Source organism: Cellulosilyticum sp., from assembly GCF_982396655.1.
Window position 1 is genome coordinate 1 of record NZ_CEVXFV010000019.1, and the last position, 57,671, is coordinate 57,671.

Sequence of the window (57,671 nt, forward strand, 5' to 3'; positions counted from 1 at the left end):
TTTTTATTATTTTTGTTACTGGAAAGATTTAGTTTTAAGTTTACGCTTATGATAGGTATATCAGAAAAAGAGAAAAGAATCAAAAAGCAACTTATAGTATGATAAGTAGACTATAAGTTGCTTAACGTGGCGGAGCCACTTTTTTTATTTAGGAAAGATAATATTTTAAAGAATGAATTATATATACAATACTATTTAGTTACTAACTAAAATTTCCATTCATTTATAGTATTAAAATATGCTGTGTAACTTCAAAAAAGTAATTTTTATATTTACCCAGTAAAGATGAATAAACTAATAGCATGCTTAGTTTAATAGTATGTTTCTGAAGTGAGTTCCAGTTGATAAGAACTATAAATTTTTCAAATAAGGTATGTTCTATAAGAATGTTGAGTTTTCAGCATGGTGATGGAAGTGATGTGGTTCACATTTAGGATATGTAAAATCAAAACCTATATAATTGTTAAAGATATTTTCCATACAACCCTTTAAATCTATTTTGAAATCTAGTATCATAACCACGTAATACCAGGTTTACTAGGGTGTTAAGATTTGAAGAAGGTACCTGTGCAAAAGATAACTTCTCCATTTCTTCATCTTGAGGATAGACTTGTCCTAGGATTGGATCAATAATATATTTACAAGCAATCACTATTTTTGCCTCATTAAAGATCCATTGTAATTGTTTGCTATTGAAATTCATCTTTTGATTCACTTCATTCAGCTGTTTTGTCTGTGATTCGTGCTGAGATGTCAAAGATTCGGCTAACTACAGATGCGAATAGCTCTGTATCAATGTACTCTGATATTTCAACTGCAGAATTTCCTATATGTACAATCATAAAAGGAATACAACTCTTTTTAGATACATGACGAAAAACTTTAAAAAATTATATTTAGAAGTCTTAATAAAGATTAAAATAAGACGATGTATAAATAGGGAGAATATAACAGTTGATACAAATATTGATACATTAACAGCAATAGGGTATTTGAATAAAGCAAATAATAATTTATCTAAGGCATTAGAATGATTATCATCAGGATATAAATTAATTCCACGGGAGACAACCTAGTAGGATTGATAATCGCAATAAATGGGATATATAGTCACAGGGTTGAATCAGGGAGAAAAAATACATTTGATGATAATTCACTTCAGATTGGCGTTAAGGGATAAGTAAATAAGGAGGATAAAGCTTTATATTCTTAAAATTAAACAAAAAAAATATATATACTAGCTGTGAGGACATAATAATGAAGAAAAAAATTTTTGTTACGAGGACATCTATGCCGACATATGAGGAATATATTGAAAAAATACGGCCTCTTTGGGATTCACATCTTATTACTAATATGGGGGTATATCATAGGGAGTTAGAGGAAGAGTTACGAGAGTACTTACAAGTTCCATTGTTGTCTTTAATGGTAAATGGTCATATGGCACTGGAAATGGCAATTCAGTCATTTGATTTTCCGGAAGGATCAGAAGTTATAACTACGCCATTTACTTTTATTTCAACGACGCATGCAATAGTTAGAAATCATCTTTGTCCAGTATTTTGTGATATTAAAGAAACTGATGGGACTATAGATGAATCGCAGATTGAAAATTTAATTACGGAAAAAACAGTAGCTATTCTGCCTGTACATGTTTATGGAAATGTCTGCAATATAGAGGCTATAGAGCATATTGCATGGAAATATGGGCTTAAAGTGATTTATGATGCAGCTCATGCATTTGGAGTAAAATATAAAAGTAAAGGAATTGGTGCTTATGGAGATGCTTCTATCTTTAGTTTTCATGCAACAAAAGTATTTAATACTATAGAAGGTGGAGCAGTTACATTTTCAAAACCTGAAATATATGAAAAATTATATAATTTAAAAAACTTTGGGATTCGTGGCGAAGAAATAGTAAGTGATATTGGTGCTAATGCTAAAATGAATGAATTTTGTGCAGCAATGGGCTTATGTAATCTTAAGTATATTAATAAAAGCTTATCCGAAAGAAAGAAGAAATATGAATATTATAAGAATGCATTAATGGATATCAAAGGTATAACTTTTTTTGAGGAAAATGATGATGTTTGTAGAAATTATTCTTATTTTCCTATTCGTATTACTGAAGAATATCATATAAATAGAGATCAATTATATGATTTATTAAAGGAAAATGATGTTTATTCAAGAAAATATTTCTATCCTTTAACAGCTGATCAAGTATGTTTCAAAAATAAGTACAAATATAATGAACTTAGTAGAGCACGAAAGATTGCATCTCAGATTTTAACTTTACCATTTTATGAGGAAATTCAACTATCAGAAATGGATAAAATTATATCTATAATAAGTAGATAAAGATAAGTTATGAAGTTTTTTTCATAATAAGATATGAATTAAAGAGAAAGGTTTTACTTAATGAATACAATAGGTTGATTTAATATAATTAAGTATATTTTTAAAATTGAAATAAAAAGAGGGTATTTTTATGAATAAAGTTCGATTAGCAAGTACATCACTAATGATTACTGAGTTTTGTACATTAAAATGCAAGCTATGTTTAGCATATGTACCATATTATGATAAACCAAAGATGTTATCTTTTGAAGAAGCTCAAAGTGTGTTAGAAAATTATTTTCAGATTATAGATACAGTTGACAAATTTTCAATCACAGGAGGAGAACCGTTAATCAATCCATATATTAATGATATTATCCAGTTAATATTTAAATATGAGGATCAAATTAGTAAAGAGATAATACTGATAACAAATGGTACGATTGAATTATCAGAAAAACTGCTATCAGTATTATCACAAAGTAAAAAAATAAAAATAGTAGTTAATAATTATGGAGACCTTTCAAAATATGCAAAAACAAATTATATGAAATTGAAGGAACATAATATAAATGCCATTTTATATACTGAGGAAAATCGAGTTGAATGGATAGATTGTAGAGATCATAATTTAAAACATGCTACTAAAATAGAACGTGAGAAACAGGCTAGTAGTTGTTACTTTTTTACAGGAAAGAAGTATATTATCAATAGAGGGCAATTACATACATGTACGCGATCTTTTTACAGGATATATAAAGAATTGATTCCGTTTACAGATGCAGATTATATAGATTTGTTAGATGAAGGGATAAGTACTGAAGAAAAAAGAAAGCATTTAGGTAATTTATTAAGGTGCAAAAGTACGACAGCATGTGCATACTGCGATGGAAGAACGGAAATGACGCAATTGTATCCAGCAGCTGAACAAATTAAATAAATAATATTAAAATAATGTAAGGAGATATTGTGTGAATAAGAAAACAGTCTATATTTATTTGCAGTCTTATGAAAGTGGATTTAAATATTTAAAAAGAGCTTTAGATAGTATAAAAGAACAGACATATGAAAATTTTGTATGTTTAATATACGATAATTGTTCGGGAAGTGATACAAGAGATTTTCTTAAGGAATATGTTAAAGAAGATCATAGATTTCGCTTGACTTTCTTTGATGAAATTAGTGAGCAACCTATTGGATGGAGGTATGGAATTCCTGAAATATTAGCGTTATGTAATGGAAAAGAGGGATACTATTGTAGAGTTGATGCAGATGATACACTAGAACCTAATTGCCTTGAGACTATGATTAATCATATTGAGCAGGACAATCTAGATATGGTGTGTGGTAGTAGTAGATTTTTAGATGCAGAGAATGATACTGAATTAAGTGTACGTTCAATAGAAAAAAATATTATTCTTGAGGGAGAGTTATTTGGAGACTTATTTAAAGAATATTATCAAATTATGAGAACTCATTGGGGAAAGCTGATTAAGTTGTCTGTACTAAATGAGATGAATTTATCAAACCTTACAGTTGTTCCTTATGGGGCAGATACTTTATTTGTTAGGGAAGCATTATTAAGATGTAAACGAGTAGGGATTATTAAAGATGTAATATATAATTACTATTTATATAATGAAAATCGTAATTATAATTCTGATAGAAAGAGGATTATTGCTCCTCAGATATTGTTTGATAGAGATTCTAGTTATTTGATGCAAAAGTGTGGGGAAGTTTCAAAAGCTAATACGAATCTTTTATTGCACGTATATTATTGTGAATCTAAAGATGTAATAAATCTCATTATTTCTGGAGCATTTGGTGATGTAAATAAGATTCTTTTAATGTATGATGTAATTAGCTGTAATGCAACACGTTCATTATGTAGGATAGGGTATAGTAGTAAATATGCTGAAGTTGGTGAATGGTTAATAAATCAAGATGTTTTTGAAAATGAGGAAGTTACAAGGAAGGCAGCAGAAATGTTCGCTATCATTCATTATATTCCTAAGAAATTGGCAATGTATGATGGAATAAGATTATATCAATTATTGGTTGATATCTATAAGTTTTGGGATTGCCCTATGCTGAAAGTAGCAATTGAGAATTATATACTGCAAATAGTAAGACAAGAAGCATTATTACAGAGCAGTACTCTTTTTTTCGCTACTCAATATAAGCAGTTGATTAGTGCTGTTTTAAATAAGCAACTTAATGAAGGCGTGGCCTTAGTTAAGGAGTATTTAGAAAATGAACAAGGATATGTAAATAAGAGTAGAAATATTCTTATAGAGCTTGGATTAAATATTGCAGCACTTAAAGAAGATGAGAGAAACTTCATTTATATGAAAAAGAAACAAATTGAACTATTTCTAAAGATAGATAGAGAATTTGCGGAGAAAGAATTATATGACTATCTGGAAATATTACCTGGGGATAAAGAATTATTAAGTATGAAAGCAGTGTTAGAAGATGAAAAGTGATGCTGAAAATATATAGAATTTTAGGAAGAAGAGTATAAAAACAATTATCATTATAATTATTAAGTTAAAGGAGTTTTTATGAGAATTGCCATTATGCAACCATACTTATTCCCTTATATTGGATACTATTCATTGATAAAGAACTCAGACCATTTTGTTTTCTTTGATACACCACAATATATTCGAAAAGGATGGATTAATCGAAATCGTATACTTAGTTGTTCCAATGAGCCTATTTTTTTTACAGTACCTATAAAAAAATGTAGTAGGAATACTGCAATAAACGCTGTATATATTAATGATTCTATGTCATGGAAAGAAAAAATCTATGGTCAATTAAGTATATATAAAAATAAAGCGCCATACTATGATGATACACTAGAACTGATAAAAACAGTTCTAGAATCAGAAGAAAAATCCATGTCAGAGTTAGCCATTAATAGTATAAAAATTACATCAGAATATTTAGGGATTGATAAGAAGTTTGATGTCTTTTCTGAAATGGGAATGAATGATATCCAAGTAGATGCACCAGATGAATGGGCATTGTATATTACGAAACGGATGGGGTATGATACATACATTAATCCACCAGGTGGAAAAGAATTTTTTGATTCAATGAAATATGAGCAAGAGAAGATTAATCTATTTTTTTTAGAACAAGAAATTATTCCTTATAAGCAGATTTATGGAGATTTTATACCTGGATTATCAATTATAGATGTTTTAATGTTCTGCAATATTGATGAAATTAACGATATGATGAATTATTTTAAGATGATTTAAAGTAGCTATAGAAATAACATATATGAGAGAAGGAGAAATATTATTTTGAAAGTAAATGTAAAGAGAACAGCATTGAATGTTGCGGGCGCTTGTAATCTGAATTGTAAGAACTGCTTAGCATTCATTCCGTACTATAAAGAAAAATGGGTTATGAGTTATAACGAAGCAAGTAAAATACTAAAAAGATATTTTGAGGTAGTAGATACAGTTAATAGGTTTACAATAACAGGAGGAGAACCACTGTTAAATCCGGAAATAGCAAGAATATTAAATGAGATGAATAAGTATAAAAATCAAGTAAATGCAAGTATAGATTTTGTAACTAATGCATCATTAAATATACCTGAAGAGGTGCTAGATTTCTTTGAGAATAATAAAGAACATACACGAATTATTCTCAGCAATTATGGACCTGATTTATCTGTAAAAATAGATGACATAGAAAGAGAATTAATAAGAAGAGGTATCACATATAGAATCAGCAAATTTACTGGAAGTGGCTTGTATTATGACGGATGGATTGATTTCTCTGATCACACATTAAAACATAAAACACTCGAGAAAAGAGATGAGAATGGAGCAAAATGTTTACATGGATCAGGAAAGTACTTTGTAATCAATGATGGATGTATACATAGATGCTCCAGATCTTATTGGAGAATCAGAAATAAACATATTCCAGCTATTGAGGGGGAATATGTTCCTCTTATGGATGATTCTGTATCCCTTGAGAAGAAAAAGGAACTATTAGTTGGAATGCTAAATCAAGTAAGTGTGACATCATGTGCGTATTGCGTTGGGTTTAGAAATGATGTACCTAGAGTGGAACCAGCAATACAACTTAAAAGGTAAGGAGGATTTTTAGTATGAATAAAAAGATATTAGTTACTGGTCTTTGTACATTGCATTGGGGAAGATTGCAATATGGAAATGTGGGTAATTATTATATTGTAGAACCATTATTTCGCTTATTACATTCATTTTTCCCAGATTATGAGATAGTGACTACTTTTCAAATGGACGATGAATTTATAAAAAATGAAAAAATTAATGTATTACCAATGGAACTATATTATTCTTGGGATGGGAATGATGTGACAAAAGCATTGAATGATCTTCAGAATACTTATGATATCTTAAAATTAGGTGAAAATGGAAAGACAATTGAAGCAAATCCTTATGTGAAAATTGTAAGTGAATGTGAATATGTCATAAATGTTTCAGGAGATATGTGGGGAGATAATGCGGAGCATGTAGGTAAAGATCGACTTTATGTTGATTGTTTAAAGATGCAAGTAGCACAGCTTCTGGGTAAAAAGACTATTTTATATGCAGTTACTCCAGGTCCTTTTCAGAACGTAAAAGGCGCTGATTTAGCTAAAGAAGTATTTGAAAAGTTTAGTTTAGTTGTGATTCGAGAAAAAGTGTCCTTAGAAAATTTAAAAAGATGGGGATTAAAAACAGACCATGTTATTTATGCCCCTTGCCCATCTTTTTTATTTGAGGCAGATTGTTCGTATGAGTCGAAGTGGACTAAGATGATAGATCAAGTTAAAAGTAATGATCGGACAGTTGTGGGGATGACCTTTGGCGGATTTAATATGCCAGAGGGACCATATGATATGTGGCCACGTTCTGAAAGTCAATATGAGAATTTTAGAGAAATTGTAGAACATGTTATTAAGGATTTAAATGGAGACATCATATTATTTTCTCATACAAATGGATTTGATCTTCCACCTAACTTTAAGTTAAAGAATGGAAGAGACTTCGATATATTAAATGATTTTTACCACATATTAATAAAAAGTAGACCTGAATTAAAGAAACACATCATATTAGTTAATGAACCTTTAGTGCCTAAGAGACTTAAAGCAGTGATTGGTAAGTTTGATATGCTTATAACTGGAAGAGTACACGCATCTGTAGCAGCTATAAGTCAGTATGTACCTACTGTATTTGTTGAATATGATCAGCGCATAATATATAGTGATAAAATGTTTGGTTTCTCTCAACAAGTGGGATTAGAAGAATATGTTTGTGCTCCAGGAAATTTAAATGAGTTTAGAAATAAAGTTGATCGTTGTTTTGAGGAGAGAGAAATGATACATAGAGACTTATGTGTTATAATACCAGAATTACAAACGGCAGTTAAGAAAGTATATGAGGTTATTCAAAATGTTTGAGGTTTCTTTTAAATGGTGTAGTGGGGAATTATATAAAAACAAAATAGAAAAGTTTTTATATGAGATAGATGAGCACATGATTCCTAGTTTATCTTCCCGTGTAAGTATTTTAAAGTATGCTGATAAAATTGCTAAATGTGCTGATACTGTGTTTGGATACTCTGATAATTTAGGTGAAGAGGTAGCAGCCTGTTCAGTATACTGTAATAATGAGATAGCTTTTATTACTTCGTTTGCGGTAAAAAGAGAATATACAAACAAGCATATTGGATCAATACTCATGAATGAAGTGGTTAGACGTTGTAAAGAGAGAAAATGTGTGGAAATACAATTAGAAGTGTATGATGAGAATAGATATGCAAGGATGTTCTATATGAATAGAGGATTCATCGAAATTAAGTCGTTGGAGAGAAGCAAGATATTACAGTTGGTACTTTAAAGATATACAATTAGAGATTTAGTGGATGTGAACTGACACAAGACATATACAAAAAATAGTTTGGAGTGTTTTTAGTTTTATTTCAAAAATAAGCCAAGAAAGTCACTTAAGACTAAAGCTTATAATTGAGATAGACTATAGAGGAGTCTCATTAATTATAGTGAATGCTAAATAAGGGTAAGAGAATTCTCCAGATGTTTAAATTATATTATCTAATTATTTTAAGAAACAAGATAAGATAGTAAAACACTTACAAGACATTGTGCCATCTTACAAAGAATGTGCTAAGGACTTAAAAATATAGTAGATGCTAAATAGAGGCGCTTATAAAATGTTGACAGCGTGTTTTGAATATGATAGAATAATATCTGTTAAAAAGAATACTGTACCGCAGACAGTAGGTGCCGATAAGGCATAACGTATACAACCTACCGAGGTCTTATATAAATGGACGGATGTATAGCCACTTTGCCTGCGGAAAAAGAGCAAAGTGGTATTTTTTTGTTTAATATTAAATATTTGTGCCAGTAAATATTAATATTAAACTTGGTATCAAATCAAGGAGGTGCAACAATGGCAAAAGTAGAACAAAAACAAGTGGTTGTTAACCAAATTAAAGAAAAACTTAACGGAGCTTCTTCAGTTTTATTAGTAGACTATCGTGGTCTTACAGTAGAACAAGATACACAACTTCGTAAAGAACTTCGTGAAGCTGGTGTTGAGTACAAAGTATACAAAAACACTATGGTAAACTTTGCTATTGAAGGAACAGAGTTCGCTGAGATCTCTAAAGATCTTGAAGGACCAACAGCTATCGCTATTTCTTATGAAGATGCAACAGCAGGTCCAAGAATTCTTGCTAAAGTAGCTAAAGCTAACGAAAAATTAGAATTCAAAGCAGGTGTTGTAGAAGGTAACTACTACGATGCTAAAGGTATGATGGCTATCGGTAATATCGCTCCTAGAGAAGAATTACTTGGTCGTTTACTTGGAAGCTTCAAATCACCTATCGCAAGTTTCGCACGCGTTATCAAACAAGTTGCAGAAAAAGAAGCGTAAGATTAGGTATTATCTGCAACACTTTATAAGTGACAACATTTATAGATTAAACAAATTAAAAAACAATATCAGTTATAACATAAGTTATAATTAAAAATTACGGAGGTGCTTACAATGGCAAAATTATCAATCCAAGAAATTATCGATGCAGTTAAAGAATTAACTATCTTAGAATTAAACGAATTAGTAACAGCTTGTGAAGAAGAATTCGGTGTATCAGCAGCAGCAGGAGTTATGGTTGCAGCAGGTCCAGCTGGAGCAGCAGCTGAAGAAAAAACAGACTTCGATGTTGAATTAACAGAAGCTGGTTCAGAAAAAATCAAAGTAATCAAAGTTGTTCGTGAAATCACAGGTCTTGGCTTAAAAGAAGCTAAAGAAGCTGTAGATGGATGTCCAAAAGTTCTTAAAGAAGGCGTTGCTAAAGAAGAAGCTGAAGCAATCAAAGCTAAACTTGAAGAAGTTGGCGCTAAAGTAACATTAAAATAATTCACGTTATCAGTGTTACTCTAAAATAAAAAAGGTAGCTCTTGGAGCTACCTTTTTTATTTCCTATTAATATAGGGGAGTGACCTTGAAACATAAAAATAACGATGCTATGATGAAAACGCATAACATCGCCATATGAATAAAATACGGTTTTTTTATAGTAGAAATCTGTTTTTTGAAAATATGTACGTAAAATAAGAAAAAAGGTTGACTTAACCTTTTTTTTGTGATAGCATTATAAAATGCGTTAATATGCTATCTTGCTACGCATTTTTTTCTTTAGTATAGCATATTGACTAACTATTTACAATACATATTCTAATATTAAGTGTTTTTAGACAAACATTTTAAACTAGAATATGTCACATTTTAAACCTATTTTGAAACAATGCAGTAATATGCATTATTTATAAATTTTGCAAGGGGTGAGGAACACATGCAAAAATCTAAAATGCGCCCAGTAAATATGGGTAAACAAATTCGCATGAGCTACGCTAGAACAAAAGATGATGTTGTAGAAATACCTAATCTTATCGAACTTCAAAGATCTTCTTATGAATGGTTCTTAAAAGATGGTCTTAAGGAAGTATTCGAAGACATTTCTCCAATCACAGACTTTAATGGAAATCTCATTTTAGAATTTGTGGATTTTTATTTAGACAGCAAACCAAAGTACACAATTGAAGAATGTAAGGAAAGAGATGCTACTTATTGTGCACCTCTTAAAGTAAAAGCACGTCTTCATAACAAAGAAACAGGAACAAGCGTTGATAGTGAAGTATTTATGGGTGATTTCCCACTTATGACAGAAAACGCTACATTCGTTATTAATGGTGCAGAACGTGTTATCGTTAGCCAGTTAGTACGTTCTCCTGGTATTTACTATGATATCGCATTCGATAAAACAGGTAAAAAATTATTCTCTGCATCTGTAATCCCTAACCGTGGTGCATGGTTAGAGTATGAAACAGATTCAAATGATATTTTCTATGTACGTGTAGACCGTACTCGTAAAGTACCTATTACAGTATTATTACGTTCATTAGGTCTTGGGACTGACGCAGAAATTATCGAGAAATTTGGTGAAGAGCCAAAAATCCTTGAAGCTATTCAAAAGGATACAAGTAAGACTTATGAAGAAGGTCTTTTAGAAATGTACAAACGTATTCGTCCAGGTGAACCACCAACAGTGGACAGTGCGCAAACACTTCTTAATAATATGTTCTTCGATCCAAAACGTTACGACCTTGCAAAAGTTGGGCGTTACAAATTCAATAAAAAATTAGCACTTCGTAATCGTGTAACAGGTCTTACACTTGCAGATAACGTTATTGATCCATTCACAGGTGAAATCGTTGCTAGCGAAGGTGATAAAATCACAGTTAAACTTGCTAATGATATTCAAAACACTGGTATTGAAGCAATCTTCGTAACAGTACCTGGTCAAGAAAATCCTGTAAAAATTCTTACAAATAGAAGTGTAGATCTTACTCACTTTGTAGATGTAGATCCAGCAGAACTTGATATCAAAGATACTGTTTATTACCCAGTACTTGAAGAAATCTTAGAAGAATATCAAGATATTGATGAGATTAAAGCAGCTATCAAAGCTAGAAAAAATGATCTCGTACCAAAATCAATTACATTAGATGATATTTTTGCATCTATTAACTATAACATGCACTTAGAATATGAAATTGGTCTTACAGATGATATTGACCATTTAGGAAATAGACGTATTCGTGGTGTAGGTGAATTATTCCAAAACCAATTCCGTATTGGTCTTTCTCGTATGGAAAGAGTTGTACGTGAAAGAATGACTATCCAAGATCAAGAAGCAGTTAGTCCACAAGCGTTTATTAACATTCGTCCTGTATCTTCTGCAATCAAAGAATTCTTCGGTAGTTCACAATTATCTCAGTTCATGGATCAAAACAATCCACTTGCTGAGCTTACACACAAACGTAGATTATCAGCTCTTGGACCAGGTGGCCTTTCAAGAGAACGTGCAGGGTTCGAAGTTCGTGACGTTCACTATTCACACTACGGCCGTATGTGCCCTATTGAAACACCTGAGGGACCAAACATCGGTCTTATTAACTCACTTGCTACATTTGCGCGTATTAACGAATATGGTTTCATTGAAGCACCATACCGTGTAATCGACAAAACAGGTGATGAACCAAGACTTACTGATGAAGTAATCTACATCACAGCTGATGAAGAAGAAAAATACACAGTATGTCAAGCAACAGAAGAATTTGATGAAAACGGTCACTTTATTAATAAGAGAGTAACAGCTCGTCATGGTGACGATATCCTTGAATACGATTACAAAAAAATCGATTTAATGGACGTTTCTACAAAACAAATTGTATCAGTTGCGACAGCACTTATTCCTTTCCTTGAAAACGATGATGCTAACCGTGCCCTCATGGGTGCCAACATGCAACGTCAGGCTGTACCACTTGTTCGTACAAACAGCCCAATCGTAGCTACAGGTATGGAGTACAAAATCGGTTTAGATTCAGGTGCTCTTGCTATTGCTAAAGAAGATGGTGTTGTTGAAAAATCAACAGCTAAAGAAATCGTTATTAAAGATAATGAAGGTAAAAAACACTCTTATAAATTAGAGAAATTTGAACGTAGTAATGCTGGTACATGTATTAATCAAAGACCAATTGTAGATAAAGGTGATATCGTTAAAAAAGGTGATGTTTTAGCTGATGGACCATCTACACAAAATGGTGAACTTGCTCTTGGTCAAAATCCACTTATTGGATTCATGACATGGGAAGGTTACAACTACGAAGATGCTGTTCTTCTTAGTGAACGATTAGTACAAGAAGATATCTATACTTCAATTCATATCGAAGAATATGAAGTTGAAGCACGTGATACTAAAGTTGGACCAGAAGAGATTACAAGAGATATTCCTAACGTAGGTGAAGATGCTCTTAAAGATCTTGATGAAAGAGGTATTATCCGTGTTGGTGCAGAAGTTCGTTCAGGAGATATCTTAGTAGGTCGTGTTACACCAAAAGGTGAAACAGAACTTACAGCAGAAGAAAGACTTCTTCGTGCAATCTTCGGTGAAAAAGTAAGAGAAGTTAGAGATACTTCACTTAGAGTACCTCATGGTGAAGCTGGTATTATCGTAGACGTTAAGATTTTCACACGTGAAAATGGCGATGAGCTTGACCCAGGTGTTAATAGAATGGTTCGTTGTTATATTGCTCAAAAGAGAAAAATCTCTGTTGGGGATAAAATGGCTGGTCGACATGGTAATAAAGGGGTTATCTCAAGAGTACTTCCAGTAGAAGATATGCCATTCCTTCCAAACGGTCGTCCTCTTGATATCGTTCTTAACCCACTAGGGGTACCATCACGTATGAATATCGGACAGGTACTTGAAATCCACTTAAGTCTTGCTGCTAAAGCACTTGGTTTCAAAGTTGAAACACCAGTATTCAACGGTGCAACTGAAAAAGACATTATGGATACTCTTGAAATGGCTAACGATTACGTTAACTGGACATGGGAAGAATTCGAAGCAAAATGGTCACCAAAAGTTAAACAAGAAGTAATTGATTACCTCTATGAAAACAGAGATCACCGCGACGAATGGAGAGGTGTTCCTCTTGATAGAACTGGTAAAGTTCGTTTAAGAGATGGTAGAACAGGTGAAGAATTTGATAACCCTGTAACTATCGGATTCATGCACTACCTCAAACTTCACCACTTAGTTGATGATAAAATGCATGCACGTTCAACAGGTCCATATGCTACAATTACACAACAACCACTTGGTGGTAAAGCACAATTCGGTGGACAACGTTTCGGAGAGATGGAGGTTTGGGCACTTGAAGCTTATGGTGCTGCTTACACACTCCAAGAAATCTTAACAATTAAATCCGATGACGTTGTGGGTCGTGTTAAAACTTACGAATCAATCGTTAAGGGTGAAAATATTCCTGAACCAGGTATCCCAGAATCATTCAAAGTATTACTTAAAGAACTTCAATCACTTGGTCTTGATATCAGAGTGTTAACAAGTAACATGACAGAAGTTGATATTAAAGAAACAACTGAAGATGGTGAAGGCATTGCACCAAACGTTGAAGTACTTGAAGAAAGTGCTTTAGATGATGGTTATATCGAAGAAAACATTGATGACTCAGATGCGGAAGCAGAACCAGATTTATTCGATGATAATATTGAACTAGATTTTGAACCAGAAGATGATATGATCTTTGAGGATGATTCATTAGGTGATTTAGATTTATAAAAGTATGAAGGGAGTGCATAGCATGTCAAACATGGATCAAGCTATCTTCTTTGAAAAAATTAAGATAGGACTTGCTTCCCCTGAAAAAATCCGCGAGTGGTCACGAGGAGAAGTAAAAAAACCAGAAACAATTAACTACCGTACACAAAGACCAGAAAGAGATGGTCTCTTCTGCGAAAGAATTTTCGGACCTAGCAAAGACTGGGAATGTCACTGTGGAAAGTATAAGAGAATTAGATATAAAGGCGTAGTTTGTGATCGTTGTGGCGTTGAAGTTACAAAAGCAAAAGTACGTCGTGAGAGAATGGGGCACATTGAACTGGCTGCTCCAGTATCTCACATTTGGTACTTCAAAGGTATTCCAAGTAGAATGGGTCTTATCTTAGATATTACTCCAGGTAAACTTGAGAAAATCTTATACTTCGCTTCTTACATTGTATTAGACCCAAAAGATACAGGTCTTGCCTACAAAGAAATTTTAGGCGAAAAAGAATTTAGAGAAGCTGAAGAGAAATACGGTGCAGGCTCATTTGTTGCTGAAATGGGTGCTGAAGCTATCAAAAAACTTCTTCAAGACATCGACCTTGAGAAAGAAAGTGCTGAACTTAAAGATCAGCTCAGAACTACAACAGGTCAAAAAAGAGTTCGTGTTATCAAACGTCTTGAAGTAATTGAAGCTTTCCGTTTATCAGAAAATAAACCAGAGTGGATGATTATGGATGTAGTACCAGTACTTCCTCCAGATCTTAGACCAATGATTCAACTTGATGGTGGACGTTTCGCAACATCTGACCTTAATGACCTTTACAGAAGAGTTATTAACCGTAACAACCGTCTTAAAAGATTACTTGATTTAGGAGCTCCTAACATCATCGTAAGAAATGAAAAGCGTATGTTACAAGAGGCAGTTGATGCACTTATCGATAATGGTCGTCGTGGTAAACCTGTAGTGGGTCCTGGAAACAGACCACTTAAATCATTATCTGATATGCTTAAAGGTAAATCAGGTCGTTTCCGTCAAAACTTACTTGGTAAACGTGTTGACTACTCAGGACGTTCAGTTATCGTAGTAGGGCCAAGTCTTAAAATTTATCAATGTGGTCTTCCAAAAGAAATGGCGATTGAGTTATTCAAACCTTTCGTTATGAAAAAATTAGTATCTGATGGTATTGCACACAATATCAAAAATGCTAAACACATGATTGAAAGATTACAACCACAAATTTGGGACGTTCTTGAAGAAATCATTAAAGAGCATCCAGTAATGCTTAACCGTGCTCCTACACTTCACCGCTTAGGTATCCAAGCATTCGAACCAATCCTTGTAGAAGGACGTGCCATTAAACTTCACCCACTTGTATGTACAGCTTACAATGCTGACTTCGATGGTGACCAGATGGCGGTTCACGTACCATTATCAGTAGAAGCACAAGCAGAATGTAGATTCCTTCTTTTAGCACCAAACAACCTTCTTAAACCTTCTGATGGGGCACCAGTTGCTGTACCATCTCAAGATATGGTTCTTGGTATCTACTACCTCACACTTAAGAAAGAAGATGAGGAGTATGCTACTCGTGAAGCAGTAGGAGAACTTACAGATAAAGATGAGCTTGAAGAAGTAACAAAAGAAGATGGAACAGTAGTATATGTTAAACGCCAAATTGGCTCAGGCAAATATTTCCATGATGAAAAAGAAGCGCTTCTTGCTTATGACAATAAAGTAGTGACACTTCATGCACCAATTCATGTACGTCATACAGTAATGGTGGATGGTGAAATGCAAACAGGTCTTACAGAAACTACAGTTGGACGTATTATCTTAAATGAAATTATGCCACAAGACTTAGGTTTCGTAGACAGAACTAAAGAAGAAAACAAATTCAAATATGAAGTTGATTTCTTAGCCGGTAAAAAAGAACTTGGTAAGATCATTAAAAAATGTATTAACAAACATGGTGCAACACAAACAGCTATTCTATTAGATAACATTAAGGACTTAGGTTATAAGTTCTCTACTAGAGGGGCGCTTACAGTATCTGTATCAGATATGACAGTACCACCAGAAAAACCAATGTATCTTGAAGAAGCTCAAAAAGCAGTAGATCATGTAACTAAATTATTCAGACGTGGTCTTATGACAGATGAAGAACGTTATAACAAAGTTATCCAAGCATGGAACGTTGCCAATGATAAGATTACAAAGGCGCTTCTTGATAACCTTGGACGTTATAACAATATCTACATGATGGCTCACTCTGGTGCCCGTGGTTCTACCAACCAGATTAAACAGTTAGCTGGTATGCGTGGTCTGATGGCATCTACATCAGGTCGTACAATCGAGCTTCCTATCAAAGCTAACTTCCGTGAAGGTCTTACTGTACTTGAATACTTCATCTCAGCTCACGGTGCTCGTAAAGGTCTTGCCGATACAGCGCTTCGTACAGCCGATTCAGGATACCTTACACGTCGTCTTGTAGACGTTTCTCAAGACGTTATCATTCGTGAACAAGATTGTCACGAACATCATCCAGATGAACCAATTCCAGGTATGTGGGTTCAAGCTTACAAAGATGGTTCAGAAGTCATCGAGCCACTTAGTGAACGTTTAAGTGGACGTTTCACAGCAGAACCAATCGTTCACCCAGAAACAGGTGAAGTAATTGTTGAAGCTAACAAAATGATTACACCTAACCAAGCTGAATATATTGAATCAATCGGTATTACAGGTGCACGTATCCGTAACGTACTTAGATGTAAATCTAAGATGGGTGTATGTGCTAGATGTTACGGTGCAAACATGTCATCTGGTAATGAAGTAAGAATTGGTGAATCAGTAGGTATCATCGCTGCTCAATCAATCGGTGAACCAGGTACACAGCTTACAATGCGTACTTTCCATACAGGGGGTATTGCCGGAGACGATATCACTCAAGGTCTTCCTCGTGTCGAAGAGTTATTCGAGGCACGTAAACCAAAAGGTCTTGCGATTATCTCAGAAATCGATGGTATCGTATCAATTACAGATAACAAGAAAAAACGTGAAGTTACAATCACAGATAATGAAACAGGTAATGTAAAATCGTACGTAATTCCTTACGGTTCAAGAATCAAAGTTACAGATGGTATGTCTGTAGAAGCTGGTGATGAGCTTACAGAAGGTAGCGTTAACCCACATGATATCCTTAAAATTAAAGGTGTTCTTGGGGTACAACATTACATGATTCAAGAAGTACAACGTGTTTACCGTCTACAAGGGGTAGATATCAATGATAAACATATCGAAGTTATTGTTCGTCAAATGCTTAAAAAAGTTAAAATCGAAGAAAACGGAGATACAGATTTACTTCCAGGAAGTTCAGTTGATATCTTAGACTTTGAAGATGTAAACAAAGAAGCAATTGCTAAAGGTTTACAGCCAGCAGAAGGTAAGAATGTACTTTTAGGTATTACAAAAGCATCTCTTGCTACAGAAAGCTTCTTATCAGCAGCCTCATTCCAAGAAACAACTAAAGTTCTTACAGAGGCAGCTATTAAAGGTAAAACAGACCCACTTATCGGTCTTAAAGAGAACGTTATCATCGGTAAACTTATTCCAGCCGGTACAGGTATGGATAGATACCGTAAACTCGACATCGAGATGGTTAACGACTAATAAATTAAAGTGGTATTTAGAAGGTGAAAGCTTTCTAGATACCACTTTTTGTAGTTTATATAAAATAATCTAAAGTATAGTAAGATGTGATATAATAAAATATAGTAATAAATTTAGGCCATTTGGGAAAATATATGGTGAACAAATTATGAGGTGAGATGATATGTATAATATAAGAAAATTAGGTCCAATTTTATTGGGAACACTGTTATTAACAGTAGGGTGTAGTGCAAGTCCAGACAAGCTTATGAGTGAGGTAATTGAAAACATGAATGGTACAAGCAGCTATACGTTAGTTGCAAATACTAAAATGACAACAGATATTGAGGGACAGGCTGCTGTTACAATAGATAGTACATATGAAACTAAAGGAACAATATCTCCAGAAGCACTACTTAGTATAACAAATACGACGACTTTAGAAGCTGATGGGACAAATGAAGAAGAGACTAAAGTCAGCTATATAGAACAAACAGAAGATGGGATTTGTTACTATGAACAACAAGGGGAAACGTGGTATAAGATTACTGTAGATGGTATGGATATGCTAGGGGATATGGTCAAAACACCTAGTAAAGTGACTAAAAATTTCATGAAATACCTAAGTGAATATGAAAAATTAGGAGAAGTAGAAATTGATGGAAAGACTTGTTATGAAGTGCTAGCAAAGGTGCCAGCAGAGAAGTTCTTAGATGTAATTGAAGAAGTTAATAATATTCAAGACCTAGGTTTAAGTTTAGATGCCATAGAGATGATGAGTGCTAAACAAGAAGAATTTGGGGGACTCATGATTAAGTTTTATATCGATAAAGAGAGTAAGACTTTAGTGAAACAATCTATGGATTTAAGTAATATGATGAAGATTGGTTTACAGGGAGAATTTAAAAATCAAGGTAGTGAGGCGGCAGTTAATGGGGTAGACTGCAAGATGGAAATAGTTTATGAAGATATCAATAATACTACTGCTGTAGAGATACCAGAAGAAGTACACAGTGCACAAGAACTAGAATAAGGGATTTAAGGGAGCTACTATGAAATTATTTTCGTAATAGCTCCTTTTAAATTTTTAAGTATACTAGCGAAATATTTTGTGATATCTCTTTGATATTGCAGCAGATTTGGAGAAAAGGGAAAAATAGGGAGTTGTTTTTAGGGGGGTAAGCTTGTTATATTATAATAATGAACTTACAATAGGAGTATTAGAGAAGAGGTTTGGTGAGAATGGAGGAAAAGATGCAAACAGAAACAAGAGCATTCTTTGATGTTTTAACAGAGCTTAAAGTAGATGAGAAGCTTTATAATATATTTCGTGATGTACAGGTTAGTCGTGTTGTTCTTAATGAGAAAAGTAATGATTTAACTTTTTATATTACGAAAGATGAATTGATTAAAAGAGTGGATATTGTTAAGATGCAAAACAATATTAAAAGTAAAATGTTTATGAATGCGCCTATTGGCATTCATTTTAAAGAAGTTTATGACTTACCAGAGGCCTATACTTTAGAGCAACTAGTAGGAGATTATAAAAGTAGTTTGCTTACAGAGATAAGTGAGAAGAGTCATATGTTATATGCACTTATTAAAGATTCTGATTGGAAAGTACATGATAATGTCGTGACATTAAATATGGATAATAGTTTACTTGCAAAACGTAAATCCGATGAGCTTAGAATATACTTAGAAGAAGTTTTTAAAGAGCGTTTTAAAATGGAGGTACGTTTTCTTTTTGACTTTGTGGATAGTGAAAATCCTCAGGCTTATGTTGTGGAAAATGAGACGAAGCTTAAGGGTGAAGTTGTTCATGTCATGGAAAATATTAAAGAGATAGATGATAAACCAACAGCCGGCAGCGAAGAAAAGCCAGCTGAAGAAAAAGAAGGCTTTGAAGTCCAACCTAAGATGACACGGAAGAAGACTCCATTAGATCCAGACGTATTCTTCGGTCGTGAAGTAGAAGGTGAGATTGCACCAATTGAAATGATTGTTGATGAAATTGGTGAGGTAGTTATTCATGGTAAGATCCTTAGTATTGATACCAGAGAAATTCGTATGGAAAAAACAATTATTATGTTTGATATTACAGATTTCACAGATACTATTACTGTGAAGTTATTCGTTAAAAATGATGAGCTTGGAGATGTTCTTGCAAAGCTTAAGAAGGGTAACTTCTATATTGTAAAAGGGATGGCCATGTTTGATAAGTTTGATAAGGAGGTAGGAATTAGTTCTGTAAAAGGTATTAAACCGACTTCTGATTTTACTGTAAAGCGTATGGATGATAGCGAGGAGAAGCGTGTCGAACTTCATTTACACACTATGATGAGTGATATGGATAGCGTTGTAGATATCAAGAAGATGATTGATCGTGCGAAATCATGGGGCATGCCAGCTATTGCGATTACTGATCATGGTTGTTTACAGGCTTTTCCAATTGCCAATCACTGTGTTTCAAAGGATGAGCCTTTTAAAGTTATTTATGGGGTTGAAGCTTACTTTGTAGATGATTTAAAAGAAACTGTTATTAATTCTAAAAATCAAAGTTTAACTGACTCATATGTTGTATTTGACTTGGAGACGACAGGGTTTAGTGCGAAATTTAATCGTATTATTGAGATTGGTGCAGTAAAAGTAGTAGATGGTCAGATTGTAGATAGCTTTAGTGAATTTGTAAATCCTGGCGTACCTATTCCTTATGAGATTGAACAACTTACAGGAATTAATGATACTATGGTAAAAGACGCTGCCAAAGTAGATGAGATTTTACCTAAATTCTTAGCATTCTGTGAAGGGTCCGTAATGGTTGCACATAATGCGGAATTTGATATGAGTTTCGTTAAAGCTAATGCGGAAAGGTTAAACTTACCATGCGAGTACACGATATTAGACACGGTTGCCTTAGCGCGTGTACTAATGCCTCACTTAGGAAACTTTAAACTTAATAATATTTGTAAACATTTAGGTATTAGTCTTGAAAATCATCACCGTGCTGTAGATGATGCCACAGCTACTGGCGAGATATTTGTTAAGTTTATTGAAATGCTTCATGAAAAAGAAATCTATTATTTAGATGAGATTGAAAAGTTGATGGAGATTTCAGATGAATATATTAAGAAGCTTCCGACTTACCATGGCATTATATTAATTAAGACAGAGACGGGTCGTATTAACTTAAACAAACTTGTCTCAGCTTCTCATTTAGACTACTTTAACCGTAGACCACGTATGCCCAAGAGTTTAATTCAAAAGTATCGTGAAGGATTAATTATTGGCTCGGCCTGTGAAGCAGGAGAAGTATTCCAGGCAATTATTAGAGAAAAGGATGAAGCAGAAGTTGCAAGGATTGTTAATTTCTATGATTATTTAGAGATTCAGCCTATAGGAAATAATAGCTTTATGCTTAGAAGTGATAAATATGCAGCTAGCACAGAAGAAGACCTTAGAAATTACAATCGTAAAATTGTAGAATTAGGAGAAGAATATAATAAGCCAGTTGTAGCGACTTGTGATGTACACTTCTTAGACCCGGAAGATGAGATTTACAGACGTATCATTATGGCCGGTAAAGGATTTAAAGATGCAGATGATCAGCCGCCTTTATATTTACGTACAACTCAGGAGATGTTAGAGGAGTTTAGCTATTTAGGTGAAGAAAAGGCAAGGGAAGTTGTTATTACAAATACCAATTTAATTAATGATCAGATTGATAGGATCTCTCCTGTACTGCCAGATAAGTGTCCGCCAGAAATTCCGAATTCAGACGAGACACTGCGTAAGATCTGTTACGATAAGGCACATGAGATTTATGGACCTGAATTACATGAAGTAGTTAAAGAAAGATTAGAGAGGGAACTTCACTCCATCATTAGTAATGGATTCGCCGTAATGTATATCATTGCACAGAAATTAGTATGGGATTCCAATGATCATGGTTATCTCGTAGGGTCAAGGGGATCTGTAGGATCATCCTTTGCAGCAACCATGTCAGGGATTACCGAAGTTAATCCATTACCACCACATTATATTTGTCCGCAGTGTTATTATACAGATTTTGATTCGCCTGAGGTAAAAGCCTATGCCGGAAGCTCAGGTTGTGATATGCCAGATGCTGTTTGTCCAAAATGTGGGCATGCACTTAATAAAGAGGGACATGATATTCCTTTTGAAACCTTCTTGGGATTCAAAGGGGATAAAGAGCCGGATATTGACCTTAATTTCTCTGGAGACTATCAAGCCAAAGCACATAAATATGTAGAGGTTATTTTTGGAGAAGGCAAAGCATTTCGTGCAGGAACTATAGGTACAATGGCTGAAAAGACAGCTTTGGCCTATGTGTACAAGTACTATCAGGAACGACAGGTGCATAAACGATATGCAGAAATGAAACGTATTGCAGAAGGCTGTACTGGTGTAAAACGTACAACAGGACAACACCCAGGCGGTATTATCGTAGTACCATATGATCATGATATTTATGAGTTTACTGCGATTCAGCATCCTGCTAATGATATGACAACCCCTATTATTACGACGCATTTTGAGTATCACTCAATCGACCATAACTTGTTAAAACTTGATATTCTAGGTCATGATGATCCGACGATGATTCGTCGACTTGAAGATATAACAGGTATAGATGCCAAGACGATTAAATTAGACGATAAGGATGTTATGTCCTTATTCCATAGTACAGAGGCACTTGGCATAAAACCAGAAGATATTGGCGGTATTAAACTAGGTTCATTAGGAATTCCAGAGTTTGGTACAGATTTCGTTATTCAAATGGTACTTGATGCGAAGCCAAAGAGTTTCTCTGACCTTGTACGTATTTCTGGACTTTCTCATGGTACTGACGTTTGGCTTGGCAATGCCCAAGCACTTATTGAAGAGGGAAGAGGAACCATTTCTACAGTTATTTGTACCCGTGACGATATTATGACATATTTAATTAATCAAGGTATGGATAAAGGACTTTCTTTCACCATCATGGAAAGTGTACGTAAGGGGAAAGGGCTTAAAGAAGAATGGGAAGAAGCTATGCTTGAGCACGGTGTACCAGATTGGTATATCTGGTCATGTAAGAAAATCAAATACATGTTCCCGAAAGCCCACGCAGCAGCTTACGTTATGATGGCTTGGCGTATTGCTTGGTATAAAATACACTATCCATTAGCATATTATACAGCTTTCTTTAGCATTCGTGCGTCTGCCTTTTCATATGAAATGATGTGCTTAGGAAAAGAAAGACTTGAATATCATATGAAGGAACTACAAAGTAAAGGTAAAGAGAATCAGACAGCAAAAGAACAAGATACTTTAAAAGATATGCGTATTGTTTATGAGATGTATGCACGAGGATTTGAATTCTTACCAATAGATTTAGCGATTGCTGACGATAAAAAATTCCAAATTATAGACGGTAAAATTATGCCTTCTTTAAGTTCAATAGATGGACTTGGGGAAAAAGCAGCAGAAGCAGTAGTTGCTGCTGTTAAGGATGGCCCATTCCTATCAAAAGAAGATTTTAGAAATCGTACAAAAGTAAGTAAGACAGTTGTAGATAAGATGTCAGAACTCGGTATTTTAGGAGATTTAACTGAATCTAATCAATTAGACCTGTTTTAAAAATAGGAGATTGGGGTAGACTATAGGTAAAGTTCGCTAAAAACCTCGCCAATAAATAGAAAATAAATTAACATAATTTACTTAGAGAAAAATGAGGAGAAATAGCGTATAATCTTAAGTGTCGATGGGAACAAAAAATCCTTTAAAATAGTCTTGACAAGTTAAAACAAGAGTGATAGACTAGGTCAGTGTGTAATAGTATGCATAAAAATGAACCTAAAGGGGGATTTATGTTGTACCATTTAAGCGACACAATTCAAATTGTGGGAACAAAACAAACTTTAAAACAGTTAGAAAATGACAGTGTTAAAGTTGTATTTGTTGCTAAAGACGCCGATGACAAAGTTACAGGTCAGGTGGTGGCGCTTGCAAAAGCGAAAAATGTTCAAGTCGAATTCATCGATACGATGGAGGAACTTGGAAAAAAATGTAACGTAGAAGTAAAAACTGCAGTCGCAGCAATTATAGCGTAAGAAGGAGGTACCAGAATGCCAACATTTAACCAATTAGTTCGTAAAGGTAGAAAAGAGATTGAAAAGAAATCAACTGCTCCAGCGCTTCAAAAAGGGTTCAACTCTTTAAGAAAACGCCCAACAGATATTTCTGCACCACAAAAAAGAGGTGTTTGTACAGCTGTTAAAACAGCTACACCTAAAAAACCTAACTCTGCTCTTCGTAAAATTGCCAGAGTACGTCTTACAAACGGGATTGAAGTAACAGCTTATATCCCAGGTGAAGGACACAATCTTCAAGAGCACAGTGTTGTATTAATCCGTGGTGGTAGAGTAAAAGACTTACCAGGTACACGTTACCACATCATCCGTGGAACACTTGATACAGCTGGTGTTGCAAACAGACAACAAGCTCGTTCTAAATATGGTGCTAAAAGACCAAAAGCTAAAAAATAATTTAGCTAAACTTTTAGAATTTAATAATTTAACAAAATTAATTTTTAATCAGAAATTAATTGGTGCCCAACTTACGATATAAAGCTGACAATTCAGATTTTAAATAGATGAGTGGGCGCGCACGATCCTCTTAAGAGGACGAGTACCGATGATATTTCAGTGACATTAGTTAAGGAGGGAAGACCGTGCCACGTAAAGGACATGTAGCAAAAAGAGACGTATTAGCTGATCCAATGTACAACAGCAAGTTAGTAACAAAACTTATTAACAACATTATGCTTGACGGTAAAAGAGGAAAAGCTCAAAAAATAGTATATGGTGCATTCGACATCATTGCAGAAAAAACAGGTAGAGATGCTTTAGAAGTTTTCCAAGAAGCTTTAGAAAACATCATGCCAGTATTAGAGGTAAAAGCACGCCGTGTAGGTGGTGCAACATACCAAGTACCAATGGAAGTTCGTCCAGAAAGACGTCAAACTTTAGGACTTCGTTGGTTAACAGTTAACACACGTAAACGCGGTGAAAAAACTACAACAGAAGCTCTTGCAGCTGAGTTATTAGATGCACTTAATAACACAGGTGGAGCAGTTAAGAAAAAAGAAGATACACACAAAATGGCAGAAGCGAACAAAGCGTTTGCTCACTACAGATGGTAGTCTGCTTAATATAAAGGAGGAAATACCTTGGCAGGAAGAGAATATCCACTTGAGCGTACTAGAAATATTGGTATCATGGCTCATATCGATGCAGGTAAAACAACTCTTACAGAACGTATCCTTTTCTATACAGGTAGAAACCACAAAATTGGGGAAACTCATGAAGGTGGAGCTACTATGGACTGGATGGAACAAGAGCAAGAACGTGGTATCACAATCACATCTGCTGCAACAACTTGTTTCTGGTTAAACAACCGTATCAACATCATTGATACTCCTGGACACGTTGACTTTACTGTAGAAGTTGAACGTTCACTACGTGTACTTGATAGTGCAGTAGGCGTATTCTGTGCAAAAGGTGGGGTAGAACCACAATCTGAAACAGTATGGCGTCAAGCTGACAAATACCATGTACCACGTATGGCGTTTGTAAATAAAATGGACATCATGGGTGCTGACTTCTTAAGAGCAGTAGGCATGATGAGAGAAAGATTAGGAGCGAATGCGATTCCTATTGAATTACCAATCGGTGCGGAAGATGATTTCGTAGGGGTTGTAGACTTATTCAAAATGAAAGCCTTCATCTACAAAGATGATTTAGGTAAAGTAATTGAAGAACAAGAAATCCCAGCTGATATGGTAGAAATGGCAGAGCAATACCATGCAGAAATGGTAGAAGCTATCTGTGAATCTGATGAAGAATTAATGATGCAATACTTAGAAGGTGAAGAAATAGCAGAAGCTGATCTTCGTAAAGCTCTTCGTAATGCAGTTATTAATGTACAAATTATCCCAGTTCTTTGTGGTTCAGCTTACAAAAACAAAGGGGTACAAAAATTACTTGATGCTATCGTAGAATTCATGCCAGCACCAACAGACATCCCAGCTATCAAAGGTACAAACCCTGAAACTGGCGAAGAAATGGAAAAACATGCTTCTGATGAAGAGCCATTTGCTGCTCTTGCATTCAAAATCATGACAGACCCATTCGTTGGTAAACTTGCATTCTTCCGTGTATACTCAGGATCTATCGATGCAGGTTCTTATGTTCTTAACTCAACAAAGAACAAAAAAGAACGTTTCGGACGTATCGTGCAAATGCACGCTAACACACGTCAAGAAATTCAAACAGTTTACTCAGGAGATATCGCTGCTGCAGTTGGTCTTAAAGGAACAACTACAGGAGATACACTTTGTGATGAAAATCACCCAGTAATCCTTGAGTCAATGGAATTCCCAGAACCAGTTATCCAAGTTGCTATCGAGCCTAAAACTAAAGCTGGTCAAGAAAAAATGGGTCTTGCTCTTGCAAAACTTGCTGAAGAAGATCCAACATTCAAAACTTGGACAGATGAAGAAACAGGACAAACAATTATCGCTGGTATGGGTGAGCTTCACCTTGAAATCATCGTTGACCGTTTAATGAGAGAGTTCAAAGTAGAAGCTAACGTAGGTGCACCACAAGTTGCTTACAAAGAAACAATTGCTAAAGATGTTGACATTGAATCTAAATATGTTAAACAATCTGGTGGTAGTGGTCAATACGGTCACTGTAAAGTTCGTTTCTCACAACTTGACCCTAACTCTGAACACACATACGAATTCGTAAGTTCAGTAGTAGGTGGATCTATTCCAAAAGAATACATCCCTGCAGTAGACAAAGGTATCCAAGACGCTATGGCAGCAGGTCCTCTTGCTGGATTCCAAGTACTTGGTATCAAAGCGGATTGTTACGATGGTTCTTACCACGATGTCGATTCATCAGAAATGGCATTCAAAATTGCTGGTTCTATGGCATTCAAAGATGCTATGAAAAAAGCAGGTGGTGTTCTTCTTGAACCTATCATGAAAGTTGTTGTAACAGCTCCAGAAGAATACTTAGGAGATGTTATCGGAAGCCTTAACTCACGTCGTGGACGTATGGAAGGTATGACAGCTGTAGGTGGTGGTCAAGAAGTAAGAGCATTCGTTCCACTTGCAGAAATGTTCGGTTATACAACAGATCTTCGTTCTAGAACTCAAGGTCGTGGTAACTCATCAATGGAATTCGACCACTATGAGCCATGTCCAAAGAACATTCAAGACAAAGTTGTTGCAGAACGTCGCGGAAGCGCTAACTAATTTAAGCAAATTAGTTAATTTTATGTAAAAATCTGTTTGCTACTACTTGAAAAGTAGTAGCAAATTGAATATAATCAAAATATCTGAGAAAAACTCAGCTTTTAAATTAAAGGAGGAAAAGACAAATGGCTAAAGCTAAATTTGAAAGAACTAAGCCACACGTTAACATTGGTACAATCGGCCACGTTGACCACGGTAAAACTACATTAACAGCAGCAATCACAAGAACTCTTCACGAAAGATACCAATTAGGTGAAGCAGTAGATTTCGAAAATATCGATAAAGCTCCAGAAGAAAGAGAACGTGGTATCACAATCTCTACAGCACACGTTGAATACGAAACACCAGCTCGTCACTACGCACACGTTGACTGCCCAGGACATGCTGACTACGTTAAAAACATGATCACAGGTGCTGCTCAAATGGACGGTACAATCTTAGTAGTAGCTGCTACAGATGGTCCAATGGCTCAAACTCGTGAACACATCTTATTATCTCGTCAAGTAGGTGTACCATACATCGTTGTATTCTTAAACAAATGTGATATGGTAGACGACGAAGAATTATTAGAATTAGTTGAAATGGAAATCAGAGATTTATTATCTTCTTATGATTTCCCAGGCGATGATACACCAATCATCCGTGGTTCAGCTCTTCAAGCTCTTAACGATCCAATGGGTCCATGGGGAGATAAAATCGTTGAGTTATTCGAAATCATCGACGAATACATCCCAACTCCAGAACGTGCAGTAGATAAAGACTTCTTAATGCCAGTAGAAGACGTATTCTCTATCACAGGTCGTGGTACAGTTGCTACAGGTAGAGTAGAATCAGGTGTACTTAAAGTTCAAGATGAAGTTGAATTAGTAGGTATTCACGAAGAAACTCGTAAAGTAGTATGTACAGGTGTAGAAATGTTCCGTAAAATGTTAGATCAAGCTGAAGCTGGAGATAACATTGGTGCACTTCTTCGTGGTATCCAAAGAACAGAAATCGAAAGAGGTCAAGTTCTTTGTAAACCAGGTTCAATCACACCACATACAAAATTCACAGCTCAAGTATACGTTCTTAAAAAAGAAGAAGGTGGACGTCATAAACCATTCTTCTCTCACTACAGACCACAATTCTACTTCCGTACAACTGACGTAACAGGTGTTATCGAGTTACCAGAAGGTGTAGAAATGTGTATGCCTGGGGATAACGTAGAAATGACTATCGAACTTATCCACCCAATCGCTATGGCTCAAGGTTTACGTTTTGCTATCCGTGAAGGTGGTAGAACAGTAGGTTCTGGTGCTGTTGCATCTATCATTGAATAATCATTGATATACTAAAGTTGATAAGCCTATGCGCAAGGTTTATTAATAGAAAAAGACACATCTTAGGATGTGTCTTTTTTTGTGTCAAGAAAGAAGAAAAAAATAGATAAAGTTATTTGTAAAATGTTCAGTTGGAGATGATAGAATAATTAGACTTTAAAAGAAGGCACTCATATACTATAATGTATTCAGTAGATAAAGTTTGCACATGGTAACTTATAATAGTTTGAATATACTTGGAGGTAACAACTTGAAATCTAAGGAAATTACGATGACAACATTTAAGGAATATTTAGCAAAGCTTTCAGAAGAAACAGCACTACTAGCTATGGATGAATATATACAGCACGGGGAGACATCTTGTTTTTGGCATAGCGTGGCAGTTGCCTATTATAGTGTACGTTTAGCAAAACACTTAGGAATATCATGTGATGTTGAGAGTTTAATTACAGGTGCACTATTACATGATTATTTTTTATATGATTGGCATATACCAGATAAAACGCATCGTTTGCATGGCTTTACCCATCCTAATAAGGCACTATTTAATGCTCAAAGAGATTGGAAGGTTAATGACATAGAGATGGATATTATAAGAAGACATATGTTTCCTCTTACACCTATTCCACCTATGTATAGAGAGGGAGTTATAGTATGTATTATGGATAAATATTGTTCTATAAAAGAGATAATACAGAAAGATCCTTATAAGAGATTAAAAATGACATATGCAATTTAACATATGATAGGGGAGAGATTTTAGCGTGATTATTTATGATTATCTATTTTGGTTATTCGTCTATAGTTTTCTTGGCTGGTTCTATGAGTCTATATTATGCTCTGTAACTGAAAAAAAAATAGTAAATAGGGGGTTTTTAACTGGGCCCATTTGTCCAATTTATGGATGCGGTGCTGTTATAGTTATAATTTTTTTAAGACCAATTAAAAATTCTATTGCATTATTTTTAGCTGGGATGATTCTGACGTGTAGCGTTGAATATATAACTTCGTGGTTATTAGAAAAGATATTTCATGCAAGATGGTGGGATTATTCAGAGCATAAATTAAATATTAATGGAAGAGTATGTGCACTTGGTGCAATTGTTTTTGGCACATTTTCAGTAGTACTTTTAGAATGGATTCATCCATATGTTAGGCAGATAACCTTCAAAATACCTGCACCAATGATTATAGGTCTTGTTTCAATGTTTTTATGTCTAGGTATCGGAGATTGTATTATTACTGTAATGCATATTCTAAGACTTAATGGAAAACTTGCAGAAATACAAGTTGCTATGAATGCCTTTATACAAGAGTCTTATAGTAGGGCTAAGGATATTAAAGAGACTATTCAAGAAAGCTTTGAAGGAAGTAAGTTTTATAGTTTAAGAATTAAGGAGTTATTAGAGAATAGAAATATACAAGAACATCGTTTATTAAACGCATTTCCACAGATGCGATCTATTCACTATAATGAGGCACTTGAACAATTAAAGGCAAAAAGAGAAAGTAGCTTGAAAAAGTTAAAAGAACTCAGAGAAAAAACAAAACGCGAAGCAAGAAAATGAAATATTAAAGTAATATATTATATATAGAAGAAATTCATTATGTAAGATGTAAGATATAAGATATATAAAGTTTAAGAGTAAAACTGATATGTGTATGCCGAGTAAGTGTAGTGAAAGCATGCATCAAAGATTATAAACAAGAAGTATGGGAAGAAAGAGTTCCTTCTATATAATATGTGATTAGTGGAGAAAGCTAAGTATATATTATATAGAAGGAATCTTATTGTTAGAAAAGCTTGATTCTTGATATTGCTATTTAAAACTTAAAATGTAGGTTGATAATATATTGTTAGTAGCTTATTTTGTGAGACAGTTAGAAAGAAGAAGTATACAGAGAGAAAAAGTGTAACTGGGTTAAACGGTATAAAATAAAGATAAATAATTACAGTATTTTCATGTTGCGTAAGTGTATAAAATGTAGTTTAATAGATACATAGCCAGCAAACAAGTTGTTGCGGGCAGTTAAAGGGCTAAGCCCTTGCACATAATCACTAAGAGCTTATAATAAAAATAAGGTTTATTTATGATAACTGCTATTTCCAGTAATAAGCAAAAAAAAATAAAAAAAAACCTTGAAAAAAAGAAGTTTATAGTGTATACTCAATTATGTTGTGACATTGGGAACTAAGATCCGGAAGGTTACACGCTGAAAAGCGAATTTCCGGGGAGCGAATGTCAGGTTCATGAAACCAGACGGCAGGTCACTGTACTATATTGAATAGATGTAGGCGTTTTCGTAAACGTACGAAGCGGCTTGGTAGTTTATTGCAAGCTTGCGCCTTAAAACATCAATCGCGTGTACAGTCACCACTAGTCGTACTAGGTTCAAAAAAAGTACGAAAAGGAGGGGACTTTTTTTATGGCAAGTCAAAAAATCCGTATTACATTAAAAGCTTATGATCACAAATTAATCGATCAAACAGCTGCACAAATCGTAGAAATCGCTAAAAAAACTGGTGCGCAAGTTAGTGGACCAATTCCACTTCCAACTAAAAAGGAAGTTATCACTATTCTACGTGCTGTACACAAATACAAAGATTCTCGTGAGCAATTCGAACAAAGAACTCACAAAAGACTTATCGACGTAGAAGCTACACCAAAAACTGGCGATGCTTTAATGCGTATCGATTTACCAGCTGGTGTTGATATCAAAGTTGACGCTAAATAATTAACTTTGAAAACCAGAAAACGGACGGTTAATAATCGTCTAGGATGATTACCCGAGGTGGTAATCCGCTGTAGATATTAGGAGGTGCAAGAGCATGAAAAAAGCTATTATGGCTAAAAAAATTGGTATGACTCAAATTTTTGATGAACACGCTAACTTAATTCCTGTAACAGTTCTAGAAGCAGGTCCATGTGTCGTTACTCAAAAGAAAACAATTGAAAACGATGGATACGAAGCTATCCAAGTTGGTTTCGGTGAAGTTAAATCTAAACATGTAATCAAACCAGCTGCTGGTCACTTTGCTAAAGCAGGTGTTGAAGCTAAAAAATTCTTAAAAGAATTCAGATTAGAAGACATCACAGCTTACGAAGTTGGTACAGAAATTAAAGCTGATATCTTTGCTGCTGGAGACAAAGTAGATGTTACTGGTACTTCAAAAGGTAAAGGTTACCAAGGCGCAATCAAAAAATACAACCAATCTCGTGGACCAATGGGTCACGGTTCTAAATCACACAGAGTAGCAGGTTCTATGGGTGCTGCAACAAGCCCAGGACGCGTTATGAAAGGTAAAGGCCTTCCATCACACATGGGTTGCGTACAAGTTACAGTACAAAATCTTGAAGTTGCTCGCGTAGATGCAGACAAAAACTTAATCTTAGTAAAAGGCGCAGTACCAGGACCAAAAGGTACAGTAATCGCTATCAAAGATAGCTGTAAAGCTTAAGGATAACGGGAAAGGAGGAAATTAGAATGGCAAAAGTAGCTGTATTAAATATGACAGGTGCACAAGTTGGTGAAATCGAATTAAACGATTCAATCTTTGCTGTAGAAATCAAAGAAAACTTAGTACATCAAGCAGTAGTTGCACACCTTGCTAACAGACGTCAAGGTACACAAAGTGCTAAAACACGTGCAGAAGTTCGTGGTGGTGGTAGAAAACCATGGAAACAAAAAGGTACAGGTAGAGCAAGACAAGGTTCTATTCGTGCAGTACAATGGGTAGGTGGTGGAGTTGCATTCGCACCAAAACCAAGAAATTACTCAATCAAAATGAACGTTAAAGAAAGAAGAATCGCTCTTAAATCTGTTTTAACAAGCAGAGTTAACGAATCTAAATTCATCGTTCTTGAATCTTTAGAAGTAGCTGCTAAAACTAAAGAAATGGCTAAAGTTTTAGACGCACTTAAATTAAACAAAGCTTTAATCGTTACAGAAGGCGAAGGAAGCAAAAACGTTATGTTATCAGCAAGAAACATCCAAGGTGTTAAAACTGCGGCTGTAAACAACATCAACGTATACGACATCTTAAAATACGATACATTCGTAGTAACTAAAGATGCTCTTACAAAAATCGAGGAGGTGTACGCATAATGGCAGATTTAAAATTTTATGACGTCATTTTAAAGCCAGTTGTTACAGAGAAATCTATGAACGCAATGGCAGAGAAAAAATACACATTCCTAGTTGCAAAAACTGCTACTAAAGCTCAAATTAAAGAAGCTGTAGAAAAAATGTTCGAAGGAACAAAAGTAGAAAAAGTTAACACAGCTAACTACGATGGAAAAACAAAACGTCGTGGAAGAACAGTTGGTAAAACAAATGCTTTCAAAAAAGCAATTGTTAAACTTAACCAAGAAAGCAAAGATATTGACTTTTTCCAAGGAATGTAGTTAAATAGTAAAAGATGAAACACACGGCTAAGTGTATAACAAAAGAATCGTGTAAATCAATCGATTGAAAGGAGTGAATACGATGGGTATCAGAAAATATAGACCATATACCCCTTCAAGAAGACACATGACTTCTTCTACATTTGAAGAAATCACAAAAACAACTCCTGAGAAATCTTTAATTGTTACTTTAAAGAAAAATTCAGGTAGAAACAATCAAGGGAAAATCACAGTTCGTCACCGTGGCGGCGGCGCAACAATCAAATACAGAATCATCGACTTCAAACGTAATAAAGATGGTGTTCCAGCTACAGTAGTAGGTATCGAATACGATCCAAACAGAACAGCTAACATTGCTTTATTAGCATATGCAGACGGTGAAAAACGTTATATCATCGCACCATTAGGATTAAAAGTTGGTGAAACACTTATGAGTGGAGAAACAGCTGAAATCAAAGTTGGTAACTGTCTTGAAATGAAAGATATGCCAGTAGGTGCTACAATCCACAATATCGAAATGAAACCTGGTAAAGGTGGACAACTTGTTCGTTCTGCTGGTATGTCAGCTCAATTAATGGCTAAAGAAGGCAAATATGCAACAGTTAAATTACCATCAGGTGAAATGAGATTATTACCAATCAACTGCCGTGCTACAATCGGTCAAGTTGGTAACATTGATCACGAACTTATCAACATCGGTAAAGCTGGACGTAAACGTCACATGGGTATTCGTCCAACAGTTCGTGGTTCTGTAATGAACCCTAACGATCACCCACACGGTGGTGGTGAAGGTAGATCACCAATCGGTAGACCAAATCCATGTACTCCATGGGGTAAACCAGCTCTTGGATACAAAACAAGAAAGAAAAACAAACATTCTAATAAATATATTGTACGTCCACGTAACAAATAATAACGTGGTTGCGTGAAAGGAGGCATCATAATGGCTCGTTCCATCAAAAAAGGACCATTTGCTGACGCACACTTACTTAAAAAAGTAGATGCTATGAATGCAGCAGATGATAAAAAAGTAATTAAAACATGGTCACGTCGTTCAACAATCTTCCCTTCAATGGTAGGTCACACTATCGCTGTACATGACGGTAGAAAACATGTACCTGTATTCGTTACAGAAGATATGGTAGGACACAAATTAGGTGAGTTTGCATTAACAAGAACATACCGTGGACATGGTAAAGATGCAGAGAAAAAATCAAGAGTTCGCTAATAATTAATTAACGGAAGGAGGTCTTTGAAATGGCAAAAGGACATAGAAGCCAGATTAAAAAAGAGAGAAACGCTCAAAAAGACTCAAGACCAAAAGCTAGAGTAACATTCGTACGTTTATCAAGTACAAAAGCAAACATCGTGTTAGATCAAATCAAAGGTAAAGATGTTAATACAGCATTAGCTATCTTAGCATACACACCAAGATGGGGCGCACGTGTAATTGAGAAAGTATTAAAATCAGCAATCGCAAATGCTGAACACAACATGGGTATGGACGTATCAACATTATATGTTGAAGAAGCATTCTCAACAAAAGGACCAACAATGAAGAGAATTCGTCCTCGTGCTCAAGGTCGTGCATATCAAATTCAAAAACAAACTAGCCACATCACAGTGGTATTAAATGCGAGATAAGGAGGGTACTCATGGGCCAAAAGGTAAATCCACATGGATTAAGAGTTGGTGTTATCAAAGAATGGGATGCTAAATGGTATGCTGATAAAAAAGACTTTGCTAACAACCTTGTAGAAGATGATAAAATTAGAAAATTCATCAAGAAAAAATTATATGCCGCTGGTATCGATAAAGTAGAAATCGAAAGAATGTCTAAACGTGTTAAAGTACATGTTCACACATCTAAACCAGGTATCGTAATCGGTAAAGGTGGAGCATCTATTGATGCACTTCGTAAAGAAGTAGAAAAATTAACAGCAAACAAAGTTGCTATCAACATTGTTGAAGTTAAAAGACCAGAAGCTTGTGCTCAATTAGTAGCAGAAAACATCGCACTTCAATTAGAAAACCGTGTTTCTTTCCGTCGTGCTATGAAACAAGCAATGGGTAAATCTTTCAAAGCTGGTGGAAAAGGTATTAAAGTTGCATGTTCAGGTCGTTTAGGCGGTGCTGAAATGGCTCGTACTGAATCTTATTCAGAAGGTAATATTCCACTTCAAACATTAAGAGCTGATATCGAGTATGGATTTGCTGAAGCAGATACAACATACGGTAAAATCGGTGTTAAAGTATGGATCTACAAAGGAGAAGTACTTCCAACTAAAGCTAAAAAGGAAGGGAGCGATAACTAATGTTAATGCCTAAAAGAGTAAAACGTCGTAAACAATTCCGTGGGCGTATGACAGGTAAAGCTACCCGTGGTAACAAAATCACTTATGGTGAATACGGTATTGTTGCAATGGAGCCAGCTTGGATCACATCTAGACAAATCGAAGCAGCTCGTATTGCCATGACACGTTACATTAAACGTGGTGGTAAAGTATGGATTAAAATCTTCCCAGATAAACCAGTAACAGCTAAACCAGCTGAAACACGAATGGGTTCTGGTAAAGGTTCATTAGAATATTGGGTAGCAGTTGTTAAACCAGGCAGAGTTATGTTTGAGTTAGCAGGTGTAGCAGAAGAAACAGCTAGAGAAGCTTTAAGACTTGCAGTTCACAAATTACCAATGAAATGCAAAATCGTTTCTCGTGCTGAACAAGAAATGGCAGGTGATGGTAGTGAAGAGTAGAGCATTCTTAGAAGATATAAGAACTAAATCAGCTGAAGAATTACACGTTGAATTGGTAAATGCGAAAAAAGAACTTTTTAACTTAAGATTCCAAAACGCTACCAATCAATTAGATAATACAGCAAGAATCAAAGAAGTAAGAAAGAATATCGCACGTATTCAAACTATTATTACACAAAAAGCAACTGTGTAATAGAGAGGAGGCAAGCTCGTGTCAGAAAGAAATTTACGTAAAACATTAATTGGTAATGTAGTTAGCAATAAAATGGACAAAACTATTACTGTAGCGGTTGTTAACAATGTTAAGCATCCTCTTTACGGAAAAATCGTAAAAAGAACTTACAAATTACACGCTCATGATGAAAATAATGAGTGCCAAATCGGTGATAGAGTTAAAGTTATGGAAACAAGACCTTTATCTAAATCTAAACGTTTTAGACTTGTTGAAATAGTAGAAAGAGCGAAATAATAATAGAAATCTTGAAAGGAGGTCACTTCTCATGATACAACAAGAGAGTAGATTAAGAGTAGCTGATAACACAGGAGCTAAAGAGATTCTTTGTATCCGTGTTCTTGGTGGCTCAACAAGAAGATATGGTAACATTGGTGATGTTATCGTAGCTACAGTTAAAGACGCAACACCAGGCGGCGTTGTTAAAAAAGGTGACGTAGTTAAAGCTGTTATCGTTCGTACTAAAAAAGGTGTTAGACGTCAAGACGGTTCTTACATCAAATTCGATGAAAATGCAGCAGTAATCATTAAAGAAGACAAAAATCCAAGAGGTACACGTATCTTTGGACCAGTAGCAAGAGAGTTAAGAGAAAAGAAATACACAAAAATCTTATCACTTGCTCCAGAAGTACTATAAGGAGGTGTGAATAGTGAAAACTAAACTTAAAAAAGGCGATAGAGTAGTAATTATCGCTGGTAAAGACAAAGGTAAAGAAGGCAATATCACTTTCATCGATCGTAAAAATGGCCGCGTTGTTGTTGAAGGTTGTAACATGATTACAAAACACCAAAAAGCAAACGCTGTTAACCAAGGTGGTTTAATCGAGAAAGAAGCACCTATTCACATGTCAAATGTAATGTACGTGCACAATGGGAAACCAGCACGTTTAGGTGCAGAAATTAAAGACGGTAAAAAAGTTCGCGTTGCTATCGTTAACAAAGAACGTATCGTTATTGAATAATTAGCGGAAGGAGGACAATGACGATGAGTAGATTAAGAGAAACATATAAAAATGAAATCATGGGTGCTATGACAGCTAAATTTGGTTACAAAAACCAAATGCAAGTACCAAAAATTGAAAAAATCGTAATCAACATGGGTGTTGGTGAAGCTAGAGATAATGCTAAAGTATTAGAAAATGCTGTTGGCGATATGCAAATGATTTCTGGTCAAAAACCAGTTATCACTAAAGCTAAAAATTCAGTTGCTGCATTCAAACTTCGTGAAGGAATGCCAATCGGATGTAAAGTAACACTTCGTGGTGAAAAAATGTACGAGTTCTTAGATCGTTTAGTAAACTTAGCTCTTCCACGTGTACGTGACTTCCGTGGTGTAAGCGCTACTGCTTTCGATGGTCGTGGTAACTACGCGTTAGGTATCAAAGAACAACTTATTTTCCCAGAAGTAGAGTACGATAAAATTGATAAAGTTCGTGGTATGGACGTAATTATTGTAACAACAGCTCACACAGATGAAGAAGCTCGTGAACTGTTAACACAATTCGGTATGCCTTTTCAAAAATAAGGAGGGTAAATAGAATGGCAAAGAAATCTATGAAAGTTAAGCAACAAAGACCTGCTAAATTTTCAACTCAAGCTTATACAAGATGCCGTATCTGTGGACGTCCACATGCATACATTAGAAAATTCGGTATCTGCCGTATTTGTTTCAGAGAATTAGCATACAAAGGTCAAATCCCTGGCGTTAAAAAAGCTAGCTGGTAAGAGAAGGAAAGGAGGCAAATATTATGACAATGAGCGATCCTATTGCAGATATGTTAACAAGAATCAGAAACGCGAACATTGCGAAACACGACGTAGTTGAGGTTCCTGCTTCAAAAATGAAAAAAGCGATTTCTGAAATCCTTGTAAATGAGGGTTATATCAAAGGATACGAAGTGAAAGAAGATGGAGTTAAATCTACAATTCGTATGACTTTAAAATATGGTAAAGACAAAAATGAAAAAGTAATTTCAGGTATTAAAAAGATTTCTAAACCAGGTCTTCGTGTATACGCAGACACAGACAACTTACCAAAAGTTCTTGGTGGTCTTGGTACAGCGATTATCTCTACAAACAAAGGTGTAATCACTGACAAAGAAGCTAGAAAATTAGGTGTTGGTGGCGAAGTAATCGCATTTATCTGGTAATAAGCAAAATAAGTTAAGGAGGTGCCATTTATGTCACGTATTGGTAAACAACCAATCGCGGTTCCAGCAGGTGTTACAGTAACAATTAGTCCAGCTAATGAAGTTGTTGTAAAAGGTCCAAAAGGAACTCTTACTCAAACATTCGATACAGCAATGAACATTGCTTTAGAAGAAAATCAAGTTGTGGTAACAAGACCAAACGACTTAAAAAGAAATAGATCTCTTCATGGTTTAACAAGAACACTTATTGCTAACATGATTGAAGGTGTAACTAATGGTTTCACAAAAGTGTTAGAAATCAATGGTGTTGGATATAGAGCACAAAAACAAGGTAAAAAATTAGTTCTTTCTTTAGGGTATTCTCACCCAGTTGAAATGGAAGATCCAGAAGGTCTTTCAACAGCAGTAGATGGAAACAAAATCACAGTATCAGGTATCGATAAAGCAGCTGTAGGTCAATTTGCAGCAGAAATTAGAGATAAACGTAGACCAGAGCCATACAAAGGTAAAGGTATTAAATACATTGATGAAGTTATCCGTCGTAAAGAAGGTAAAACAGGTAAAAAATAATAAGTAAAGGAGTGACATCCGGATGATCAGAAAACAATCTCGTAGCAAGATTCGTGTTAAGAAACACAACAGAATGCGTAACAAGATTCAAGGTACTGCACAAAGACCAAGACTTGCTGTATTCAGAAGTGAAAAACACATCTACGCTCAAATCATAGATGATATGACAGGAACAACTTTAGCAGCAGCATCAACAGTTGAAAAAGAAATTGCATCTACATTAGAAGCAACTTCAAACGTAGCAGCAGCAGAAGCAGTTGGTACAGCAATCGCTAAAAAAGCAGCAGCTAAAGGTATTGAAAATGTAGTATTCGACCGTGGTGGTTTCTTATATCATGGTAGAGTAAAAGCATTAGCTGACGCAGCTCGTGAAGCTGGGTTACAATTCTAGTAAAGGAGGGAAATAAAGAACATGGCTAAAAGATTAAGCATTGATCCAAGCACAATGGATCTTCAAGAAAAAGTTGTTACAATTAAACGTGTAACAAAAGTAGTTAAAGGTGGTCGTACTTTCCGTTTCTCTGCTTTAGTAGTAGTTGGTGACGGTAACGGTCATGTTGGTGTAGGCTTAGGAAAAGCTATGGAAATTCCAAATGCTATTCAAAAAGCTATCGACGATGCTAAGAAAAACCTTATCTTCATCGAAAGAAACGATGTAGATAGTATCCATCATGAATGGATTGGTGAATTTGGAAGTGCTAGAGTACTTCTTAAACCAGCTAAAGAAGGTACTGGAGTTATCGCAGGTGGTCCAGCTCGTGCTGTACTTGAACTTGCAGGTATCCGTAACATCAGAACTAAATCTTTAGGATCAAACAACAAGAAAAACGTAGTTCACGCTACAATCGAAGGTCTTGCAGGATTAAAAACACCTTCAGAAGTTGCTAGATTACGTGGAAAATCAGTAGAAGAGCTTTTAGGTTAATAGGAGGAAGAGTCAATGGCAAAGATCAAAGTAACTTTAGTTAGATCTACAATCGGGGCTATTCCAAAACATAAAAAAACTGTAGAAGCCCTTGGATTAAGAAAAACAAACAGTTCAAACATTCACGAAGATAATGCAGCTATCCGTGGAATGGTTAAACAAGTTAGTCACTTAGTAAAAGTTGAAGAAATCAACGAGTAATAAATAGATATCAAAAGAAGGAGGTGCCAAAGACATGAACTTAAGTACATTAAGACCAAATGAAGGTTCAAAAAGATCTTCTTTCCGTGTAGGTAGAGGACATGGTTCAGGTAACGGTAAACAAGCTGGTAAAGGACACAAAGGACAAAAAGCTAGAAGTGGTGGTGGAGTTAGACCTGGTTTCGAAGGTGGACAAATGCCATTATACAGAAGACTTCCTAAACGTGGATTCACAAACCGTAACAGCGTTGAGATCGTTGGAATCAATGTGGATTTATTAAACCGTTTCGAAGATGGTGCTGTTGTAACAGTTGAATCTATGATTCAAGCTGGTATCATCAAAAACCCAAGAGATGGTGTTAAAATCCTTGGTAAAGGTGAAATCACTAAAAAATTAACAGTTCAAGCTAACGCTTTCAGTGCTAGTGCGAAAGAAAAAATTGAAGCAGTGGGTGGAAAAACAGAAGAGGTGATGTAGGTGGATCTATTCAAAACTCTTAAGAATGCTTGGAGAGTGCCAGAACTACGTAAGAAAATTTTATTCACACTTTGGATGTTTCTTTTTATCAGAATTGGTGTTGCTATAACGGCTCCTGGTGTAAACCGTGATGCTATCGTAGCGAGCACCAGTACTGCATCAGATTTTATGAACATGATCACAGGTGGTGCTCATAAAGAATTAGCGATATTTGCTTTAGGAGTAGGACCATATATCACCGCTAGTATTATCATGCAGCTTCTTCAAATTGCAATTACTAAGCTAGAAGAATTGGCAAAAGAAGGGGAACAAGGTAGAAAGAAAATAAACCAATATACACGTTATGTAACATTAGGTTTAGCAATACTTCAATCTTGGGCAACTACATTCATGGCTTCTAGAAGTGGTGTGCTAGTAGATAATTCAATTCCTACATTCTTACTTGTAATGTTATCATTCATCGCAGGTTCAATGCTTGTAATGTGGATTGGTGAACAAATTACAGCTAAAGGTGTTGGAAATGGTATATCTTTATATATCTTCATTAGTATTATTTACTCACTACCTACTAATTTAAAAGGCTTGTATGACACAAACGGTTATGTTATCCCAACGATTGTATTAATTGTATTTGTACTTTTAATTGGGTTTGCAGTATTTATGGCCCAAGGTGAGAGACGAGTAGCCGTACAATATGCTAAGCGAACAGCTGGACGCAAGGTATACGGTGGTCAATCACAACATATACCTATTAAGGTAAATTTAGCAGGTGTAATGCCTATTATCTTTGCTATGTCTATTATGAACTTCCCACAAATTGTAACAAATTTAGTTGGAGCTCAGGCAACAGGCATTTGGGCAACGATTTTAGGATGGCTTAACTGGACTAGACCAGTGGGCACAGTGATCTATATTGTACTCATTTTTGCATTCGCCTTTTTCTATTCAACGATTGCATTCAATCCTATGGAAATTGCATCAAATATGAAAAAAGGTGGTGGCTTCATTCCTGGTATTAGACCAGGTAAACCAACTTCAGATTATTTAACAGATGTAGCGAATCGTATTACATTGTTAGGAGCTATTTTCTTAGCAATCTTAGCAATTGTACCATTACTTTTCCAATATATCTTTAATATTCAAGTTGCGTTCTCAGGAACTTCACTTCTCATCGTAGTAGGTGTTGTACTTGAAACACTTAAACAAATTGAGTCACAAATGTTAATGAGACACTATAAAGGATTTTTATAAAATAAAACGGGGGTTGCCGCTATGAGATTAATATTATTAGGTGCACCTGGCGCAGGTAAAGGTACACAAGCAGAAATGCTAACAAAACTATATGATATTCCATGTATCTCTACAGGAAATATTTTTAGAGAACATATCTCTAATAATACTGAGCTAGGACAAAAAGCTAAAGCATACATGGATGAAGGAAAATTGGTACCAGATTCTCTTGTTATAGAGCTTGTTAAAAGTAGAATTACACAAGATGATTGTAAGAATGGGATGATCTTCGATGGTTTCCCAAGAACTATTCCTCAAGCTGAGGCATTAGATGTAATGCTCAAAGAGTTAAATATACCAATTGACTATGTTGTCAATGTAGATGTACCAGATGAGATGATCGTTGATCGTATGGCTGGTAGAACAGTTTGCCCTAGCTGCGGCGCTTCTTACCATAAAATAAATAAACCAGAAGCAGTTGCTGGTAAGTGTGATCTTTGTGGGGCAGACCTTATTCAGAGAGAAGACGACAAAGCAGAAACTGTAATGAAGAGATTAAATGTTTACCATGAACAAACTGAACCTTTAATCGCTTACTACAAAGAGCAAGGCAAAGTACTTGATATCGATGGTGTAGGCGCAGTTGAAGAAGTACGTGACAGGGTAAAACAAGCATTAGGAGTGAAGTAAGAATGCCAATTCACATAAAGTCAGCTGATGAAATTAGCTTGATGAGAGAGGCAGCACAAATTCTAATAGAAGCCCACGAAATCGTAGCTTCACATATAAGAGAAGGCATTACAACTAAAGAACTTGATCAGATTGCTGAGAAATTCATTAGAAGTAAGCACGCATATCCTTCATTCTTAAATTATCATGGTTATCCTGGTTCAGCTTGTATCTCTATTAATGATGAAGTTGTTCACGGAATCCCTGGTAAGAGAAAGCTACAACAAGGAGACATAGTAAGTGTTGACCTTGGGGTATACTATAAGGGATATCACTCAGATGCTGCAAGAACCTATCCTGTTGGTGAAGTATCTGCCGATAAGTTAAAACTTATAGAAGTAACAAAACAATCGTTCTTTGAAGGTTTAAAATATGCTAAACCTGGGAATCATTTAAGTCAGATATCAGAAGCAATTCAGAAGTATGCTGAAAGCTTTGGTTATGGTGTAGTGAGAGACCTTGTTGGGCATGGGATAGGAAAAGAATTGCATGAAGAACCACAAGTTCCAAACTACAAAACACCTGGAAGAGGACCCAAACTCCAAAAAGGTATGGTGCTGGCAATTGAACCTATGATAAACATGGGAACATGGCAGGTAAGAGCACTAGATGATGATTGGACGTTCGTAACACGAGATGGAATGGCATCAGCTCACTATGAGAACACAGTGGTTATTACAGATGATATTCCAGAAATACTTACATTACGTAAGTAAGAGGTGATTAAATGAATAACGAGTATTCACTAGGGCAGATTGTTTTCTCAAAGTGCGGGCGTGATCAAGGGAGACCATTCATAATTGTAAGTATTGAAGAAGAATATGTTTACTTAGTTGATGGCGCTCTGCGCAAAGTAGATAGTCCTAAATTAAAGAAGAAAAAGCATATTCAACGTACGCTAACAACTGTTGAATGGATTAAACAAAAAATCATAGAAGAAAATCGTCTCACGAACAGTGATGTAAGGCGAGCTCTTGAAGAGTATCTAGGGCAATCTTCTGTGTAAGAGGAGGTTTGTAACTTGGCTAAAAGTGATGTTATTGAAGTAGAGGGAACAGTGATAGAAAAGTTACCAAATGCAATGTTTAAAGTTGAGATTGAAGGAGGACATATTGTTCTTGGTCATATCTCAGGTAAACTTCGTATGAACTTCATCCGTGTTTTACCGGGTGATAAGGTAACAATTGAACTTTCTCCATATGATTTAACCAAGGGACGCATCATCTGGCGTTCTAAATAAATGGTATAAAAGAAAGGAGAACAGAAAATGAAAGTACGCCCATCAGTAAAAAAGATTTGCGAAAAATGTAAAGTAATTAAAAGAAAAGGTCGTGTTTGCGTTATCTGTGAAAATCCAAAACACAAACAAAAACAAGGCTAATAATCCCAGCCATATACTAATATAAACTTTGCGTAACAAACATTGCTTTATGTAAGTTTTTAGTATATAATGTTGTGTGGTGATTTAAGCTAGAAGCGGCTGCGGCATAGAGTCATTTATGCTGTTATATATATATTTTTAATTTAAAACCTATAGGAGGTGCGAAACAAGTATGGCACGTATTGCAGGTGTAGACTTACCAAGAAATAAACGTGTTGAAATCGGTCTTACTTATATTTATGGTATTGGCCGTCCAACTTCTCGTCAAATTTTAACAGAAGCTGGTATTGATTTCGATACACGCGTTGTGGACTTAACTGAAGAACAAGTAGCTAAAATTCGTGAACTTATTGATAAAACAACTTTAGTAGAAGGTGATCTTCGTAGAGAAATCGCTTTAAACATTAAGAGATTAATGGAAATCGGTTGTTATAGAGGAATCCGTCACAGACGTGGCCTTCCAGTAAGAGGACAAAAAACAAAAACTAATGCTCGTACACGTAAAGGTCCTAAAAAGACTGTAGCTAACAAGAAAAAATAGTAAATAAAGGAGGTTAAGACACAATGGCAGTTGCAAAAAAAGGCGGCAAAAAAGTTGTTACACGTAAACGCCGTGATAGAAAAAACGTTGAACGTGGTGTTGCTCACATTCAATCAACATTCAACAATACAATGGTAACATTAACAGATACAAACGGAAATGCTCTTTCATGGGCAAGTGCAGGTGGACTTGGATTCAGAGGTTCAAGAAAATCTACACCATATGCAGCTCAAATGGCAGCAGAAACTGCAGCTAAAGCAGCTATGGAGCACGGTTTAAAAGCAGTAGAAGTTATGGTAAAAGGACCAGGATCTGGTAGAGAAGCAGCTATTCGTGCGCTTCAAGCAGCTGGACTTGAAGTAACATTAATCAAAGACGTTACTCCAGTTCCACACAACGGATGCCGTCCACCAAAACGTAGAAGAGTCTAATAGGAGGGTAAAAATGGCTAGATATATTGGTTCTAAATGTAAACAATGTCGTCGTGAAGGAAAAAAATTATTCCTTAAAGGTGAAAGATGTTATTCTGCTGCTTGTTCAGTAGAAAAAAGACCATACGCTCCAGGGCAACACGGTCAAAACAAAACAAAACTTTCTGGTTACGGCACACAATTAAGAGAAAAACAAAAAGCAAAAAGAATCTACGGTGTTCTTGAAGGTAAATTCAGAACATACTTCGAAGAAGCTGATCGTAAACAAGGAATCACAGGTGAAAACTTACTTCGTCTCCTTGAACTTCGTTTAGATAACGTAGTATTCCGTCTTGGTCTTGGTCGTTCAAGAACAGAAGCAAGACAAGTTGTAAGACACAACCTTATTACTGTAAACGGTAAAAGAGTTAACATCCCATCTTACCAAGTTAAAGTTGGTGATGTAATTGAAGTTAAAGAAGATGCTAAATCATTCGAACGCTTCAAACTTACTACAGAAGTAACAGGATCTCGTATTGTTCCAGAATGGTTAGAAGGGGATATCGAAAACCTTAGAGGTACAGTTAAAGCTCTTCCAACTAGAGAACAAATCGATACAGATGTAGAAGAAACACTTATCGTTGAGCTTTACTCTAAGTAATAGTTCGTCACCCTCAATATTTTATTTTAAAACCAAAGGAGGGTTTATCCGGTGTTGGAATTTGAAAAACCACAAATTGAGATTAAAGAATTATCTGCCGATGGTAAATATGGATGCTTTGTAGTTGAACCTTTAGAAAGAGGATATGGGATTACACTAGGCAATAGCTTACGTCGTATCCTTTCTTCTTCTCTTCCTGGTTCTGCTATCAGCAGTATCAAAATTGATGGAGTTCTTCATGAGTTCAGTTCAATTCCAGGCGTTAAAGAAGACGTTATTGAAATTATGCTTAACTTAAAAGGACTTGCTATCAGAGATACAAGCCAAAATATGGAGCCAAAAGTAATTTATATTGAAAAATCAGGTGAAGGTGCAGTTACTGCTGCTGATATTAAATGCGGCCCAGAAATTGAAATCCTTAACTTAGATCATCATATTGCTACTTTAAGCGGTGGAGCAAATTCAAACCTTTGCATTGAAATGACAGTAACAACTGGTCGTGGATATCAAGGGGTTGATAAACTTAAGAAAACAGACCTTCCAATTGGAGTTATCCCTGTTGATGCTAACTACACACCTGTAGAACGCGTTAACTTCATCGTAGAAGACACACGTGTTGGGCAACAAACAGATTATGATAAACTTACATTAGAGGTTTGGACAAATGGAACACTTAAACCAGATGAAGCTGTATCTTTAGCTGCAAAAGTTTTAAGTGAGCATTTAAACTTATTCATTGATTTATCTGAAAATGCACGTACTACAGAAATCATGGTAACAAAAGAAGATGATTCTAAAGAAAAAACTTTAGAAATGACAATAGAAGAGTTAGACCTCTCTGTTAGATCATTCAACTGCTTAAAACGTGCGGGAATTAATACAGTTGAAGACTTAACTAATAAAACTGAAGAGGAAATGATGAAAGTTCGTAACCTTGGACGTAAATCATTAGAAGAGGTATTCCAAAAACTCGAAGAACTTGGATTTGCACTTAAACCAAGTGAAGATTAAGAACAACAACTAAGGAGGTTAGGGCATGGCTGGACAAAGAAAGCTCGGACGTGACGCTGCAGGTCGTAAAGCGTTACTTCGTAACCAAGTTACAAATCTCTTATACCACGGTAAGATTAAAACAACTACACCTAAAGCTAAAGAGATTCGTAAAATCGCAGAAGGCTTAATTGCTATGGCAGTTCGCGAACAAAACAATTTTGAAGAAGTTACAATTAAAACTAGACAACCTAAAGTAGACGCTAACGGTAAACGCGTTAAAGAAGTTGTAGATGGTAAAAAAGTAACTGTATATGATGAAGTAGAAAAAACTATCAAAAAAGATAGCGCTACTCGTTTACATGCTAGAAGACAAATGTTAAAGGTATTATACCCTGTAACAGAAGTTCAAGCTGGCAAAAGAAGACAAGCTAAAAAAGTTGACATGTGTGACAAATTATTTAGCGAAATCGCACCTAAATACACAGACCGTAATGGTGGTTACACAAGAATCATCAAAATCGGACCACGTAAAGGTGACGGTGCAGAAGAAGTTATTATCGAATTAGTATAATATCTAGGGATTAAGGATTTGTTCTTAATCCCTTTTCTGATATATAGAGATAGTTATTCATAGGAATTATACAATAGGAGCGTATATTAATAAGGCTATATTGAATGTATTTACTTATATATGGATCTAAGTGGTTTACAAATATACATTATACGGTACAATGAGAAGAGTGTACTTGAGTTTATAAACCATTTAGATATATATATAACTAACTAAAGAGGTGAGACCTATGGAAAAGATAAATAATCTTAAGATAGATAATCTTATAGAAGCTAAAGATATAGTATTTGAGTATTATAATTATGATGAAAACGGAGAAAAAAAAGAAGCTATTAAAGCCCTTAATCATATTAATTTGTCTATTAAAGAAGGGGAGTTTGTAGTTATATTAGGTCATAATGGTTCGGGGAAATCTACTTTTGCAAAGCACCTAAATGCTATTTTAACACCTAAGGAAGGGACTTTGTTTGTACGTGGCATTGATGCAACAAAAGAAGAAAATGTATGGGATATTCGTAAAGAAGTAGGTATGGTATTTCAAAATCCTGATAATCAGATTGTAGCCACAATTATTGAGGAAGATGTAGCCTTTGGACCAGAAAACTTAGGGATAGAACCTGAGGAGATTAGAAGACGTGTAGATGATGCATTAGAGACTGTAGGGATGACGGAATACAAAAGGTTATCACCCAATCAACTTTCAGGTGGTCAAAAGCAAAGAATTGCTATTGCCGGTGTTATTGCAATGAAGCCTAAATGCATTGTTTTTGATGAATCGACAGCTATGCTTGACCCTATTGGTAGAAGGCAAGTAATGGAGACTATGCAAAAATTAAATAAGGAGTATGGTATTACGATTATCCATATTACGCACTATATGCAGGAAGCCATCTTAGCAGATAGAATTGTAGTTATTGAAAAGGGTGAGGTTTTATTACAAGGTTCACCTAAAGAAGTATTTAAAGAAGTAGAGCTTCTTAAGAAAATAGGTTTAGATGTGCCAGATACAACTTATCTTATGTATTTGTTAAATAAAGAAGGATTTGACTTTAAGTCTGATCTATTAACGGTAGAAGAGGTGGCAGAGGCAATATGGCAATCAAGATAGAACATTTAACACACATATATAATGAAGGAATGCCTTTTGAAAAAAAGGCTTTAGATGATATCAATATTAATATTGAACAAGGTGAATTCGTAGGAATTATTGGACATACTGGTTCTGGTAAAAGTACATTGATTCAAATGTTTAACGGTCTTTTAAAACCTACAAGTGGCAATGTATTTATTAACGGAAAGAACATTCATGGAGAAGGTGTTAATAAGAAAGAGGTAAGACAACAAGTAGGATTAGTATTTCAATATCCAGAATATCAACTTTTTGAAATGACAGTTTATGAGGATGTGGCTTTTGGACCTAAAAATTTAGGACTATCAGAAGCAGAGATTAAAGAGCGTGTAGAATATGCATGTAAAGCAATTGGGTTAGATGAAAGTTATTATGAAAAGTCACCTTTTGAACTTTCGGGGGGGCAGAAACGTCGTGTAGCTATTGCAGGTGTATTAGCGATGAAACCTAATATCCTAATATTAGATGAGCCAACAGCAGGATTAGACCCTAAAGGTCGTAATGAATTATTTGAGCAGCTTAAGACAATGCATAAAGAATTAGGCCTTACGATTGTACTTATTTCACATAGTATGGAAGATGTAGCAAGATACGTAAATCGTCTTCTTGTACTTTATAAAGGTAAAAAGGTTCATGAAGGTACACCTAGAGAAGTATTTGCCCATGGCAAGGAGCTCGAAGAAATCGGATTAGCAATGCCACAAATCCGTTATATTATGGAAGCCCTTAAGGCAAAAGGAATGGACATTGATACAGATGTTTTAACTGTAGAAGAAGCAGCGATGAAAATAAAGACATATTTAAGAAGTGGAGGTAAGGCATAGTGATCAGAGATATTACAATTGGACAATATTACCCAACCTCCTCGCCAGTTCATAAGATGGACCCTAGGACAAAGATTCTTATAACATTTGCATATATATTTGGTTTATTTTTTATTAATTCTTTCATTGGATATGCTTTTGTGGCACTATGTTTTTTAGGTGCAGTAAAACTTAGTAAGGTACCGCTTAAATTTATTATGAGAGGTCTTAAGAGTATTGTGTTTATTTTGCTCTTTACAGTCGCCTTGAATATGTTCTTTACCCGTACAGGAAATCCTATTTTTTCATTTTGGATTTTTACAATTACTGATGAAGGTCTTATGATTGCAGCTAAGATGGGTGTAAGATTAATCTTACTTATTGTAGGTTCATCACTCTTGACACTTACAACATCACCAATTGAACTTACAGATGGAATTGAAAATCTGTTAAATCCTTTTAGAAAGATTGGGGTCCCAGCTCATGAGATTGCCATGATGATGAGTATTTCATTGCGTTTCATTCCTATTTTATTAGAAGAAACAGATAAGATTATGAAGGCTCAAATGGCAAGAGGCGCTGATTTTGAATCAGGGAATATTATACAAAGAGCTAAGGCTATGATTCCTATTATGGTACCACTTTTTATTTCAGCATTTAGACGTGCAGAAGAATTAGCTATGGCAATGGAGGCTAGATGCTATAGAGGTGGCGAAGGTAGAACGAGGATGAATAAGCTTTGTTATAAAAAGTTAGATGCATATGCTTTTGCGACAGCAACAGCATTTATGGTAGGATGTATTTTATTATAAAAGCTCTGTAATTATTTTGTTCAGAGTATTAATAGATTAAAAAAAAGTTAATAAATTACTTTGAAAGAGTCAAAGGGGAATGTTATGCAACTAGCTAAATAGTTTAGGGACATTCCCCTTTATTTTTTATAGAGTAGGAACGCGATTTTTAACTTTCCTATCTCCAAACTCAGATTTTAGAGCTCAAATTGTGAAACCCAAATTGTAAAGCCTAAATTTTGAAGTCTAAATTGTGAAACCCAAATTGTAAAGCCCAAACTTTGAAGTCTAAATTGTGAAGCCCAAATTGTGGAGCTTAAACTTTGAAGTCTAAATTGTGGAGCCTAAATTGTGAAACTCAAATTTTGAGTTGATAATGTAAGGTGAGTTGCTTTATTTTAAAGTAGAGAGGAAGAAATTAGTATGAGTGAGTGGAAGATGAGAATTATATTAGAATTAGATTATAAATAGTGGGTTAATCTTGCCTTGAAGAGGTCCTAACTATATAATTTAAATACTATTAGAATTTATATCAATGAGGGAAAATATGAAATTTTATGAGTTAGCAAATCAGTGTTATGTAGCTACATCTATTATAGGATTTAGTTGTAGCGGCTATTTATTATTTTTTGATGGTGATGAGCGTGGATTTTTACGTACTATTTTATTAATAGGCTGGACTATTTTAAGTGGGATGGCTGTATTAAAAATGATAGGGGAGTTAATTATAGAACGCATGATTAAGCGTAATGTACTAGGTGGAATAAAGAAGAGATTAATAGAAAAAGTACATCAGATGATTAATAAGAAGTTAAGCACTACATTATATGTCATACTTATGGCTGGGATGGTTATGGTCAAGATAGGTATGCCGTTTTTAATTAATGGATTATCATAAGAAAATTCGAGGCATTAGGGAATAATTTTAGGTAATTTATGGGTATCCTTATAATGCATAAAGAAATTAATAAGATTATTAGAAATAAAGATAAGGTGTGATAGACTTATATAAAGATGAGTCATTGCATAAAAATAGAGATTGAGCAGGAGGATTTACGTATATGGCAAGATATAAACTAATCGTTGCTTATGATGGGACAAATTACAATGGATTTGCAAGACAGCCTAATGGTATAACAATTGTGGAAACCTTAGAGGAGGCTGTGGAAAAGATTGTACAACATAAAGTATATATTTTAGGTGCAGGTAGAACGGATACAGGCGTACATGCAAAAGGACAATGTTGTATTTTTGATTCAGATACAAAGGTACCTGTAGAGAGACTTGCAAAAGCAATTAATAGTAAATTACCAATGGATATTGCAGTACAGTCTGTGGAGAGGGTAAGCGATGATTTCCATCCACGATTTGGTGCAAAGCGTAAGACATATCGTTATCAGATTTTAAATAGTAAGCAACGTGATCCATTTTCATATAAATATACATTAATGTATCCTTATGAAGTAGATTTAGAAAGAATGAAGACAGCAGCAGCAAAAATGGTGGGGACACATGACTTTAAATGTTTTTGTGCAGCCAAAACAGATGTAAAAGATACTGTGAGAACAATCTATGATATCCACATTTATCAACAGGAAGATTTAATAACTGTGGATATTTGTGGCAATGGATTTTTGTACAATATGGTACGTATTATTATAGGTACATTGTTAAAAGTAAACGAAGGAAAGCTTTCAGCTGATGATATTACTAGGATTATAGAAAGTAAAGATAGAAATTTAGCTGGACCTACAGCCCCACCGCAAGGACTTACAATGTTAAAAATAATTTACGAATAGTAAAATAATCCACAGGAAAAAGCTTGACAGTAGTAGTCGATGATAATATAATATAGGTTGTGTTAATAAGGCCACTTATAAAATCCATTAGCCCCGGATTTTATATGATAATAGAAGAATATTAACTATGTTTTATAAGATCCAAAGGAGGTAAATTTTAATGAGAACAACATACATGGCAAACGCTCAAAATGTTGAAAGACAATGGTATGTTATCGACGCTGAAGGACAAACAGTAGGTAGATTAGCAAGCCAAATCGCAGCAGTATTAAGAGGAAAAAACAAACCAACTTACACACCACACGTGGATTGTGGAGATCACGTTATCGTAATTAACGCTGAGAAAGTTGTATTTACAGGTAAAAAATTAGATCAAAAATTATATAGAAGACACACAGGTTACGCTGGTGGATTAAAAGAAACAACAGCTCGTGAAATGATTGAAACTCACCCAGAAAGAGTTATCATGACAGCAGTAAAAGGTATGCTTCCAAAAAATTCTTTAGGAAGACACATGCTTACAAAACTTCGTGTTTATGCTGGAACAGAACATAACCATGAAGCACAAAAACCAGTAGAATTAAAATTCTAATTAACCGAGAGGAGGAAGTTTTAAATGGCAGCAGTTAGATATTACGGAACAGGTAGACGTAAAAGCTCAGTAGCTAGAGTATACCTTGTACCAGGAACAGGTAAAATTACAATCAATAAAAGAGATATCGAAGAATACTTCGGTTTAGAAACTTTAAAAGTTATCACTCGTCAACCATTAGAACTTACAAATACAGCTTCTAAATTTGATGTACTTGTAAATGTATACGGTGGTGGAACAACTGGACAAGCTGGAGCTATCCGTCACGGAATCAGCCGTGCATTACTTCAAGCTGATGGTGAATTCCGTCCAGCTCTTAAAAAAGCAGGTTTCTTAACAAGGGACCCAAGAATGAAAGAAAGAAAAAAATACGGTCTCAAAGCAGCTCGTCGTGCACCACAATTCTCAAAACGTTAATTGTGTTTTGCAGTTCGAATGCGACTGTATTACAGAAAGCCAATCCTTTGGGATTGGCTTTTTTTATTTATAGAGTAGTAAGGTTAAAATGAGACTTTGTATAAAATGTAATATTTTTGGAGTTAAGTATAATTTATGACGATATATAGTTGTAAGTTATATTCTAATAACTTAGAATGGAAGAGGAGAAAAAAGATATTCACATATTTAGGCAGAAGGTACATATACAAATGAGATATTAGGAGGATTATAATGGCTCAGGATAAAAAAAGGCTGAATGATAAACAACATAAGACATTATTAAGGTTGTTTTTAAAGTCAGCAGGTATTACTTTAATTGTTGGAGCAGTATTAGTCGCAGCGTTAGTTGGTGTATATTATGCATTTTTATATGATGGAAGTGTCGAAACATCATCATCAACACCTGATGTAGTTATTTCAGAGGAAGAGCAAGTTAAAGAGAAGGAAAAAGAAAAACGTGGAGATATTAATCAAACAATCGCTGTTTTTGGCGTTGATAAAGATGGGACAAGAACTGATGTTATATTTGTAGTAAACTTTAATAGTGCAACTAATAAGGCAAAGGTACTTTCTATTCCACGTGATACAAAGGTAAACTGGACAGAAAAGCAGAATGCTAAGCTTAGAGAAGTAGCCGGATATACTCGATCAGTCTCTAAAGTTAATGAGATGACTGCTTATGGTGGCATTGAGAATATTAGAGATTTTACGATTGATGAGATTGAAAATATTTTAGGTGTGAAAATTGATAATTACGTATTAGTGGGCTTAGATTCTTTTAGACAGATAGTAGATGCTATTGGTGGTGTAGAAGTTAATGTTCCTGAATTTAGAGGAAGAGGACTACAATATGATGATTATGAACAAGATTTGCATATTCACTTAGATCCAGGGGTACAAGTATTAAATGGTGAGCAAGCAGAAGGCCTTATACGTTTCCGTAAGGACAACTATGGTAATAGTTATCCAGAAGGTGATAAAGATAGAGTTAAGGTACAACAGGAGTTTTTAGATGCATTTGCAGAAAAAGTGTTAAGTCCATCAATTATTCCAAGGCTATATAGCATTATAAGTACAGTATTTTCTAATGTAAGTACGGATGTAAAACTTACAGAAATACCTACTTACCTTAGTTATTTGAAGGGATTTAGTGCAGATAACATAGAATTTTATATTATAGATGGTGAAGGTGGCATGGAAAATGGTGCTTCATATTACTTCATTGATTATGATAAACTAGATGAAACAATCCAAAAGGTATTTTATGATACAGAGATTGCTACAGGTGAAGCAGGTAGTGAATCAGGAGAAGCTGCAGCAGATGAAGTAGTGATAGATAAAACTGTAACTGTTGAGGTTTATAATGCAACTGGCGTAAAAGGTATTGCGGGTGGTTTCAAAGACAAGCTAGAAAAATTAGGTTACACTGTACCAAAGATAGATAATTATACAAAACAGGATTTAGTTGAAACCTTAGTTTACGCTAAGGATGAGGCTAAAGCAAAACAATTCCTAGAATATTTACCAGCAGGAACAATCGTGGCTACGAGTTCAACAATTGACCAAGATGTACAAATAATCCTAGGAACTGACTATCTACAATAAAAGAATATTGATAAACTTACTTCTTAAAAGGGTTGCTGCAAAATCATTAACGATTTTACAGCAACCCTTTCAATATATATATAGATTAATATTACAATTCACATAACAAATTAACTTCATCTTTTCGGTATGGAGGAAAGACTGTTAATTTGTACTTCACGGTGCAAGCCCCTTTTCTGTGATACCTTTAAGCATAATATCATAATTTAAGTATAATATCATAATAAGTTATTTCCGGAGCAATTTGATAACATCTTGATGAAAGGATACAAGGCGTTTTTTGTGGTGTTGTTTGAGTAGCATAGCGTGCAAGTTTTGTATGCTGAGTTTAGTGTGTTACAAATTTGTGTTACAAATTGCGTAAGGGTACTAACTCTAACTTTTTTATAGGAGGCCACCATCCACACCAATAACCTGTCCTGTTATATAGCCCGAAAGTGGTGAGGCTAGATAAAGGCAGGTATTAGCGATATCTTCAGGCTGTGCTGTTCGACAGAGTGGGATATCTTCTACGAAGGCAGCCTTGTCTTCTTCGGTATATTCTTTCGTCATATCTGTATCAACCCAGCCGCAAGCTACGGCATTAACGCGGATATTAGATGGGCCTAATTCCTTCGCTAGAGCCCTTGTAAGGCCATTGAGGGCGCTTTTACTGGTAGAGTAGGCCACTTCACAAGAGGCCCCTACATTTCCCCAAATAGACGAAATATTGATGATTGTACCGGATTGGTGATGAAGCATGCTTGGTAAGGCATGTTGAATACAATTATATGCAGAATTTAAGTTAATAGACAGAATTTTGTTCCACATATCAGGTGTGGTATCTGTGAATAACCCTGTGTAACTTATTCCTGCATTGTTGATAACTATGGTTGGTGTTTGTCCAAATATCATTTTAATATGTTCAAAAAGTTTAGCTGTTATGTCATAAGATGAAACATCTCCATAAAAGTAAGTGGCAGTTAAACCATTATTTATGAATTCATTGTATGTTGCAATGAGGCGTTCTTCGCTAGTTGCACCATTTAAGACAACTTTTGCACCTTTTTTTGCAAAGGCATAGGCAATAGCTTTGCCTATACCTCTTGAAGAACCTGTTACAAGTACAATTTCATTTGAAAAATTCATTTAAATTACCCCCTTAAGTAAGCAATTTCTTCTTTATATAAATTAGTTTTTTTATCAAGCCATGGTGTTTCTAAAATGAGTGGTTTACCTTCTGTAATTGGGTGATGTACAATGCGGTAGAGCGCTTCTTTACCGATTTGATCGACTCCTTTTGGATTTGTTTCATCGGCACCTAAATTAGCGTGACGGTCTTTTTTGGCACCACGTACATTGAGAGAGCCGTTAATATGAAATACTTTAAGTCTATCAAGCCCAACGATTTCATCAAATTGTTTAAGGACACCATCAAAGTCGTTGATAATGTCATAACCACTATCATGAAGATGGCAAGTGTCGAAACAAACGCCGAGTTTCTCGTTATGTTTTACACGGCTAATAATATCTTGAAGCTCTTCAAAGCTTCTACCAATTTCTTTGCCTTTACCAGCCATAGTTTCAAGGCAGATCGTCACAGGGGTATCTGGTGTTAGAATTTCATTAAGGGCAGCGGCAATGCGTTCTACCCCATATTCATAAGTCTTGTCCGTGAATGAACCTGGATGAAGCACAAGATATTGGGCACCGATAGCAGCAGTTCTTTCAATCTCTAAAGCTAAAAATTCTTTAGCGATGGCATAAGTTTCTTCCTTATAAGAAGCTAAGTTAATGATGTATGGCGCATGTACAACAATATCAGAAAGGCCGTATGCTTCCATGAAAGCTTTACCTTCTTTAATTTTGAGATTTTCAATAGGTGAACGTTTTGTATTTTGAGGTGCACCAGTATAAATCATAAAAGTATTTGCACCATAAGAATAAGCTTCTTTAGCAGCAGCGATGAGTCCGCCACTAATTGAAACATGTGAACCAAGTTTTAACATATATAAAATTCCTTTCAAGTTAGCGAAATAATAATTACTATTAAATAGTATATACCAAACATATAGCATATTACACAAAATTACAAGTAAATTACAGAGAGATTAAAGGAAATAATTTTTCCATAAATTGATGTATTATAATAGACATCTAAGTTAGATTTTACTACAATATAGTAGGTATCACACGAGTAAATGTCAAAAAACGCCATAAAGTAGAGAAAGGGTAAAACTAGAATTAATATAACAGCAAATGCTAACAATAAATAAAAGTCTGTGAGTATAAATTTAAAATAGAACATAGAACAACTAAATATCAATGTAATATAGGAGACTCATATTATGAAAAAGAGCAGTAGTAAGTTAAAGAAGGCACAGAAGAAAAAGCTTCGTAAGATTTTTCTGAGAGTTGTTGTCATTACACTCATTATATGTGCAGGAATAATAGGGGCTGGAGCAGTACTATATAATCAGTTTTTGTATAGTGGTGATGGTAGCGACAAGGATTGGAGCTTGAACAAACCACTAGACCCAATTAACAAAAATTTAGCGGTGTTTGGTGTAGATGAAGATGGTTATCGCACAGATGTTATTTTCGTTGTGAACTTCAATAGTGAGACGAATAAGGTAAAGGTTGTATCTGTTCCAAGGGATACTATGGTAGATTGGGATGAAGAGCAAAGAGATAAACTTATGCGTTATACTGGTAAGGTTGCTTATACAACTAAGATTAATGAGATGACCAGTTATTCAGGAATTGAGAATATCCGTGATTTTACTATTGATGAGATTGAAACAATTTTGGATATTAATATTGATAATTATGTCATTGTCACAACAGATGCATTTAGAAAATTAGTAGATGCTATTGGTGGAGTAGAGGTAGAAGTACCAGCCTTAGAAAATGGGCAGGGACTTCACTATGATGACAATTATCAAGATCTTCATATTCATTTAGAACCGGGTCTACAATTATTAGATGGCGAGCAAGCTGAAGGTCTTGTACGTTTCCGTAAAGGTTATGCAGAAGGAGATGTAGGGCGTATTAAAACACAACAAATCTTTTTAGATGCTTTTGCTAAAAGGATATTAAGTCCATCTACATTTGCAAAACTTCCTCAAATTGCTTCAGTTGTTTTTGACACAGTTACAACAGATATAAAACTTAATGAAGTGACAGGTTACTTAAAGTACTTCAAGAACTTTAATAGTGATAACATTTCCTTTTATATTGTACCAGGGGAAGCAGAGTATGTAAGTGCTAAGTGGTACTATGTAATTGATGAGAGTGCGTTACCTGCATTTAGAAATGAAGTATTCCATGATATTGTGCCACCAGCAGAGGACACGTATGAAGTAGATACAACCGTTTCTATTGAAATTTTAAATTCTACAGCAAGAGCAGGACTTGCAGCTAATGCGAAGGTACTACTTGAAAACGCAGGATATACGGTATCAAGCATTGGAAATTATACACCTGCTATATTAGATACAACAGTGATTTATGCAAGAGATTTAGAAAAGGCTACACAGTTCCAGAAATATTTCTTAGGTGCTGAATTAGTTTTAGATACAACACTTGACTATGATATACAAATTGTATTGGGTAATGATGCCCAGTAAGGGGGAATTAAAAAAATGAGGCTTGCAAAGTTTAAGCTCAGAGGAATTGTATTATTTTCAGTTTTAATAAGCACTAATGTAGTTTATGGTGCTATATTACATCAAGAGACGACAACACAGACATTAACAAAAGGTGCAACGCTTACTAATGAAAAGATTTTAAGTGAAATTGGCTGGCGTAATATTAATGTACTTAGGATTAACCTAAATGAACCCAATGTCACTTTAAAACCTATAGAAGCGGCAAATGGCACATCAAGACAGACAGTTTTACAAATGGTAAATGATGCAGGTGCTATAGCAGGGGTTAACTCGGACTTCTTTG

65 protein-coding genes and 1 other annotated feature (1 of these 66 running past the window's edge) are annotated in these 57,671 nt (G+C 35.1%); of the genes, 62 read left to right on the top strand and 3 right to left on the bottom strand.

The window, feature by feature from the left end; all coding sequences use genetic code 11:
• Positions 1-463: 463 nt before the first annotated feature.
• Positions 464-757: a hypothetical protein gene (locus AC1VAQ_RS09735; RefSeq protein WP_479903857.1), complete on the bottom strand. Its 294-nt coding sequence runs from the start codon at positions 755-757 to the stop codon at positions 464-466.
• Positions 758-1,257: 500 nt separating this feature from the next.
• Between AC1VAQ_RS09735 and AC1VAQ_RS09740 the strand changes: the two genes are divergently transcribed.
• The 60 genes from AC1VAQ_RS09740 (at position 1,258) to AC1VAQ_RS10035 (ending at position 53,738) form a co-directional block, all read left to right on the top strand.
• On the top strand, positions 1,258-2,361 hold the full coding sequence (locus AC1VAQ_RS09740) for a DegT/DnrJ/EryC1/StrS family aminotransferase (protein WP_479903858.1): 1,104 nt from the start codon (positions 1,258-1,260) through the stop codon (positions 2,359-2,361).
• Between the two features lie 130 nt (positions 2,362-2,491).
• On the top strand, positions 2,492-3,280 hold the full coding sequence (locus AC1VAQ_RS09745; protein WP_479903859.1) for a radical SAM protein: 789 nt from the start codon (positions 2,492-2,494) through the stop codon (positions 3,278-3,280).
• A 31-nt stretch (positions 3,281-3,311) separates the two neighbouring features.
• Positions 3,312-4,826, top strand: a complete 1,515-nt coding sequence (locus AC1VAQ_RS09750) for a glycosyltransferase family 2 protein (protein WP_302600044.1) — start codon at positions 3,312-3,314, stop codon at positions 4,824-4,826.
• Between the two features lie 78 nt (positions 4,827-4,904).
• Positions 4,905-5,612 carry a WbqC family protein gene (locus AC1VAQ_RS09755; protein WP_302600043.1) on the top strand — a complete coding sequence of 236 codons (708 nt, stop codon included), beginning with the start codon at positions 4,905-4,907 and terminating at the stop codon, positions 5,610-5,612.
• Between the two features lie 45 nt (positions 5,613-5,657).
• Entirely contained in the window at positions 5,658-6,464 is an 807-nt protein-coding gene (locus AC1VAQ_RS09760) for a radical SAM protein (protein WP_302600042.1), read from the top strand.
• Between the two features lie 14 nt (positions 6,465-6,478).
• Positions 6,479-7,798, top strand: coding sequence for a polysaccharide pyruvyl transferase family protein (locus tag AC1VAQ_RS09765; protein ID WP_479903860.1), 1,320 nt, complete (start codon positions 6,479-6,481; stop codon positions 7,796-7,798).
• Positions 7,791-8,237 carry a GNAT family N-acetyltransferase gene (locus tag AC1VAQ_RS09770; protein WP_302600040.1) on the top strand — a complete coding sequence of 149 codons (447 nt, stop codon included), beginning with the start codon at positions 7,791-7,793 and terminating at the stop codon, positions 8,235-8,237. The genes AC1VAQ_RS09765 and AC1VAQ_RS09770 overlap by 8 nt, the downstream gene beginning before the upstream one ends.
• 370 nt (positions 8,238-8,607) lie before the next feature.
• Positions 8,608-8,746, top strand: a sequence feature (ribosomal protein L10 leader region).
• Positions 8,747-8,810: 64 nt separating this feature from the next.
• The gene (rplJ, locus tag AC1VAQ_RS09775; protein ID WP_302597334.1) at positions 8,811-9,296 is read left to right on the top strand and encodes a 50S ribosomal protein L10; all 486 of its coding nucleotides are present in this window, start codon (positions 8,811-8,813) and stop codon (positions 9,294-9,296) included.
• A gap of 114 nt (positions 9,297-9,410) precedes the next feature.
• A complete protein-coding gene (gene rplL, locus AC1VAQ_RS09780; RefSeq protein WP_302597333.1) occupies positions 9,411-9,782 on the top strand; it encodes a 50S ribosomal protein L7/L12 in 372 nt (123 codons plus the stop codon).
• 436 nt (positions 9,783-10,218) lie between these two features.
• Complete coding sequence (gene rpoB, locus AC1VAQ_RS09785; RefSeq protein ID WP_302597332.1) at positions 10,219-14,070, top strand: DNA-directed RNA polymerase subunit beta; 3,852 nt, start codon at positions 10,219-10,221, stop codon at positions 14,068-14,070.
• Between the two features lie 22 nt (positions 14,071-14,092).
• Positions 14,093-17,722, top strand: a complete 3,630-nt coding sequence (rpoC, locus tag AC1VAQ_RS09790) for a DNA-directed RNA polymerase subunit beta' (protein WP_302597331.1) — start codon at positions 14,093-14,095, stop codon at positions 17,720-17,722.
• A gap of 163 nt (positions 17,723-17,885) precedes the next feature.
• Entirely contained in the window at positions 17,886-18,734 is an 849-nt protein-coding gene (locus tag AC1VAQ_RS09795) for a DUF6612 family protein (protein ID WP_302597330.1), read from the top strand.
• A 209-nt stretch (positions 18,735-18,943) separates the two neighbouring features.
• Positions 18,944-23,344, top strand: coding sequence for a PolC-type DNA polymerase III (locus tag AC1VAQ_RS09800; RefSeq protein WP_303243990.1), 4,401 nt, complete (start codon positions 18,944-18,946; stop codon positions 23,342-23,344).
• 200 nt (positions 23,345-23,544) lie between these two features.
• On the top strand, positions 23,545-23,817 hold the full coding sequence (locus AC1VAQ_RS09805; protein ID WP_302597327.1) for a ribosomal L7Ae/L30e/S12e/Gadd45 family protein: 273 nt from the start codon (positions 23,545-23,547) through the stop codon (positions 23,815-23,817).
• Positions 23,818-23,832: 15 nt separating this feature from the next.
• Entirely contained in the window at positions 23,833-24,252 is a 420-nt protein-coding gene (rpsL, locus tag AC1VAQ_RS09810; RefSeq protein ID WP_302597326.1) for a 30S ribosomal protein S12, read from the top strand.
• Positions 24,253-24,437: 185 nt separating this feature from the next.
• Entirely contained in the window at positions 24,438-24,908 is a 471-nt protein-coding gene (gene rpsG, locus AC1VAQ_RS09815) for a 30S ribosomal protein S7 (RefSeq protein ID WP_054743180.1), read from the top strand.
• Positions 24,909-24,935: 27 nt separating this feature from the next.
• The gene (fusA, locus tag AC1VAQ_RS09820) at positions 24,936-27,029 is read left to right on the top strand and encodes an elongation factor G (RefSeq protein WP_302597325.1); all 2,094 of its coding nucleotides are present in this window, start codon (positions 24,936-24,938) and stop codon (positions 27,027-27,029) included.
• A gap of 125 nt (positions 27,030-27,154) precedes the next feature.
• A complete protein-coding gene (gene tuf / locus AC1VAQ_RS09825; RefSeq protein ID WP_302597324.1) occupies positions 27,155-28,348 on the top strand; it encodes an elongation factor Tu in 1,194 nt (397 codons plus the stop codon).
• 250 nt (positions 28,349-28,598) lie between these two features.
• Positions 28,599-29,087, top strand: a complete 489-nt coding sequence (locus tag AC1VAQ_RS09830; RefSeq protein WP_302597323.1) for an HD domain-containing protein — start codon at positions 28,599-28,601, stop codon at positions 29,085-29,087.
• Between the two features lie 25 nt (positions 29,088-29,112).
• Entirely contained in the window at positions 29,113-29,916 is an 804-nt protein-coding gene (locus tag AC1VAQ_RS09835) for a putative ABC transporter permease (RefSeq protein WP_302597322.1), read from the top strand.
• A gap of 859 nt (positions 29,917-30,775) precedes the next feature.
• On the top strand, positions 30,776-31,084 hold the full coding sequence (gene rpsJ, locus AC1VAQ_RS09840) for a 30S ribosomal protein S10 (protein ID WP_302597321.1): 309 nt from the start codon (positions 30,776-30,778) through the stop codon (positions 31,082-31,084).
• A 94-nt stretch (positions 31,085-31,178) separates the two neighbouring features.
• On the top strand, positions 31,179-31,808 hold the full coding sequence (gene rplC, locus AC1VAQ_RS09845; protein WP_302597320.1) for a 50S ribosomal protein L3: 630 nt from the start codon (positions 31,179-31,181) through the stop codon (positions 31,806-31,808).
• Between the two features lie 26 nt (positions 31,809-31,834).
• On the top strand, positions 31,835-32,455 hold the full coding sequence (rplD, locus tag AC1VAQ_RS09850; RefSeq protein ID WP_303243988.1) for a 50S ribosomal protein L4: 621 nt from the start codon (positions 31,835-31,837) through the stop codon (positions 32,453-32,455).
• Positions 32,455-32,754 (top strand): 50S ribosomal protein L23, encoded by a 300-nt coding sequence (rplW, locus tag AC1VAQ_RS09855; RefSeq protein WP_302597317.1) that lies wholly within the window; start codon positions 32,455-32,457, stop codon positions 32,752-32,754. The genes rplD and rplW overlap by 1 nt, the downstream gene beginning before the upstream one ends.
• A gap of 82 nt (positions 32,755-32,836) precedes the next feature.
• Positions 32,837-33,667, top strand: a complete 831-nt coding sequence (gene rplB, locus AC1VAQ_RS09860; protein ID WP_302597315.1) for a 50S ribosomal protein L2 — start codon at positions 32,837-32,839, stop codon at positions 33,665-33,667.
• A gap of 30 nt (positions 33,668-33,697) precedes the next feature.
• Positions 33,698-33,982, top strand: a complete 285-nt coding sequence (gene rpsS / locus AC1VAQ_RS09865; RefSeq protein ID WP_302597313.1) for a 30S ribosomal protein S19 — start codon at positions 33,698-33,700, stop codon at positions 33,980-33,982.
• Positions 33,983-34,011: 29 nt separating this feature from the next.
• Entirely contained in the window at positions 34,012-34,398 is a 387-nt protein-coding gene (gene rplV / locus AC1VAQ_RS09870; RefSeq protein ID WP_054739517.1) for a 50S ribosomal protein L22, read from the top strand.
• 11 nt (positions 34,399-34,409) lie between these two features.
• Entirely contained in the window at positions 34,410-35,069 is a 660-nt protein-coding gene (gene rpsC, locus AC1VAQ_RS09875) for a 30S ribosomal protein S3 (protein WP_054739515.1), read from the top strand.
• The gene (rplP, locus tag AC1VAQ_RS09880; RefSeq protein WP_054739513.1) at positions 35,069-35,509 is read left to right on the top strand and encodes a 50S ribosomal protein L16; all 441 of its coding nucleotides are present in this window, start codon (positions 35,069-35,071) and stop codon (positions 35,507-35,509) included. Before rpsC ends, rplP begins: the two co-directional genes overlap by 1 nt.
• Positions 35,493-35,702: a 50S ribosomal protein L29 gene (rpmC, locus tag AC1VAQ_RS09885; protein WP_475568116.1), complete on the top strand. Its 210-nt coding sequence runs from the start codon at positions 35,493-35,495 to the stop codon at positions 35,700-35,702. The genes rplP and rpmC overlap by 17 nt, the downstream gene beginning before the upstream one ends.
• 18 nt (positions 35,703-35,720) lie before the next feature.
• Positions 35,721-35,978 carry a 30S ribosomal protein S17 gene (rpsQ, locus tag AC1VAQ_RS09890; protein ID WP_054739508.1) on the top strand — a complete coding sequence of 86 codons (258 nt, stop codon included), beginning with the start codon at positions 35,721-35,723 and terminating at the stop codon, positions 35,976-35,978.
• Between the two features lie 31 nt (positions 35,979-36,009).
• On the top strand, positions 36,010-36,378 hold the full coding sequence (gene rplN, locus AC1VAQ_RS09895) for a 50S ribosomal protein L14 (protein WP_054739507.1): 369 nt from the start codon (positions 36,010-36,012) through the stop codon (positions 36,376-36,378).
• 13 nt (positions 36,379-36,391) lie between these two features.
• Positions 36,392-36,703 (top strand): 50S ribosomal protein L24, encoded by a 312-nt coding sequence (rplX, locus tag AC1VAQ_RS09900; RefSeq protein ID WP_330697536.1) that lies wholly within the window; start codon positions 36,392-36,394, stop codon positions 36,701-36,703.
• Between the two features lie 23 nt (positions 36,704-36,726).
• The gene (gene rplE, locus AC1VAQ_RS09905; RefSeq protein ID WP_302597311.1) at positions 36,727-37,266 is read left to right on the top strand and encodes a 50S ribosomal protein L5; all 540 of its coding nucleotides are present in this window, start codon (positions 36,727-36,729) and stop codon (positions 37,264-37,266) included.
• 14 nt (positions 37,267-37,280) lie between these two features.
• Entirely contained in the window at positions 37,281-37,466 is a 186-nt protein-coding gene (locus AC1VAQ_RS09910; protein WP_054739502.1) for a type Z 30S ribosomal protein S14, read from the top strand.
• A 23-nt stretch (positions 37,467-37,489) separates the two neighbouring features.
• Positions 37,490-37,891, top strand: coding sequence for a 30S ribosomal protein S8 (rpsH, locus tag AC1VAQ_RS09915; RefSeq protein WP_302597310.1), 402 nt, complete (start codon positions 37,490-37,492; stop codon positions 37,889-37,891).
• A gap of 30 nt (positions 37,892-37,921) precedes the next feature.
• Positions 37,922-38,461, top strand: coding sequence for a 50S ribosomal protein L6 (rplF, locus tag AC1VAQ_RS09920; protein WP_302597309.1), 540 nt, complete (start codon positions 37,922-37,924; stop codon positions 38,459-38,461).
• 22 nt (positions 38,462-38,483) lie between these two features.
• Positions 38,484-38,852: a 50S ribosomal protein L18 gene (rplR, locus tag AC1VAQ_RS09925; protein ID WP_302597308.1), complete on the top strand. Its 369-nt coding sequence runs from the start codon at positions 38,484-38,486 to the stop codon at positions 38,850-38,852.
• Positions 38,853-38,873: 21 nt separating this feature from the next.
• On the top strand, positions 38,874-39,386 hold the full coding sequence (rpsE, locus tag AC1VAQ_RS09930) for a 30S ribosomal protein S5 (RefSeq protein ID WP_302597307.1): 513 nt from the start codon (positions 38,874-38,876) through the stop codon (positions 39,384-39,386).
• Positions 39,387-39,401: 15 nt separating this feature from the next.
• Positions 39,402-39,587: a 50S ribosomal protein L30 gene (gene rpmD, locus AC1VAQ_RS09935; RefSeq protein ID WP_054739492.1), complete on the top strand. Its 186-nt coding sequence runs from the start codon at positions 39,402-39,404 to the stop codon at positions 39,585-39,587.
• Between the two features lie 34 nt (positions 39,588-39,621).
• A complete protein-coding gene (rplO, locus tag AC1VAQ_RS09940) occupies positions 39,622-40,065 on the top strand; it encodes a 50S ribosomal protein L15 (RefSeq protein WP_054739490.1) in 444 nt (147 codons plus the stop codon).
• Positions 40,066-41,316, top strand: a complete 1,251-nt coding sequence (gene secY, locus AC1VAQ_RS09945; protein ID WP_302597305.1) for a preprotein translocase subunit SecY — start codon at positions 40,066-40,068, stop codon at positions 41,314-41,316.
• Positions 41,317-41,337: 21 nt separating this feature from the next.
• Positions 41,338-41,985 (top strand): adenylate kinase, encoded by a 648-nt coding sequence (locus AC1VAQ_RS09950; RefSeq protein WP_302597304.1) that lies wholly within the window; start codon positions 41,338-41,340, stop codon positions 41,983-41,985.
• Positions 41,986-41,987: 2 nt separating this feature from the next.
• Positions 41,988-42,740, top strand: a complete 753-nt coding sequence (gene map, locus AC1VAQ_RS09955) for a type I methionyl aminopeptidase (RefSeq protein WP_302597302.1) — start codon at positions 41,988-41,990, stop codon at positions 42,738-42,740.
• Positions 42,741-42,751: 11 nt separating this feature from the next.
• On the top strand, positions 42,752-43,030 hold the full coding sequence (locus AC1VAQ_RS09960) for a KOW domain-containing RNA-binding protein (RefSeq protein WP_302597301.1): 279 nt from the start codon (positions 42,752-42,754) through the stop codon (positions 43,028-43,030).
• A gap of 15 nt (positions 43,031-43,045) precedes the next feature.
• Positions 43,046-43,264: a translation initiation factor IF-1 gene (gene infA, locus AC1VAQ_RS09965; RefSeq protein WP_054739480.1), complete on the top strand. Its 219-nt coding sequence runs from the start codon at positions 43,046-43,048 to the stop codon at positions 43,262-43,264.
• 27 nt (positions 43,265-43,291) lie between these two features.
• The gene (gene rpmJ / locus AC1VAQ_RS09970; protein WP_010167328.1) at positions 43,292-43,405 is read left to right on the top strand and encodes a 50S ribosomal protein L36; all 114 of its coding nucleotides are present in this window, start codon (positions 43,292-43,294) and stop codon (positions 43,403-43,405) included.
• Positions 43,406-43,577: 172 nt separating this feature from the next.
• Positions 43,578-43,946: a 30S ribosomal protein S13 gene (gene rpsM / locus AC1VAQ_RS09975; RefSeq protein ID WP_054739479.1), complete on the top strand. Its 369-nt coding sequence runs from the start codon at positions 43,578-43,580 to the stop codon at positions 43,944-43,946.
• Positions 43,947-43,969: 23 nt separating this feature from the next.
• Entirely contained in the window at positions 43,970-44,377 is a 408-nt protein-coding gene (gene rpsK, locus AC1VAQ_RS09980) for a 30S ribosomal protein S11 (RefSeq protein WP_054739476.1), read from the top strand.
• A gap of 13 nt (positions 44,378-44,390) precedes the next feature.
• Complete coding sequence (gene rpsD, locus AC1VAQ_RS09985) at positions 44,391-45,017, top strand: 30S ribosomal protein S4 (protein ID WP_302597300.1); 627 nt, start codon at positions 44,391-44,393, stop codon at positions 45,015-45,017.
• A gap of 51 nt (positions 45,018-45,068) precedes the next feature.
• Positions 45,069-46,028 (top strand): DNA-directed RNA polymerase subunit alpha, encoded by a 960-nt coding sequence (locus tag AC1VAQ_RS09990; RefSeq protein ID WP_302597299.1) that lies wholly within the window; start codon positions 45,069-45,071, stop codon positions 46,026-46,028.
• Positions 46,029-46,053: 25 nt separating this feature from the next.
• Complete coding sequence (locus tag AC1VAQ_RS09995) at positions 46,054-46,581, top strand: bL17 family ribosomal protein (RefSeq protein WP_302597298.1); 528 nt, start codon at positions 46,054-46,056, stop codon at positions 46,579-46,581.
• Between the two features lie 229 nt (positions 46,582-46,810).
• Complete coding sequence (locus AC1VAQ_RS10000; RefSeq protein ID WP_302597297.1) at positions 46,811-47,689, top strand: energy-coupling factor transporter ATPase; 879 nt, start codon at positions 46,811-46,813, stop codon at positions 47,687-47,689.
• A complete protein-coding gene (locus AC1VAQ_RS10005) occupies positions 47,674-48,534 on the top strand; it encodes an energy-coupling factor transporter ATPase (RefSeq protein WP_302597296.1) in 861 nt (286 codons plus the stop codon). The genes AC1VAQ_RS10000 and AC1VAQ_RS10005 overlap by 16 nt, the downstream gene beginning before the upstream one ends.
• Complete coding sequence (locus AC1VAQ_RS10010; protein WP_302597295.1) at positions 48,534-49,325, top strand: energy-coupling factor transporter transmembrane component T family protein; 792 nt, start codon at positions 48,534-48,536, stop codon at positions 49,323-49,325. Before AC1VAQ_RS10005 ends, AC1VAQ_RS10010 begins: the two co-directional genes overlap by 1 nt.
• A gap of 526 nt (positions 49,326-49,851) precedes the next feature.
• Positions 49,852-50,202: a hypothetical protein gene (locus tag AC1VAQ_RS10015; RefSeq protein WP_302597294.1), complete on the top strand. Its 351-nt coding sequence runs from the start codon at positions 49,852-49,854 to the stop codon at positions 50,200-50,202.
• A 163-nt stretch (positions 50,203-50,365) separates the two neighbouring features.
• Positions 50,366-51,103 carry a tRNA pseudouridine(38-40) synthase TruA gene (gene truA, locus AC1VAQ_RS10020; protein ID WP_479903861.1) on the top strand — a complete coding sequence of 246 codons (738 nt, stop codon included), beginning with the start codon at positions 50,366-50,368 and terminating at the stop codon, positions 51,101-51,103.
• Between the two features lie 160 nt (positions 51,104-51,263).
• Complete coding sequence (rplM, locus tag AC1VAQ_RS10025) at positions 51,264-51,695, top strand: 50S ribosomal protein L13 (protein WP_302597292.1); 432 nt, start codon at positions 51,264-51,266, stop codon at positions 51,693-51,695.
• Between the two features lie 24 nt (positions 51,696-51,719).
• Positions 51,720-52,112 carry a 30S ribosomal protein S9 gene (gene rpsI / locus AC1VAQ_RS10030; protein ID WP_302597291.1) on the top strand — a complete coding sequence of 131 codons (393 nt, stop codon included), beginning with the start codon at positions 51,720-51,722 and terminating at the stop codon, positions 52,110-52,112.
• 252 nt (positions 52,113-52,364) lie between these two features.
• Complete coding sequence (locus tag AC1VAQ_RS10035; protein ID WP_303244316.1) at positions 52,365-53,738, top strand: LCP family protein; 1,374 nt, start codon at positions 52,365-52,367, stop codon at positions 53,736-53,738.
• A gap of 384 nt (positions 53,739-54,122) precedes the next feature.
• Here AC1VAQ_RS10035 and ymfI read toward each other — a convergent pair whose 3' ends face one another.
• Together ymfI and AC1VAQ_RS10045 are read right to left on the bottom strand one after the other, a co-directional pair.
• Positions 54,123-54,866 (bottom strand): elongation factor P 5-aminopentanone reductase, encoded by a 744-nt coding sequence (gene ymfI, locus AC1VAQ_RS10040; RefSeq protein ID WP_302597288.1) that lies wholly within the window; start codon positions 54,864-54,866, stop codon positions 54,123-54,125.
• 5 nt (positions 54,867-54,871) lie between these two features.
• Positions 54,872-55,726, bottom strand: a complete 855-nt coding sequence (locus AC1VAQ_RS10045; protein ID WP_302597287.1) for a deoxyribonuclease IV — start codon at positions 55,724-55,726, stop codon at positions 54,872-54,874.
• A gap of 339 nt (positions 55,727-56,065) precedes the next feature.
• On the opposite strand from AC1VAQ_RS10045, the gene AC1VAQ_RS10050 reads away from it, so the two are divergent.
• Complete coding sequence (locus AC1VAQ_RS10050; RefSeq protein WP_479903862.1) at positions 56,066-57,346, top strand: LCP family protein; 1,281 nt, start codon at positions 56,066-56,068, stop codon at positions 57,344-57,346.
• 15 nt (positions 57,347-57,361) lie between these two features.
• Positions 57,362-57,671 carry the 5' portion of a phosphodiester glycosidase family protein gene (locus AC1VAQ_RS10055; RefSeq protein WP_479903863.1) on the top strand. It continues 2,531 nt past the right edge of the window, so only the first 310 of its 2,841 coding nucleotides appear in the window; it begins with the start codon at positions 57,362-57,364; its stop codon lies off the right edge, out of view.

Coding starts and splice junctions, on each gene's coding strand:
- AC1VAQ_RS09740 (WP_479903858.1), top strand. CDS start 1,258: ATGAAGAAAAAAATTTTTGTTACGAGGACATCTATGCCGACATATGAG.
- AC1VAQ_RS09745 (WP_479903859.1), top strand. CDS start 2,492: ATGAATAAAGTTCGATTAGCAAGTACATCACTAATGATTACTGAGTTT.
- AC1VAQ_RS09755 (WP_302600043.1), top strand. CDS start 4,905: ATGAGAATTGCCATTATGCAACCATACTTATTCCCTTATATTGGATAC.
- AC1VAQ_RS09765 (WP_479903860.1), top strand. CDS start 6,479: ATGAATAAAAAGATATTAGTTACTGGTCTTTGTACATTGCATTGGGGA.
- AC1VAQ_RS09770 (WP_302600040.1), top strand. CDS start 7,791: ATGTTTGAGGTTTCTTTTAAATGGTGTAGTGGGGAATTATATAAAAAC.
- rplJ (WP_302597334.1), top strand. CDS start 8,811: ATGGCAAAAGTAGAACAAAAACAAGTGGTTGTTAACCAAATTAAAGAA.
- rplL (WP_302597333.1), top strand. CDS start 9,411: ATGGCAAAATTATCAATCCAAGAAATTATCGATGCAGTTAAAGAATTA.
- rpoB (WP_302597332.1), top strand. CDS start 10,219: ATGCAAAAATCTAAAATGCGCCCAGTAAATATGGGTAAACAAATTCGC.
- rpoC (WP_302597331.1), top strand. CDS start 14,093: ATGTCAAACATGGATCAAGCTATCTTCTTTGAAAAAATTAAGATAGGA.
- AC1VAQ_RS09795 (WP_302597330.1), top strand. CDS start 17,886: ATGTATAATATAAGAAAATTAGGTCCAATTTTATTGGGAACACTGTTA.
- AC1VAQ_RS09800 (WP_303243990.1), top strand. CDS start 18,944: ATGGAGGAAAAGATGCAAACAGAAACAAGAGCATTCTTTGATGTTTTA.
- AC1VAQ_RS09805 (WP_302597327.1), top strand. CDS start 23,545: ATGCATAAAAATGAACCTAAAGGGGGATTTATGTTGTACCATTTAAGC.
- rpsL (WP_302597326.1), top strand. CDS start 23,833: ATGCCAACATTTAACCAATTAGTTCGTAAAGGTAGAAAAGAGATTGAA.
- tuf (WP_302597324.1), top strand. CDS start 27,155: ATGGCTAAAGCTAAATTTGAAAGAACTAAGCCACACGTTAACATTGGT.
- rpsJ (WP_302597321.1), top strand. CDS start 30,776: ATGGCAAGTCAAAAAATCCGTATTACATTAAAAGCTTATGATCACAAA.
- rplC (WP_302597320.1), top strand. CDS start 31,179: ATGAAAAAAGCTATTATGGCTAAAAAAATTGGTATGACTCAAATTTTT.
- rplD (WP_303243988.1), top strand. CDS start 31,835: ATGGCAAAAGTAGCTGTATTAAATATGACAGGTGCACAAGTTGGTGAA.
- rplW (WP_302597317.1), top strand. CDS start 32,455: ATGGCAGATTTAAAATTTTATGACGTCATTTTAAAGCCAGTTGTTACA.
- rplB (WP_302597315.1), top strand. CDS start 32,837: ATGGGTATCAGAAAATATAGACCATATACCCCTTCAAGAAGACACATG.
- rpsS (WP_302597313.1), top strand. CDS start 33,698: ATGGCTCGTTCCATCAAAAAAGGACCATTTGCTGACGCACACTTACTT.
- rplV (WP_054739517.1), top strand. CDS start 34,012: ATGGCAAAAGGACATAGAAGCCAGATTAAAAAAGAGAGAAACGCTCAA.
- rpsC (WP_054739515.1), top strand. CDS start 34,410: ATGGGCCAAAAGGTAAATCCACATGGATTAAGAGTTGGTGTTATCAAA.
- rplP (WP_054739513.1), top strand. CDS start 35,069: ATGTTAATGCCTAAAAGAGTAAAACGTCGTAAACAATTCCGTGGGCGT.
- rpmC (WP_475568116.1), top strand. CDS start 35,493: ATGGTAGTGAAGAGTAGAGCATTCTTAGAAGATATAAGAACTAAATCA.
- rplN (WP_054739507.1), top strand. CDS start 36,010: ATGATACAACAAGAGAGTAGATTAAGAGTAGCTGATAACACAGGAGCT.
- rplE (WP_302597311.1), top strand. CDS start 36,727: ATGAGTAGATTAAGAGAAACATATAAAAATGAAATCATGGGTGCTATG.
- AC1VAQ_RS09910 (WP_054739502.1), top strand. CDS start 37,281: ATGGCAAAGAAATCTATGAAAGTTAAGCAACAAAGACCTGCTAAATTT.
- rpsH (WP_302597310.1), top strand. CDS start 37,490: ATGACAATGAGCGATCCTATTGCAGATATGTTAACAAGAATCAGAAAC.
- rplF (WP_302597309.1), top strand. CDS start 37,922: ATGTCACGTATTGGTAAACAACCAATCGCGGTTCCAGCAGGTGTTACA.
- rplR (WP_302597308.1), top strand. CDS start 38,484: ATGATCAGAAAACAATCTCGTAGCAAGATTCGTGTTAAGAAACACAAC.
- rpsE (WP_302597307.1), top strand. CDS start 38,874: ATGGCTAAAAGATTAAGCATTGATCCAAGCACAATGGATCTTCAAGAA.
- rpmD (WP_054739492.1), top strand. CDS start 39,402: ATGGCAAAGATCAAAGTAACTTTAGTTAGATCTACAATCGGGGCTATT.
- rplO (WP_054739490.1), top strand. CDS start 39,622: ATGAACTTAAGTACATTAAGACCAAATGAAGGTTCAAAAAGATCTTCT.
- AC1VAQ_RS09950 (WP_302597304.1), top strand. CDS start 41,338: ATGAGATTAATATTATTAGGTGCACCTGGCGCAGGTAAAGGTACACAA.
- map (WP_302597302.1), top strand. CDS start 41,988: ATGCCAATTCACATAAAGTCAGCTGATGAAATTAGCTTGATGAGAGAG.
- AC1VAQ_RS09960 (WP_302597301.1), top strand. CDS start 42,752: ATGAATAACGAGTATTCACTAGGGCAGATTGTTTTCTCAAAGTGCGGG.
- rpmJ (WP_010167328.1), top strand. CDS start 43,292: ATGAAAGTACGCCCATCAGTAAAAAAGATTTGCGAAAAATGTAAAGTA.
- rpsM (WP_054739479.1), top strand. CDS start 43,578: ATGGCACGTATTGCAGGTGTAGACTTACCAAGAAATAAACGTGTTGAA.
- rpsK (WP_054739476.1), top strand. CDS start 43,970: ATGGCAGTTGCAAAAAAAGGCGGCAAAAAAGTTGTTACACGTAAACGC.
- rpsD (WP_302597300.1), top strand. CDS start 44,391: ATGGCTAGATATATTGGTTCTAAATGTAAACAATGTCGTCGTGAAGGA.
- AC1VAQ_RS09995 (WP_302597298.1), top strand. CDS start 46,054: ATGGCTGGACAAAGAAAGCTCGGACGTGACGCTGCAGGTCGTAAAGCG.
- AC1VAQ_RS10000 (WP_302597297.1), top strand. CDS start 46,811: ATGGAAAAGATAAATAATCTTAAGATAGATAATCTTATAGAAGCTAAA.
- AC1VAQ_RS10005 (WP_302597296.1), top strand. CDS start 47,674: ATGGCAATCAAGATAGAACATTTAACACACATATATAATGAAGGAATG.
- AC1VAQ_RS10015 (WP_302597294.1), top strand. CDS start 49,852: ATGAAATTTTATGAGTTAGCAAATCAGTGTTATGTAGCTACATCTATT.
- truA (WP_479903861.1), top strand. CDS start 50,366: ATGGCAAGATATAAACTAATCGTTGCTTATGATGGGACAAATTACAAT.
- rplM (WP_302597292.1), top strand. CDS start 51,264: ATGAGAACAACATACATGGCAAACGCTCAAAATGTTGAAAGACAATGG.
- rpsI (WP_302597291.1), top strand. CDS start 51,720: ATGGCAGCAGTTAGATATTACGGAACAGGTAGACGTAAAAGCTCAGTA.
- AC1VAQ_RS10035 (WP_303244316.1), top strand. CDS start 52,365: ATGGCTCAGGATAAAAAAAGGCTGAATGATAAACAACATAAGACATTA.
- ymfI (WP_302597288.1), bottom strand. CDS start 54,866: ATGAATTTTTCAAATGAAATTGTACTTGTAACAGGTTCTTCAAGAGGT.
- AC1VAQ_RS10045 (WP_302597287.1), bottom strand. CDS start 55,726: ATGTTAAAACTTGGTTCACATGTTTCAATTAGTGGCGGACTCATCGCT.
- AC1VAQ_RS10050 (WP_479903862.1), top strand. CDS start 56,066: ATGAAAAAGAGCAGTAGTAAGTTAAAGAAGGCACAGAAGAAAAAGCTT.